The following is a 57,671-nucleotide window of genomic DNA, read 5'->3' as shown; positions in this document are numbered from 1 at the left end:
CGAGCTCGAGCGGATTCGCGCCGAGGGATTCTTTCAGGTCGTTGTCAACGGCTCGCCCGTCGGGCGCTATCAGCTCGATGTCTGCTATCCCGACGGAACAGTTCGCCGAATCGACGATCCGTACCGCTTTCCCTCGCTCCTGAGCGATTTCGACCGCTATCTCTTCAACGAGGGCAGTCATCGCCGTGCCTATGAACACCTTGGCGCGCATCCCCGTGTCGTTCAGGGCGTCGCGGGCACTCACTTCGTCGTCTGGGCGCCGAACGCGCGTCGCGTCTCGGTCGTGGGCGACTTCAATGGGTGGAATCCCATCGCCAACCCGATGCAGCATGTCGGCAACTCCGGCCTGTGGGAGCTGTTTATTCCCGGGGTCGGTGTCGGGGCACGCTACAAGTACAGCATCCTGCCGAACAGCAGCCCGTGGTCGCTGGAAAAAGCGGACCCCTACGGGGTCTTCGCCGAGGTGCGTCCGAAGACCGCCTCGATTGTCTTTGACCTGCGCGGGTATGTCTGGCATGACGAGCGCTGGATGGCAGAGCGTGCTGCGCGCCAAGGTGCTGATGCCCCTATCAGCATCTACGAGGTGCATCTTGGATCGTGGCGTCGCAAGCCGGACGGCAGTTTCTACTCGTATCGCGAGCTGGCGCACTTGCTCGTCGAGCATGTCAAGCGGCTCGGCTACACCCATGTCGAGCTGCTGCCGATCGCGGAGCATCCGCTCGACGCTTCATGGGGCTATCAAGTCACCGGCTATTTCGCGCCGACCAGCCGCTTCGGGACGCCGCACGATTTCATGTATTTCGTTGACTATCTCCATCAGCATGGGATCGGGGTGATCCTCGATTGGGTGCCCGGTCATTTCCCGCGGGATGGTCACGGTCTGGCGTGGTTTGACGGCACGCACCTGTATGAGCATGCCGACCCGCGGCGCGGGGCGCATCCTGATTGGGGAACGCTCATCTTCAACTTTGGCCGCAATGAGGTCCGCAGCTTTTTGCTCTCAAACGCGCTGTACTGGCTGCGTGAATACCACATCGACGGGCTTCGGGTTGATGCGGTCGCGTCGATGCTCTACCTCGACTATTCCCGCAAGCCGGGGGAGTGGATCCCGAACCAGTACGGAGGCAATGAGAACCTAGAGGCGATCGCCTTCCTCAAGACGATGAACGAGGTCGTTCACAGCGAATATCCGGACGTGCTCACAATCGCCGAGGAGTCGACCGCGTGGCCGATGGTGACGCGTCCTGTCGCTGAAGGCGGGCTCGGCTTTTCGCTCAAATGGAACATGGGGTGGATGCACGACACCCTGCGGTACTTCCAGCGCGATCCTCTCTATCGGGCGTTCCACCAGAATGAACTGACGTTCTCGCTCATCTACGCCTTCAGTGAGCATTTTGTCTTGCCGCTTTCGCACGATGAGGTTGTCCACGGCAAAGGGTCGCTCATCGGCAAAATGCCGGGAGACTGGTGGCAGCAGTTTGCGAACCTCCGTCTGCTCTACGGGCTGCAGTATGGCCATCCCGGCAAGAAGCTGCTGTTCATGGGCGGCGAACTCGGCCAATGGCTGGAATGGTCGGAGGCGCGCGAACTCGACTGGGCGCTGCGCGACTGGCCGATGCATCGCGGGCTGATGCGCTACGTCGAGGACCTGAACCGGCTGTATGTGACCGAGCCGGCGCTTCACGAAGTCGATTTTGAGTGGACCGGCTTCGAGTGGCTCGACTTCCATGATGCCGCCTCGAGCGTCATCTCGTTCTTCCGCAAAGCTCGCGACCCGGAGGAGTGGCTCCTTTTCGTCTTCAACTTCACGCCGCTGCCCCGCCACGGCTATCGCCTCGGCGTGCCAGGACCTGGCCGGTATCGCGAATTGCTCAACAGCGACAGCGAGGTGTACGGCGGCAGCAATGTCGGGAATCTCGGCGGCGTCACTGCCGAGCCTATCCCCGCCCACCACCGTGAGTGGTCGGTGCGCCTGACGCTGCCGCCGCTTGCCGTTCTTATCCTGAAGCCTGATTGAGCGCGCGGGGCCGCTTGCGGCTGTTGGGTTACCCAACACCCGCAAGCGGCACTACGGCGCGACTGGCATTGCCGGCAGCGTCTCCGCGATGACCGCAAGCAGCGCGGCGTGGATGCGGCCGTTGCTGGCAACAGTGGCAGGACGGGAGAGATCGATCGGCCCGCCGCGATAGTTGGTGACCACCCCGCCAGCTTCCTCAACGAGCAGCAGCCCAGCTGCCACATCCCAAGCGTTGAGCGGCCATTCCCAATAGCCGTCGAAGCGGCCCGCCGCGACATAAGCGAGGTCGATGGCGGCGGCGCCATCGCGGCGGAGCGCGAGCGCGCGCTCGAGGAACGCGCGCCAAAGCGAGACGTTCGCAAGCCGCTCGGGCAGCGTGTAGGCGAAGCCGGTTGCGAGCATAGCGCTGCTCAGGTCCGGGGTGCTGCTTACCGCAATCTGCCGGCCATTCAGCGTCGCCCCTGCGCCGCGCTCGGCAGCGAACACCTCTCCGAGCGCGGGCGCATGGACGACGGCTGCGACCAGTTCGCCCCGCCGAGCGTAGGCGATTGAGACAGCGAAAAAGGGATGGCCGTGCAGGTAGTTCGTCGTCCCGTCGAGCGGATCGATATACCAGCGATGGGTGTCATCGTCGCCCCCGCCCGCACCTTCCTCGGCAACGATGACATGCCGCGGCGCGTGGCGCCGGATGATCTCCACGATCGTCCGCTCTGCGGTCAGGTCCGCCTCGCTGACAAGATCGGTGCGGTTCACCTTGGTGGCATACTCGCTGATGCGGCCGCGCAGCGCAAGCAGCCGCTCCGCTGCCGCCGCGGCGGCGTCGAGTGCGATCGCAAGTGGGTTCATGCGCCTCCCTTGAGGGAAGCGTAGCGTCTAGCTGACGAGAGCGATCGGGGCCTCTGCGTCAAGGGGCCAGATGCCGCTCAGCCGATAGTCGACAATCTGCTGTACGGTGACGATCGGAAGAGAGAAGCGGCGCGACAGCGCGGCGAGGTCGTCGAGCTGCGCGACCGTACCGTCGTCGTTGATCACCTCGCAAATCACGGCAGCAGGAGGAAGGCCCGCGAGAACGGCAAGGTCGATCGAGGCTTCAGTCTGACCTCGCCGCCGGAGGACGCCCCCTTCGGTATAGCGGAGCGGGAAAACATGGCCGGGACAGCAGAGATCGTCCGGCGCTGAGGTCGGGTCAGTCAGAACCCGGATCGTGGTAGCGCGATCGGCGGCAGAGATCCCGGAGCCGATCCCGCGGGCAGCGTCGACTGGCAGGGCGAAATTCGGCTGGTCAAGCGCTCGACCGGCGTCGAGCTCGCGGCGGGCGAGAGGAACGCCGAGGCGATCGAGCTGCTCGCCGCGGACAGGGACGCAGATCAGCCCGCGGCCATGCCGTGCCATGAAGGCGATTGCTTCTGGGGTGACGGCGACGGCGGGGAGGCAGAGGTCCCCTTCATTCTCCCGGTCTTCGTCGTCGACGATAATCACCATGCGGCCCTGACGGAAGGCGGCGAGTGCTTCGGAGATGGACGCGAACGGCGCCTCCCGGTGGTTTCTGGACATTCAGTACCTCCGGAACTTCGCGAAAGTCTAGCATGGGGCCCGACTGCGCGCGAATTCGGGCGCGAGGGAAGCCAGATGCGTGTTGTCCGCTTCGATCGCTTTGGAGGACCGGAGGTGCTGCGCGTCGTCGAGGAGCCGGACCCGGTGCCTGGGCCGGGCGAAGCCGTGGTGCGGATTGTCGCCGCGGGCGTCAATCCTGCGGACCTCGCCATGATCGCCGGCCGCTACGGCGTTCGTCCTCCCCTGCCCGCTACGCCCGGCCTCGAGGCGGCAGGAGTGGTGCTCGCGGTTGGAGCAGGAGTGAAGGAGCCCTGCGTCGGCGAGCGCGTGATCCTCGCCTTGGGGGCGGCGCGCGGCCAAGGAACGTGGCGCAGCCTTGTCGTCGCGCCGGCAGAGTCCCTCCTCAGGACGCCAGAGCGGCTTTCCGATGATCAGGCGGGCGCTGCGCTTCTGACCTCGCTGACAGCGGTGGTGCTGATGGAGTCGCTGGGCTGTGCCGAAGGCGAGGCGATCCTCGTCACTGCGCCGCGCTCGAACACTGGCCTCGCGCTCGGCCAGCTGGCGGCGGTCTCGGGGCTCCGGCTGTATGGCGTCGCTCGCCGCGAGGGCGCGCCGCCGCCTGGCTACCAAGCAGTGACGGTCTGGCCGGCGTGGCCGGTCCCTGCGGGAGTGCCGCTCCGCGCTGCCCTCGATGCGGTGGCGGGGGAGTGGACCCAAACGTGCCTCGAGGCGGTGCAGCCGGGAGGGGAGGTGGTGGTCTATGGAATGTTGTCTGGGCGCCCGTGCGCGGTGGACCCGGCTTCGCTTATCTACGGAGAGAAGCGGCTGCGCGGCTTTTGGCTTCAGCGCTGGCTGGAGAACGCTGCCCCAACGGAGCGGGACGCGGTCTACGCGCTCGCCCTCACCTATCTGAGTGCCGGCACGCTTGCGCCCGTCGTCGCCCGCACATTCTCACTCGATGCCGTCGAGGCGGCCTGCCGCTTCGCACTCTCAGCAGGGCGCGTCGGCAAGGTCGTGCTGCGGCCCTGAGCTAGTTCTTATCTCCCCATTTGAACGACCAGAGCACGCCCGCAATCGCAAGCAGCGAAAAACCGATCATGAAATACATGAAGAGGTCGATCGTCTTCACAACCGACGTGTCGATCATTGTTGCTCCTCGGACAGTTATCGCGGCATCCCGAGGCCGCGGACTGCGATGATGTTGCGCTGAATCTCTGAGGTGCCGCCAGCAATCGTGGCGCTCGTGGCAAACAGGCGCAGATCGATCAGTTTGCCCTTCATTGCCGCCCATTTGCTTCCCTGGCGCAGCGGCGCGTAGGGGCCGATCACCTGCAGCCCCACGTCGTACAGCCGTTGGGTCAGCTCGGTGCTCCACAGTTTCGAAAGGCTGCCCTCTTTGTTCGGCACGCCGCCGTGCATCTGGACCGAGACAGTGGAGTAGGCGAACAGCTTGGCCACCTCGATCTCGATCGCGAGCTGGGCAAGCTTGGCCGCGATCACGGGGTCCTTCGCGAGGGGCTGGCCGTCGGGGCCGACCGTCTCTTTGGCGTATTTGACGAGGTCTTCGAGGGTGCGGCGCGCCACTGCAGAACTAGAGACGAGCGACCGCTCAAAATCGAGCGTCGTCGTCATCACGTACCATCCCATGTCCTTCGGCCCGACGAGGTTGGCGCGCGGGACGCGCACGTCGTCGAAAAACGTCTGGTTAAGGTGATGCCGCCCGACCATATCGATGATCGGCCGGACGGTAATTCCCGGCGACTTCATGTCGACCATCAGGAGGGAGATGCCCCGATGCTTGGGCGCCTCGGGGTTTGTCCGGACGGCGAGCCAACACCAGTCGGCGTAGTGGCCGAACGACGTCCAGATCTTTGAGCCGTTCACGACGAAGTCGTCGCCATCTTCGACGGCGCGCGTTTGGAGCGACGCGAGGTCTGAGCCGGTGCCCGGTTCGGAGAACCCTTGGCACCACATGACGTCGTGGTTGGCGATCGCGGGGAGGTGCTGCCGTTTCTGCTCCTCGGTACCGTGCATGATCAAGGCCGGGCCGACAAAGTGAACGCCAGGGCCGGCATAGGGACCGCGCCAGTAGGCATATTCTTCGTTGAAGATCATCTGCTCGATGACCGTCTTGCCGCCGCCGCCGTACTCTTTCGGCCAGCCGATCGCAAGCCATCCGCGGCTGCTGAGCTTCTTGAGGAATTTCTTGATCTCGGCGCGGCCCTCGGGGGTCTCGGTGTCGCCGCCGTCGTAGTCGGGCCCGAGTTCGGCCAGCAGCCACTCGCGCACCTCGCGGCGCCATGCCTGCTGCTCTGGCGTGAACTGAAAATCCATCCTGCACTCTCCCTCGTCACGTTCTCCCCATTCTCAGGATACACCCTGAGCCGCGTCAACTCGCGGCGCTACTTTCGGGCGGGCCGGCGCTCGGTCTGCTAGAACAGAGAGAACTGAGCAGCACCGAGGAGAGCATGAGCGAGGAGAAGCAATCGGTCGAGCAGCAGATTGCCTGGCTTCGTGCCCGCATTGAGGAGGCAGACCACGCCTACTACGTGCTGGATGACCCGTTCCTCTCCGATGCTGAGTACGACGCCTTGCTTCGGCAGCTGCGCGAGCTCGAAGCCGCTCATCCCGAGCTGATCACGCCCGACTCGCCGACCCAGCGGGTGGGGGGCAAGGTGTCCAGTCAGTTCCAGCCCGTCACCCATGCCGCACCGATGCTGTCGCTGGGCAATGTCTTCAGCCGGGAGGAATTGGAGGCGTGGGCGCGCAGTGTCGTTAATCTGCTCGGCGCAGCGCCGGCATACTGCGTCGAGCCGAAGATCGACGGGCTTGCGGTCTCGCTGCATTACGAAGACGGCGTCTTGGTCGAGGGCGCGACGCGCGGGGATGGCGCTGTCGGCGAAGATGTGACGGCGAATCTGCGCACAATCCGCACGATCCCGCTTCGGCTGCGGAGCGCCGTTCCCGGGCGGCTCGATATTCGCGGCGAAGTCTATCTCCCCCGCGCTGCCTTCAAGGCGTTGAATCAGGCGCAGCTTGCTGCCGGACAACGGACGTTTGCAAACCCGCGCAATGCCGCAGCCGGCTCATTGCGCCAGAAAGACCCCGCGCTGACAGCGAGCCGGGGGCTCGCCTTCTTCGCGTATGCGGCCGTTCAGCCTGCCCAACTCGGCGCCGCGACCCAGATCGAACTGCTCGACCGGCTGCGCGAGCTTGGCTTCCACGTTGCGCCGGATGTTCAGCTCTGTCCCGATCTTGCCGCCGTTTGGGAGGCAGCAGAACGGCTGCGCGAGCGCCGCGACACTCTCCCCTTCGAGGCGGATGGGGTTGTCGTGAAGGTGAACTCCTTCGCCCAGCAGCTTGCCCTCGGCGCCCGCGACCGGGAACCGCGCTGGGCGATCGCGGTCAAGTTTCCTGCTGTGCAAGGCCAGACGCGCCTCATTGACGTCGCCATTCAGGTGACGCGGCGGGGACAGCTCGCCCCGCGCGCCGTCCTCGAACCCGTGCGCATCGGCGGCGTGACAGTCAGTGCGGCCTCGCTGTTCAACGAAGAGGAGATCGCGCGGCTGGGGGTGATGATCGGCGACCGGGTCGTTGTTGAGCGGCGGGGCGAAGTTATCCCGCAAGTTGTCGCCGCTCTTCCCTCCCAGCGGACGGGCGAGGAACGCCCCTTCGTGATGCCTGACCGCTGTCCCTCCTGCGGAACGCCGGTGGTCCGCTACCCCGGTCAGGTGGGGGTCTATTGTCCGAACACGTGGGGGTGTCCCGAGCAGGCGCTGCAGCGCGTCATCTGGTTCGCCTCCCGGGCCGGGATGGATATCGAGGGGCTGGGACCGGAGCGGGTCGAGCAGCTGCGCGACGCCGGGCTCGTCAGCACTGCCGCAGACCTCTACCGTCTCACCGTCGACCAGTTGGTGCGGCTGGAGCGGTTTGCCGACGTTTCGGCGACGAAACTTGTCGAGGCCATTCAGGCGAGCAAAACTCGGCCGCTGCCGCGGCTGTTGGTTGCGCTTGGGATCGGCGATGTCGGCGAGGCGACGGCGCGGGATCTCGCCGAGTCGTTCGGCACGCTCGCGGAACTGCGCCGCGCCTCCGTCGAAGAGCTGCAGCAGGTTCCGGGGATCGGTCCCAAGGTCGCGGCCGCGATCCGCGCCTTCTTCGACGACCCTCAAAACGCTGCCCTGATCGATGCGCTCGCCGCGCTCGGAGTGACTGGCGGCGAGACGAAACGGCGGCCGCTCGGCGGCGCGCTCAAAGGCCAGACCTGGGTAGTGACCGGTACGCTCGATTCGATGAAGCGCGAAGAGGCAGAAACGGCGCTGCGCTCGCTTGGCGCCACTGTCTCGGGCTCGGTCTCGAAGAAGACCACCGCAATCGTGGTGGGGCGCGACCCCGGCGCAAGCAAACTGGCGAAGGCTGCCGAGTACGGCACGCGCCGCCTCACCGAAGCGGAGTTTCTTGCCCTCCTCGCCGAGCACGGCATGTCGCTGCCCTCCTCACCTCTCAGGGAGCAGAGGACATTCGAGCGAGAGGGGAAATAGCGCGCTCTACTCGCTTTGGGGCAACAGCTCTTGGCCCCGGCCGGGGAGGACCATAAGAAAGGCCTGAACCGGCCAGGTCAGCCCTGCTTCGCGGCGGCGGATGGCGAGCACTTCGCGTCGGACAGGCGGCGTGTCGGCGAGAACAACGGCGACGAGGGAGCCGTAGGCGATCTCCCGCTCGACCGCAACGCGAGGGAGCAGCGCGACCCCCAGACCGGCCTCGACCATCCGTTTTGCCGTTTCGACGTTATCGGTCTCGAGGCGCACTCGGGGCGTCACTCCTTGGGCGGCGAACAGCGCCCATGTCAGCTCGTGCCAGCGCGAAGTCCGGTCGAACAGCACAAGGCCCTCGTTCGCCAGTTCGGTGATAGAGATCTCGCGCTCGGCGGCGAAGCGGTGTCCCGGCGGCGCCACGAGGACGAGCTCTTCGTAGGCGACGGGATAGGAGTCGATCGCGGGATGGACGACACGGCGCACCAGCCCGAGATGGACGCTATCGTCGAGAACGAGACGAAGGATGTCCTCGGAGTGGCCGGTGCGGATTGACAGCTCAACGTCGGGATTCGCCTTGGCAAAACGGACGACCATCGGCGGAAGGAAATAGGCGCTGATGGCCGGCGCGGCGCCGATCACCAAGCGGCCGCGCCGGCCGGCACTCAGGTCCGCGAGCTCCTTGCGGCTTTCGTCGATCTCGCGCAGGATGCGCTCGGCATGGCGGAGAAACCGCGTCCCGGCCTCCGTCAGCACGACGCCGCGGCGGCTGCGGGTGAGAAGCTTCTGGCCGAGCTCGTTCTCGAGCGCCTGAATGCGTGCCGTGACCGACGGCTGGGCGAGATACAGTTCCTCGGCCGCCTTGGTCAACGTTCCGTGGCGCGCGACAGCCACGAACGCCTCGATCAGCCGAAGGTCCACGCCTTCCTCGCCAAGTGCTGCTGCGCCGATGATATCACGCGCATTCCCGAGCGAGGGGGCAACCGGAAAGCGCCCGCCGCAACTGAGCGCATGGGAACGGGCAGCGCGCGAGCGAGAGCGGAGAACGCGTTGGGCGTAGAAAAACCCCGCCGGCGGTATTCCTGCGGGGCTGGTGCCGAAGGAGGGATTTGAACCCTCACGCCCGTATGGACACTACGCCCTGAACGTAGCGCGTCTGCCGTTCCGCCACTTCGGCGCGGTGGAGATGAGGGGACTCGAACCCCTGACTTCGGCGATGCGAACGCCGCGCTCTCCCAACTGAGCTACATCCCCGCGGGCGCAAAAGTATACCCGGCATCCGCTGTCGGCCGCAACTGCGGGCTCAGAAGGTTTGGAGCATCGGGCGTCCGACAATCACCATCGCGAGGAGGTTGGCGAGCGGGGCGATCAGTCCGGCGAGCCGGGCTCCGCCGGTGATCAGGTCAAGCGCGAGCAGCAGCAAGATGAGGGGAGCGAGGAGCGCGGGGCCGACCAGTTCGTAGCGTTGGAGAAGCGGAAGCGCGCGCTGCGGCAGGAAGAAGCCCAAGAGGCGGGAGCCATCGAGCGGCGCGATCGGCACGATGTTGAAGGCGGCCAGCATCAGGTTGAAGAAGATGAGGTATCCCAAGACATCGGCTACCACCCAAGCCGGGTCGAGGCTCGCGAACGGGACGGGATAAAAGTCCGGGGAATGCCATTTCACCCAATCGAGCCGGATCGGCAGCGTGAGCAGCGAGGCGAGAGCGAGGTTGGAAAGCGGACCGGCAAGCGCCACGATCGCGGGGCCGCGGAGCGGTCCGAACCGCAGCTTGAAGGGATCAATCGGAACAGGCCGCCCCCATCCGATGCCGACAACGAGCAGGAGCAGCGTCCCCGTGCGGTCGAGGTGACGGAACGGGTTCAAACTGAGGCGGCCAGCACGGCGGGGGGTCGGGTCGCCCAGCCGGTCGGCCACGAACGCGTGCGACGTTTCGTGAATCGTCAGCCCGATGAGGAGCGAAATAAGGGAGAGGAGAATAATGTCGGGGAGCACAGGCAGGAAACGGGAGGCCGCCGCCGGATCCCGCAGATACTCGGCGAGCACGCGCAGAAGCATGGCAGGAAGGTAGCTCATCGCCGGCCGAGTGTGCCAGCACCTTGACAGCCACAGCGATTTCGCCTAGGCTTAGAGCAGCGCTGACGGTGGCGCGAAGCACGGTGATGATGGCCGAGCAGATAACGCTCGGCCATTTTTGTTGGGCGCTTCGCGCACGCTTCCCACGGCAACCACTGGCAGATCGTTTGGCGGGGATAACGGTCTGCCAGTGGTTTTTTCTCGCTTCTCCCCTGCCTTGCGGATGAGCGAGGAACGCGCTACAGTTCGCCCACACGCCGGAGAACCGCTGCAGGCGTGTGATGAGGAACGCGCGGGTGCTTCGCAATCGCGTTGCCGTTGCATTGATCACCAGCACGGTGCTGCTCAGCCAACCATTCGGCACCGAGGCGCGGTGGCTTCCTGCGCTCCCGGCGGCAGCGCCTAGGGTGGGGGGAGTCGAAGGCCGGATCGATGCAATGGCCATCGCGCAGGCTGCTCGTCCCGCTGTCGTGCGGGTCTTCGCCTACGTCGACTTGCCCGGCGCTCCAGAGCCGATCCTGGTTGGGCAGGGCTCCGGCATGATCATCGATGAGCGCGGGCATGTCCTGACGAATAATCATGTCGTTGTCGACGGCGAGTATTTTGTCGTCACTCTCGCTGACGGCTCTCGGCACGATGCCCGCCTCATCGGGCGGGATACACGGTCGGACATCGCGGTGCTCGGCGTTGCGGTCGACGGGATCGCGCCTCTTCGCTTTGGCGACTCCAACGCGCTAACGATCGGGCAAGAAGTTGTCGCGATCGGCTATGCCGTCGGCCAGCCCGAAACCCCAGCAGCGCGGGCGGGCGCCATTATCGCGCTCGATAGCCGCATCTTCGCGGGGGAGGTCGAGCTTGCGGGCCTCATCCGCTCGAACATTCCGCTCTATCCAGGCGATAGCGGAGGGCCGCTCCTTGACGAAGCTGGCATGGTGGTGGGCATTAATGCGGCGATCCTGACGCGGCGGCTCGGTCGAACCGAAACGAGCTTCAGCATTCCCGTCAGCCGCGTGGTGCCAGTCATCGACTCACTCATCGCCTACGGCCGGGTGATCCGGCCGACGCTCGGCGTCTTCGGTGTCGCAGCGAGCCACGACGGCGACCCGACGCGGGGACTGCTCCTAACCCGCGTTCCTGACGGTTCGCCTGCTGCTGCTGCGGGATTGCAGGTCGGCGATATCATTATCGCGGTGGACGACGTTCCCGTCGCGACGCTTGACGACCTTGACTCGCTGCTCGCTCGGCGCGCCGTCGGCGAGCAGGTTGTGGTCGAGTATCGTGCGCAAGCGGACGGGCAGCGCGTCCGCGTCAAGCTGACGCTTAGCGAAGCGCCCTGAGCCTTAACGCGCCGTCTCAATCGGCCGCCGCTCGGCAAGGAGATCGCCGTGGATTTTCGCCTTACCGAGGAGCAGCAGCTCTTCCAGCGCAACGTTCGGGAATTCGTCGACCGCGAAATTGCTCCCACTGCTGCCGAGATCGACGAGCACGCCCGCTTCCCTGAGGCCAATCTCAAGAAGATCGCCGACCTCGGCCTGATTGGGCTCGGAATTCCCAGCGCCTACGGCGGCAGCGACGGCGACAGCACGATGGTCGCCATCGCGATTGAAGAGATCGCGCGCGGCTGCGCTTCCACAAGCACGGTGTATGCTGTGACGCTGTCGCTCTGCAATCATGTCATTTGGGCGTTCGGCAACGAGGACCAGAAGCGGCGCTATGTGCCGGCGCTCTCTCGCGGCGAACGGCTCGGGTGTTATGGGCTGACTGAGCCGGAAGCGGGCTCAGATGCTGCCTCGCTCCGCACTCGCGCTCGCCGCGACGGCGACGACTACGTCATCACGGGAACGAAGCAGTTCATTTCGAACGGCGACCGGGCAGACACCATGATCCTGTTCGCGACGGTCAATCCGGAGCTCCGGTCGCGCGGCATCACCGCGTTTATCGTTGAGACTAACCAGCCGGGCTACACTGTGCTGAAAGTGGAGAAGAAGCTCGGCATTCGCGGCTCCTCCACGGCCGCGCTCGCCCTTGAGAATGTGCGCGTGCCGGCGAGCAACCGCCTCGGCGAGGAGGGCGAGGGGTTCAAGATCGCGATGCAGGTCTTGGACTCGAGTCGCATCGGGATCGCCGCCCAAGCGGTTGGGATCGCCCAAGCCGCCTTTGAAGCGGCAGTTTCCTACGCCCGAGAGCGGCGGCAGTTTGGGCGGCCGATTGCGGACAACCAAGCGATTCAGTTCATGCTGGCCGACATGCGCACGCGGCTCGAAGCCGCGCGGCTGCTCACCCTCCGCGCGGCAGATATGCACGATCGCGGCCTCAAGCACTCTGCCGAGACGTCCATGGCTAAACTGTTCGCCAGCGAGGTGGCCGAGTTCATCACCTCAAAGGCGATCCAGATCCATGGCGGCTACGGCTACCTGCGCGACTTTCCCGTCGAACGCTACTATCGCGACGCCCGGATCACCCAGATCTACGAAGGGACGAGCGAAGTGCAGCGGATCGTCATCGCTCGCGATACGCTCAGCCGTTAGCTTCTCTCTCCCCGATTGGCCGACGGATCGCGCAGGACGCGGGCATCGCCCTGGCGCCGCGTGATCCGTCGTTCGTCGAGGTGCTCAAGGAGGCCGAGAGCGAACTTTCGGCTGGTGCCAAACCGATCGCGCAGCGCCGCAACGGTGATCGTGCCGTGCTCGCGCAGGTGCGCAACCACGCCTTCTACCAGCTCGCGGTACGCCTCCGCCGCAAAGATGACATTCTCGGCAACCCGCACCACCTGCCCGCTCTCGACGAGATAGCTGAGCAGCTCCGGGTCGTCGGGCGGAGCGGCGTTGGGAGCGTAGGGAGAAGCGCGCAGCGCAGCGAGATAGCGCTCAGCAGCGTTGCGCTGCGCCGGAGAGAGAGTTGGCGCAAAGCTCGGCAACCGAACGAGCGAGCCGCTCTCAGCGACGCCTCCGGTTGCGATCAGCTCGGCGAGCGTGTCGGGCCACATCTTCGCTCCGATACCGAGACGCGTGCGCAGCTCCTCGCGGGGCATGCCGGCGCGCAAGGGAAACAGCCGATGGTAGTTCGCGACGATCTCGCACGCGCGGTCGCGGAGCGCGCGCCAGCCAGCTTCTGACATAAGGAACGTGCCTGGTCCGAGCGGCCGTCCGGCGAGCACGCGGATGTCGCCGCTGCCGACCGCCGCCGCGAGGGCCTGCTCGGCCGCCTGCGGCGGAAGCGGCGTCCGCTTCAGCACCTCTGTCATCTCGGCAGGTTCTCGCGAGCGCACGAGGTGGACTAGGAAGTCGCGCTCGCTGCCGCGCTCGAGGGCGGCGAGCCGCTCGATCGTGCGCGGGTCTCGCCGGCGATGGCGCTTGACGTGCACGTCCACGACCTCGCCCCCGCCGAGGGTTTCGTTGGCAGAGCGGATGACGAACAAGTCGCCTTTCGTGGCCGCGATCGGGGCGGCGGTCCGGAGCTGCGCCCAGCCGGTTTCCCCCGGGAGGAGCGCGTCAGCCTCGAGAAGGCGCACCTTCGCTCCAACCTCGCTCGAGTAGAGGTGGAGGGTCACCTCGCTATTGTGCCGGAGCGGCCGCTCGAGGGAGCCGAGCACACGGATCCGCGCGTCAAAGGCGGTTGTTGGCTGAAGCCAGCCGGGTCGGACGACGAGATCGCCCCGGCGGAGGTCTGTTGTCGCGAGGCCCGCGAGATTGATCGCCACCCGACTGCCAGGGAGGGCCCGGTCGATCCTCGTGCGGTGCATCTGCAGGCCGCGGATGCGCGAGCGGTGTCCGCTCGGGACGATCTCGACTTCATCGCCGACAGCGAACGTTCCATCGATCAGTGTGCCGGTGACGACGGTGCCGAAACCGGCGATGGTGAACACCCGGTCGACCGGGAGACGCGGCCGGCCGCGGTCGGCGCGCGCCGCGTGCAGGCTCAGCCGCGCATCGATAGCGGCTTTCAGCTCGTTCAGCCCGGCTCCCGTCACTGCGGAGACCGTGAGGATCGGCGCGCCGGCGAGCGAGGTCGGGCGGAGCATCTCTTCGACGTCGGCGACCACGAGTTCGAGCCACTCTGGGTCGACAAGGTCGCTCTTCGTGATCACCGCGATGCCGTTGGAGACACGCAGCAGGTCGAGGATGGCGAGGTGCTCTCGTGTCTGCGGCATCACCCCTTCGTCGGCGGCGACGATGAGCAGCGCGAGGTCGATCCCGCCGACCCCGGCGAGCATGTTCTTGATAAATCGCTCGTGGCCGGGCACATCGACGATGCTCACCTCGCGTCCGCTCGGCAGGGTCAGCCAGGCGAAGCCGAGGTCGATCGTCATGCCGCGCTCCTTCTCTTCGCGAAGGCGGTCCGGGTCGATGCCGGTCAGCGCGTGGACGAGGGTTGACTTGCCGTGGTCGACGTGGCCGGCAGTGCCGAGCACGAACATGCTTGCGCTCCGCCCCGGAGTATACGCTGGCGGACCGGTGGGCGCGCAGGTTGCGGTATGATTGGTGCGCCGACGGCGCGGCAACGGGAGTGACCGCCGCTCTGGAGAGACGGCCAGCCCTTCCCCTCGACGCTACCGCCACGCCGCCCCTCGATATCACCACCTTTCGCCACCGCAGTGGCAGGGAGAGGACGATGGACCTTGCTCTCAGCGAGGAGCAGAGCTTGCTCGCGCGCGCAGCGCGGGAGTTTCTCGAGCGCGAAGCGCCGCTGACGCTGGTGCGCGCGATGGAAGAGGACCCGACGGGGTTTCCCGCTGCGCTCTGGAAGCAGATGGCCGACCTCGGCTGGTTCGGCTTGGCGCTGCCGAGCGCCGTTGGCGGCAGTGACGGGGACTTCGTCGACCTGTGCGTGCTGCTCGTCGAGCTCGGCCGGGCGCTCGTCCCGGGGCCGTTCCTCCCCTGTGTCGTTCCGGCGGCGAGCACGATTGCCCGTGCCGGCAGCGAGGAGCAGCGCCGCACGCTCGTGCCGGCAATCATTCGCGGCGAGCGGATTGTGACGTGGGCGGGCCAGGAGCCGGCAGCGCGCTATGACCCGACCGTGATTGAGACGACCGTCCGCGAGGAGGGAGAGGAACTGATCCTCAACGGCGTCAAGCTGTTTGTGGCGTATCCGCATATCGCTACCGACCTGCTTGTCGTCGCGCGCGACCGCGGTGGGCTCTCCTTGCTCCTTGTCGACGCGGCTGCGCCCGGAATTGAGCGGACCCGCCTCAATGTCGTCGACCGCGGCCAGCAGTACGAAGTGGTCTTCCGGGAGGTGCGCGTGCCGGCGACGGCGACGATCGGTCCCCGGGGCGGTGCCGCTGAGATCATTCGCCTTGCCCTTGCCGAATGGACGGTGGCGACGTGTGCGTTCATGGTGGGGGGGATGGAGCGCGCCTTCGAAATGGCAGTCGACTATTCGAAAACTCGGGTCCAGTTCGGCCGGCCGATCGGCTCGTTCCAAGCGCTGCAGCACAAGGCTGCGAATATGCTGGTCGATGTCGAAGGGGCGCGTCTTGTGACGTTTCAGGCGGCGTATCTACTGTTCCATGAGCCGCCAGCAGACCGCGAGGTGTCGATCGCGAAGGCGTGGACAAGCGAGGCGTATCGGCGGGTATGCACGGAAGCGCACCAGATGCACGGGGCGATCGGCTTTACTTGGGAGTACGATCTCCAGCTGTTCACGCGACGGATGCGGGTGCTCGAAGGGGCGCTCGGCGACGCCGATTACCATCGCAGGCAGGTGGCAGCGGCGCTGGGACTGTAAGGCAGTGGTGATGGACGGGGCGACGGCAGCGCGGGCTCGCCTCTCGGGAACGCGGCGTCTTGTCGTCAAGCTCGGGACCAATGTGCTGACGGGAGGCAAGGACCGGCTTGACCTTGCGCGCATTGCCAGCCTCGTTGAGCAGATCGCCCGCCAGTGGGCCGCTGGCCGTGAGGTGATCGTCGTCTCATCGGGAGCGGTTGCCGCCGGGCGGAGCCTTCTCTCCCGCGCTCACCTCGCCCACCATCGCTCGATGCCGCACCGCCAGATCCTCGCCTCAGTCGGCCAGAGCCGGCTGATGGCCGTCTACGACCAGCTGTTCGGCTGGCACGACATCATCGTGGCCCAAGCCCTCCTGACGCGCGCCGACCTCGCCGACCGGACGCGGTTCCTCAATGCGCGGACCACGCTCATCTCTCTCGTCGAGCACCGCGTCGTGCCGATTGTCAACGAGAATGACGTCGTGGCAGTCGATGAGCTGCACGATCTCACCTTCGGCGATAACGACGCGCTGTCGGGTCAGGTCGCGAACCTCGTCGATGCCGACCTTCTGCTGATCCTGACCGACATCGACGGCCTCTACACTAAGGACCCGCGCCGCGACCCGACAGCGCGGCGCCTCGCTTTCGTGCCGGTGGTGGATGACACTGTTGAGGCAATGGCTGGGGGGGTCGGCTCCGAGCGCGGGCGCGGCGGCATGCGGACGAAGGTCCAAGCGGCGCGCCTCGCGACGGCTGCCGGCACTGCCGTCGTGATCGCTTCCGGCAGCGCCGACGACGTTATCGCGCGGGTGCTTGCCGGCGAGCCGCTCGGCACGCTGTTTGCGCCGTCGCAGACCCGCCTCGAAGGGCGGAAGCGCTGGCTGCTGTCGGGGATGGGCAGCAAGGGCTGTATTCTCGTCGATGCTGGGGCAGCCGTCGCCATCCGCGAGCGCGGCAAAAGCCTCTTGCCGGCCGGCGTCGTCGCAGTCGAGGGCCGCTTCGAGCGCGGCGATACCGTCTCGATCCTCGCCCTCGATCGGACGCTCCTCGCCTACGGGACGACAAGCTACAGCGCTGCCGATATCGACCGCATCCGCGGCGTGAAAAGCCGGCACATTGCTGATGTCCTCGGCTACGACTACGGCGCCGAGGTGGTCCATCGCAACAATCTTGTGGTGATCGAACGCGGGGACGCCCGCCTCGACACCGTGACCGAAGTACTCGATCAAGGAGCGCGGGCATGACGACCTACCAGTTCGACCGCCACTGCCGAACGCCTCATTCGGAAGTCTATCTCATTCGGGCTGAGGGCGAAGAGGTCGGACGGATTGACCTCCATTACGGCCAGAATGTTGTTTATGGAACGCTCGTCGTTCTTGATGACCGCGATGCCGAGCAGATTTCTGAGCTGATTGAACTGATCGACGAGCAGCTCGTCCTCACTGCTGATGTGACTCGCGAAGACTTCGTGATCACGGTCTTTACGGGACGACAAGTCGGGATCTATAGCGACGACACGTTTGAGGAGGACGAGGACGATCTTGACGAGCAGCGGAATGGACATTAGCGCTCAGTACGAAAAATCGCGGATGATGACCGGCCGCATGCTGTCCTGGTAGAAGCCTTCGGCACGGAGATATTCGGGCGTCGTGCGGATGAGAATGCGCCGATAGCTTTGATCGTGCGGATGGGCGTCGCCTTGGCCGAACGCCTTTTTCCGCCGCTCGAAGAACGCTTGGACTTCGTCGGGGTCGTCGATCAGTTCTGCCCGGCCTTGCAGCCAGACACTGCGCGGAGCCCAGTCCATGCCGCCGCGGCCCTGCTTGTCTACCCAGAGGTAGCCGACGATTGGGTTGTTGCGAATGTGCTGCGTCTTGATGTGCAGGTCTTGGGTGATCGTTCCGACGATCCACCCTTCGACGAAGGTGCTGACCGGACGCATGATCGGCCGCCCGTCCTTTCGGAAGGTCATCAGGAACGACGGGATCTGGTTCCATTGCGTGATGAACCGGCGGATCTCCTCGCGCAACGAGTCGGCGATCTCCTTGGGGAGCTCGCGCTCGCCATCGTAGGTAACTCCCATCCCTCTCCTCCTCTGCAGGCAATAGTGCGCTCCCGCCGCTTCCGTGCGGACGGTGTCGCTTATCGGGTAGTCAGTATACCGCCGTTGCGCTGCTGCGGGCTGGCTGCGGCTCGGCGGGCGCGGCCGGGCTTGATCGTCCTCAGTATGCTTGTTACGCAGGACGCTGCTTGTCGGTCGGATTGGCACAACCTAGAATTACTTCGACAACGCTGAACCTTCGAGTGTCGCTTATCCCCGCCACGGGCCCCTCCCGTTGCCGTTGTGGCGGCGCTGCCTGAGGGAAAGGACCAGAACGTGGGACTGACCCGAGTTGCGATCTTTCGCCCTGTCTTCATGTCGATGGTGATCCTCGGGCTGGCCTTGCTCGGCGCAATCTCCTTCCGCGGCCTGAACGCCGAGCTGTACCCAACGGTCAGCTCGCCTTTTGTCACGATCGTCACTGCCTATCCCGGCGCGGCGCCGGAGGATGTTGAGCGGCTTGTCACCAAGCCGATCGAGGATGCCGTCGCGGGCATCAGCAACATCGACTATATCCAGTCGACCTCGGCGGAAGGACAGTCGATCGTCCTCGTCGCCTTTAACGACCGCGCGCGCGAAGATCTGGTGGCAGTTGAGGTGGAGCGCCGGGTGGGGGCGGCGCGGGGCCAACTGCCCAACGAGGCGCTCGCGCCGGTTGTCTCGAAGTTCGACTTCACTGCCACCCCGATCTACTTCCTCGCCGTGACAGGTGACCGTCCGCTCGAGGAGATTTACCGCATCGCCGATACCGACATCCGCCCTCGGCTCGAAGCGCTCGACGGCGTCGCGCAAGTCGCGCTTTCCGGCGGGCTGGCGCGCGAGATCCACGTCGTCGTCGACCCGGTCAAACTGGCGGCGTACAACCTGACCTACGACCAGATCATTGCCGCGCTCGCGCGCGACAATCAGAGCCGTCCCGGAGGCGCTCTCTCGGATGGCGACCGGTCACTGAATATTCGGCTCTCCGGTCTCTTCCAAACGACTGATCAGCTCGGGCAGCTCGTCATCGCCAATCCGGGGACGGGCCCGATCCTCCTCCGTGATGTCGCGACAGTCCAGCAGGCGACGAAGAAGGTCACCACGATCGCGCGCTTCAACGGCAAACCGGCGGTGGCGATCACGGTCAATAAAAATGCCACCGCGAATGAAGTCCAGACCGCCGACAATATCCGCCGCGCCGTGACCACGATCAATCGCTCGCTGCCGGCTGGGGTCCAAGTCGTTGAAGTGTTCGACCGGTCGGCGTTCACGCGCAACTCGCTCTATGGGGTGCAGCGAGCGCTGATCGAGGCGATCATCATCACGGGGCTGGTCCTCCTTGTCTTCCTGCACACCTTGCGCAGCACGACCATCGTTCTGTTCGCCATCCCGACGTCGCTGCTGACGACCTTCCTCTGGATGGCGATCCTCGGCTTTACGCTGAATATCATGTCGACCTTGGCGCTCGTGCTGGTGATCGGCGTCTTGGTCGACGACTCGATCGTCGTCATCGAAAACATCGTCCGTCACCTCGAACTCGGGGAGAATCCCTTCCAGGCTGCGCTCAACGGCCGTTCGGAGATCGGACTTGCTGCGATCGCGATCACGCTCGTTGATGTGGTCATCTTCTTGCCGGTTGCTTTTCTTTCCGGGATCACCGGCAGCTTCTTCCGCCAGTTTGGGCTGGTGATTGTCGCTGCGGTGCTGACCTCGCTCTTCATCTCCTTCACCTTGACGCCGATGCTGTCGTCGCGCTGGCTGAACCAGAAGGCGCTTCGGATTGGGGGCGGTCCTTGGGGCTGGTTTGTCCGCGGCTGGAATGCGATGTTCGACACGATCGAGCGCAACTATCAGCGCTCTCTCCATTGGCTGCTGACAAAGCGGTACCAGCCTCCTCTCCCCGGCGGCCGTTTCCTCGGGACAATCTTCGCGGCGCGCTGGATCCCGCCTTTGGTGGGTGCCGCGTCGCTTGTCCTCGCCTTCTCGCTGATCCCGCTTGGCTTCGTCAAATTCGAATTCATTCCGCAATCGGACGACTCGTTCATCCAGGTCGATGTCGAGCTGCCGCCGGGTTCGTCGCTTCAGGCGACCGAAGCAGTGCTCCGGAAGATCGAAGCCGAGCTGGATCAGATTCCCGAAGTGGAACAGTATCTCTCAACTGCAGGCAGCGGCGGCACCATCGGATTTCTCGCAACGGGCAGCAACACGCGCACCGGGCAGATCTTCGTTCGGCTGCATCCGCTCCATGAGCGCAAGCGCTCCGTCTTCGAAATCATCGAAGAGCTGAAGCCCAAGGTGCGCGGGATCGACGGCGCGATCGTCAATGTCACCAACGGCGGCGGCTTTTCCGGTCAGTATCCGATAGTCGTGCGCGTTCAAGGCCAGGACCGGGCAGAGGTGGAGCGGGTTGCCGCCCAAGTTGAGCAGATCGTGCGCTCGATCCCCGGCGTCGACACGGTGAGGAACAGTTCCTCGCTCGGGAATCCCGAATACCGGCTGGTCGTTGACCGCGATCGGCTTGCCGATGCCCGGCTGACTGCCGACCAGGTAGCGAGCGCCTTGCGCACGACGGTGGAGGGCACGGTTGCGACAAAGTTCCGGCCGACCGGCGGAAGCGAGCAGGATGTGCGGGTGATTGCGAATGTCGGCGCCCGCGGCTCGCTCAGCGGCATTGAGGCGGTGCCGATCACCGTCCTCCGGGATGGCCAGCCGGTGCAGGTCCGCATCGGCCAAGTGACGCGGGTCGAAGAGGTGGCTGGGCCGGCCGCGATCACGCGGCGCAACCGCGTGCCTCAAGCGACCATTCAAGCGTCGCTCGTTGGCCAGACCCCGCTCAATGACGTGACGAACCCCCTAGAGGCTCGGCTTGCCGAGCTCCGCCGCACGCTGCCGGATGGGATCACTGTCGCCCAAGGGGGAGAAGCCGAAGAGCAGGCCGAGGCATTCACCCAGCTTCTTTTCGCGCTCGCGCTCTCTATTGTGCTGATCTACATGCTGCTCGCCGCGCTCTATGAGAGCGTCGTTATGCCGTTTGCGACCATGTTCGCCTTACCCGTTGCCACGGTTGGCGCGTTCCTCGGTCTCGCCATCACCGGACTGACGCTCAATCTACTGTCGCTGATCGGCATGATCGTGCTGATGGGGCTGGTGGGGAAGAACGGAATTCTGCTCGTTGACTACACCAACACGCTGCGGCAGCGCGGGCGAAGCCGCTTGGAGGCGATCCTCGAGGCGGGCCCAACGCGGCTGCGCCCCATCCTGATGACCTCAGCGGCGCTCGTTTTCGGGCTGCTGCCCATCGCCATCGGCGCCGAGGAGGGCGGCCAACTCTACCGGAGCATCGGAGCGCTCATCATTGGGGGCATGATCACCTCTACGTTCCTGAGCCTCTATGTCGTGCCCTCGATGTACACCTTCTTTGACGACATGCATGGCGGGCTGCGGCGGCTGGCGAGCTGGCGGCCGTTCCAGCGGCGGCTTGCTCTCCCGGCGCAGGAGGGAGTGCCGGCACCTGTTCCCAGCGGCGTTCGCCTGACGACCGTAGATGACCTCGCGTAAGCCGACCGTGCTCTCGCGAGAGACGCCGCCGGCTAGCTTCGCCGTCGCGCTAGACGGAGGGGGTGCCCCTCGCTAGAATCCCCGGTCAGACGCCGTGCTGGCGGGACGGAGTAGGCTTGCACCTGACGGTCGTCCTTCCCACCTATAACGAGGTCCAAAACCTTCCGGTGATGCTCGACGCCCTGCTGAGCCTTCAGATCGCCGGATGTGAGTTGGATGTGCTTGTTGTGGACGACAACTCGCCGGACGGGACGGGACAGTTGGCCGACCAGCTCGCCGCGCAATCAGATGGCCGAGTCCGGGTTCTCCATCGTCCGGCAAAGCTGGGGCTTGGCCGTGCCTATGTCGACGGCTTCCGGCGGGCGCTTGCGGAGGGGGCCGACCTCGTTCTCGAGATGGACGCTGACTTCTCGCACAATCCGAAGTATCTGCCGGCGATGGTGGCGGCGATAGAAGATGCCGACGTCGTGGTTGGGTCGCGCTACGTGCCGGGCGGCATGGTCGACCCGACGTGGCCGCGCTGGCGCAAGTTCATCTCGTGGTGGGGCAGCGCCTACGCCCGCGCGATCCTCGGTCTGCGCGTGCGCGATGCGACTGCTGGCTTCAAGCTCTTTCGGCGTCATGTCCTTGAGCAGCTTCCTCTCGCTGAGACCCGGTCCAACGGCTACGCCTTTCAGATCGAAATCGCGTATCTCTGCGAACGCGCCGGGTTTCGGGTTGTTGAGATCCCCATCGTCTTCGACGACCGCACGGTCGGCGTCTCAAAGATGTCGCCGGCGATCGCGATCGAGGCGTCCTGGCGAGTGTGGCAGATCAAGCGGCGCTACTAGGCGTCGGGAGGGGACGCAAGGCAGGAGCGCGTCTCGGGCGCATCGGGGCGTTTGCTGCGCGCTCTCCCGATGGGCTCGCTGTCGGCGCGCTCGCGCTGGTGGCGGTGCTCTTCTGCGGCCGCTTCCTCTTCGGCGACCCGCTGCTTCCCGCTGATACGCTCTACACCGCGCCGCCCTGGAGCGCGTTCGCCGCCGAGCAGGGGGTCACTCGCGTCCACAACGAACTGATCGCCGACCTTATCCTGCAAAACTATTCTTGGAAGCGGTTTATCGCCGAGAGCTACCAGCGCGGCCAACTGCCGCTCTGGAACCCCTATCTTTTCGCGGGGCAGCCGTTTCTCGCAGCGGGCCAGTATGCCGCGCTGTATCCTTTCGGGCTGCTCTTTCTCGTCCTGCCGGTCGCGGCCGCCTATGCCCCCTTCGCGGCACTGCACCTCTTCTTTGCCGGCGCCTTCACCTATCTCTATCTGCGGATCATCGGCGTCCAGCGTCCGGCGGCATTCGTGGGCGCGGTCACCTTCGAACTCGCCGGCTTTCTCGTCGTCTCGTTCGTCTGGCCGATGATCCTGAGCGCTGCGGTGTGGCTGCCTCTCGGGCTGGCGATGTGCGAGCTCGTCGCGCGCTACCTCGAGCGAGGGCAGTGGGGAGCTGCCGGGCTCGGCCTCGCGCCCCCGGCACGGGTGGTTGTCCCGGTGGGGGCGCTTGCGGTCGGGATGCAGCTGCTCGCGGGGCACCTCGAGATCAGCTTCTATTTCCTCTTCACCTTGATGGCCTATAGCGCCGTCCGGCTGACGCTCTATCTCGCGCGCTCTCGCCAGCTGGTCGCGACCCTCCGCGCCGGGTTCGGGCTGCTGACGCTGGTCGGGATCGGCTTCGCCCTTGCGGCGGCGCAGGTCATCCCCTTCTTCGAGCTGATCCGCGAGAACTATCGTATCGGCCAAGTCACCTACGCCGAGGTCGTCGGGTGGGCGCTGCCGCCTCAGCATGTGCTGGCGTTCGCCATTCCGGACATTTTCGGCAACCCCACTCACCATCACTATTTCAATCTCGTCACCGGCCGGCTCGAGCCGGTGAGCGGCTCGCGCGATGCGTTCGGCAACGTGCGCGACTATCCGTTTTGGGGGGTGAAGAACTACGTCGAGGGGGCGGTCTATGTTGGCCTCGCCCCGCTCGTGCTCGCAGGGCTGGCGCTGCTCCGCCGGCGCGACCGCTACACCGCGTTCTTCGGCGGCTATCTGCTCTTCTGTCTGCTGCTCGCCTTCGGCACGCCACTCTACTTTCTCATCTGGCAGATCCCCGGCGTGAACCAACTGCACACGCCGTTCCGATGGGTCTACCCGGCGACCTTCTGCCTCGCGGTGCTGGCCGCGCTCGGCGCGGAGACGTTGCTGCGCCGCCGCTCGGACATGCCGGCGCTCCTCCCCGCTTCGGCTACTCAACAGGACCCAGCTGCTCAGCCGCTTGGAGGAGGCGACCAGCTTCCTGCCGAGACAGCGCCGGGTGCGCGGCCCGACCGGATAGCGAAACGGCTGGCGCTTGGCTGTGCCGCGCTCGGGCTGGCGATCGGTGCAGCGATCGCGCTCAGCCGGCTTGCCCTCGGGCCGACGCTCGCGGCTGCCGAAGCGCTGCTCGCTCGCTCAACGAGCTTGCGGCGCGCCTTTCCCACGGCAGAGATGTTCTACTCCTATGAAGCGGGCGTGGTAGCCGGCTTCGCGCTCATGCTGCTGCTTGTGGCCGCCGCGTTCTGGATCGTCTCACGTCGGCCGACGGCTGGCGTGGTGGCGATTGGGGTCGTGACGGCGGTCGACCTGACTGTCGCATTCGGGGGGTTCAATACGGCGAGCCCCGTTCGTCTCGCCGAATTCGTCCCGCCTTCCATTGCCGCGATCAAGGCGGACCCGGGACTGTTCCGGATTACGTCCTTCAACTATGACGATACGCTCCGCCCGAACAGCAATATGCTGTTCGGGCTTCCCGACATTCGGGGCTATGACACCGTGATCTTGCGCTCCTATGTCGACTATTGGTCGCTCATGGAGCCCCCGAGTGGGCTGCTCTACAGCATGATCAACAAGCTGACCGAAGCGAGCTCGCTGCAGTCGCCCCTGCTCGACCTCCTCGGCGTGAAGTATGTCCTCACCACGCAGAACATCGGGCTTCCGGGCTGGACGGAGGTCTACCGCGGCGAGATTAACGTCTATCGAAATGAACGCGCTCTTCCCCGCGCTTTTGTGGTCGGCACGGTTGTCCCAGTCCGAGATGCCGCAGAGGCGCGGGCGGTGATTACCCGACCGGACTTCGATCCGCGAGCGGTGGCGGCGGTAGAGGGTCCGGCGGGACTAGCGCGCAGCGGCGGGACTGGCTCGGCCGAACTCGTCCGCTATGAGCCTACTCGGATTGAGATTATCGCCCGCGCGGATGCGCCAGCGCTTCTGCTCCTGACCGATAGCTACTTTCCGGGGTGGCGCGCCACGCTCGATGGGCGCGAGGTCGAGATTTTCCGCGCCAACAGCCTGTTCCGAGCGATCGAACTGCCGCCGGGCGAGCATCGCGTCGTCTTCCGCTACAGTCCGCTCAGCTTCCAACTGGGCGCCTATCTCTCGCTCATGGGGCTGTTTGCGATCGTGTTGGGCCTTGCCTACGCGCTCTGGTCGGCCGTCTATCGCGCTCCGCACGATGGGACGACGCTTCAGCGGATCCTGAAGAACAGCTTTGCCCCGATGGCGACCCAGCTGGCCAACCGGCTCGTTGACCTCGCCTTCGCCGTCGTTGTCGCCCGACTGCTCGGCCCTGCTACCGTCGGCGAATACGCGTTCGCCGTCGTCCTGATCGGGTATTTCCAAATTTTCACCGACTTTGGGCTGGGCACCCTGCTGACGCGCGAAGTCGCCCAAGACCGGACGCGAGCGCGAGACTACCTTGCGAACATTATCGGGCTGCGTCTCGGCTTGGTGATCGCTTCGCTGCCGGTAGTCGCGAGCCTGGTCGCGCTCTACTGGACGGCCTTCAACTTGACGCCGGCTGGCGCTCTGACGATCGCGTTCTTCGCCCTCGGGTTGATCCCGGGGGCGCTCAGCGCGTCATACAGCGCCGTGTTCTACGCGTTCGAGAAGATGGAATACCCGGCGATGCTGACAAGCATCGCCACGCTTCTCCGAGTCGCGCTCGGCTTGGCAGCGCTGCTGAGCGGGTTTGGCATTGCGGGGCTTGGCGCGGTCTCACTCATTGTCAATGTGGTGACGGCGCTTATCTTCTGGCGGCTGCTCGCGACGACGTTCTTCCAGCCAACCTGGCGCTTCGACTGGACCGCGGCGCGGCGGCTGTGGGTGTTGTCCTTTCCGCTCATGATCAACAACTTTCTGAGCAGTGTCTTCTTCCGGATCGATGTGCTCTTTCTTAAGCCGATGCAGGGCGATGCGGCGACAGGGTATTACACGACGGCGTATAAGTTTATCGATGGCCTGAATATCATTCCCTCATTCTTCACCCTCGCGGTCTTTCCGATCTTCAGCCGCTATGCCGTCTCTTCGACGGAGCGGCTGCGTTTAGGCTTCGAACGCTCGCTGAAGCTGTTGCTCAGCATCAGCTTGCCGATTACGGTGCTGACCACTCTGCTAGCAGGACCGATCATCCTTCTCTTTTTTGGAGAAGAGTTTCAGCCGTCGGTTATCGCGCTTCAAATTCTGATCTGGTTCCTGCCATTCAGTTACGTCAATTCAATCACGCACTATGTGCTTATTGCGCTCAATCGTCAGCGCTATCTCACCTTTGCCTTTGTGATTGGCGTTACTTTCAATATTGTCGCGAATATTCTTGTCATTCCGCAGTTCAGCTATCCCGGCGCTGCCGCCGTGACGGTGCTGAGCGAGATCGTCCTGTTGCTGCCGTTCTTCTACGCGATCAGGCAGGATCTGCGATGGCTGCCTTCGCCGCGCCTGCTGCTGCGCCCCGCTCTTGCCGCCGGGATCGCTGGCGGCGCGGTCATGCTTCTCGCAGCGAGCGTGCCGTGGCCGGTCCTCGCGATCGTCGGCGGCGCGATCTATCTCCCGGCGCTTGCGCTTGTTGGAGGGATCGACCGCGAGGATCTCGCGCTCGTGCGGCGGCTAGCCGGGCGCGACCGCCGCGCGCGTGTCGACGCCGCCGCCGAACCGGCTCGCTAGCATGACCGTTGCGCTGCCGCCCCCAACGGCGCGAGTGCGCAGCGTGTGGACGGCTGCGCCGTGGCCGCTATCCGCCGCGGCGGTGCTGCTTTGTGCCCTTGGCGTCCGGCTTGCCGGTCTCAGTGACCTCGTCCTCTTCGGCGACGCGGCGGCGAGCGTCTTTTTCGCCATGCAGGGCTGGGGCGGGATCGCGCCGGCGACTGCTGTCGATAGCCATCCGCCGGGCTACTACTACCTGCTGCGGCTGAGCCTCGATCTCATCGGCTGGAATGAACTTGGCGCTCGGCTGCCGTCGCTGTTCTGCGGCGTCCTGCTTGTCGCGCTGCTTCTCGCTGCTGGCCGCCAGCTCGCTGGCGCAGGCGCGGGGACGGCGGTCGGCCTCCTCGCCGCGATCAGTCCGACGCTTGTTGTCTCCAGCCGGCAGCCGCGCATGTATGCGCTCCTTGCGCTGCTCTCGCTCCTCGTGCTCCTGCTCGCTGCCCGACCGCAACGGTCATGGCGTCACGCTCTCGCTCTCCTGGTGTTCGCGTGGGCGGCATTGATGACCCACTACTTCGCTGTCGTTGTCATCGTTGCCGCCGCAGTTGTCGCGTTGCTCTCTTCTCCTGTCGGCGCACGCTCTCTCCGTCGGGGAGATGGCGGCGGCGCGGGGTCGGCAGTTCCGCCGGCAAGGAGCACGGGAGAGCGGCGGACTGAAGTGCTTCGCGCGCTTGCTGCCGCCATCCGCTCGCTCTGGCCGTTCGGGGGAGCAGGCGCACTCTGGCTGCCGTGGCTCGCCTCTGCGCTCGGCGAGTCGCTGCGCCACACTGAGCGGACCATCGCCGGCGTGGCCCCCCAGCCGACGGCGCTTCACTTCCTCGGCTCGCTCGCGGTGGCTGTGCCGGTGGGCACGTTTGTTCCGCTCGTCCCCGCGGTCCTACTGGCGCTTCTCTGGTGGGCAGTCGCCGGCGGAGCCCTACTCTCTGCCCGACGCTGGCCTCGCTGGCCGCTGCTCGCCGCCGGCGCTGTACTCGTTGGCGCAACAGCGATCTATGTCGCTCAGCCCCTCTTTGGACGTCCCCGATTCTTTATCGGGCTTGTTCCCCTCGTCCTCCTCGCGATCGCTGTGCCGCTCGCTGCGCTTCGCCGCTCTTGGGCTCTGCTTGCGGGCGGCGCGCTCGCGGTCATCACGCTCCTTGCGCTCGCCATGACGCTGCCGGTCGAACGAGGGATGCTCGAACCGGATGCCGTTCGGCTTGGAGAGGAGCTGGCCGGAGCGAGCGCGCAGGACGCGGTCATTCTTCAGCCGTGGTGGCAGGCCGGCTACTTGCGCATCCGCCTCGACCCCCTCCCGCGTCTGGTGGCAATGCGGGATCTGCCTCCGTCCGAATGGCCGGCACTGCTCGGAGAGGGCCGCCAGCTGTGGCTTGTCTTCACGGGCGTTGGGCGGCGCGATCCTGCCTTTCCCCTCGAAGAGTGGCTTGATCGCGCGGCGTATCGGGTCGACGAGCGGATGATCGGTGCGCTGCGGGTTGCCCGCTACGTCGCCGCGCCCGACCCCCTCCTGCCGCCGCCGACCGCGCTCCCGAATGGGCTCGCGATCGCGGCGGCTCCTGCGAGCCGAGAGCTGACCGCCGGAGCGCCGCTTCCTGTTCTCGTCAGCTGGGAGGCGAGCCGTTCCGTCGAGGAGCGCGTCGTGCTCTTCCTCCACCTTCGCGGCCAGGATGGGAGCGGCTGGGCCGGCCGCGATGAAGAGCCGGATACCGGCATGCGCCTCTCTGGCCAGTGGGCGGCAGGGGAGCGGCTGCTGGAGCGGCGGGGGCTTGTCGTCCCTGCATGGACACCGCCCGGCGTCTACCGCGTGGTTGCGGGGGCCTACCGACGGAGCGACGGCGGCCGCATTGGGAACGACGTCGACCTCGGCGAAGTGCGGGTCAGGCGCGCCCCGTCGACTGGGCGGACGCTCGCCGTGTTTGACAATCGGTTCGCCCTGGAAGCGGTGCGGCTTCTTCCTTCCGACGCGGGGGCGGCGCGCCGGACGACGATTGAGACCGTCGACGGTCCACAGACCCTGTTTGAGCTGAGCACGGCGCGAGCAGGGCAAGCTCTGACGGTAGTGCTGAACTGGCGGCTGGTCGGCCCGGCAGCGCCGGCGGTCGCTTCCCTTCGGCTGCTCGACCAGCACGGCCGGGTTGTCGCCGAGCGCGAGCAGCCGCCTGCTGGTCCTGCCGACCCACCGGCGCTGTGGGCGGCGGAGGGGGTCGCGAGCGGCCGCTTCGACCTTGCGCTTTCGGGCAGCCTGCCTCGCGGCCGCTATCAGCTCCAGCTGCGGCTGCTCCGCCCCGATGGAGCGCCGCTTCCGGTGCAGGGACGTGAGGCGCTCACGCTTGGCTGGGTCGCGCTCGACGATTAGCGGCGGCGCACCAGGTTTCCGACTGCGGCAAACCCGAGGCCAGCGCCTGCAACGATGAGGAAGCCGGCGGCGTGGCTGCGCAGTCCATCGTAGTAGCCGCGGTCGCGTCCGATCAGCCAGCCGAGGAAGCCGGCAGTCAGCGCGCCGAGCGAAATGGCGGCAGGGACCAGAAGCGGATTGGGCTCACGGTTCATTGGTGACCGTTCCGGCGCGCGGCAAGGCGGTCGTCGAGCCATTGGCGGCCGCCAATGGCGCCAGCGAGCACCGCTGCCACGCCATACTCAATGATCGGGATGCGCAACGGCTCTTCGGCGGCACGGAGGCCGCGCTTGCGGTAGCCGAGGATCGCGCCGGCGAGCGAGGTTGCGGCGATCGCCAGCTGGGTCCGCAGTTTCAGCCCCAGGCCCTGCATCTGCGTCAGAACGAACATCGCAATGAAGCCGAAGGCGAACATCGTCCAGTTGCGGGGATGGCGGATCAGGGCGACCAGCACGCCGTGCGGCAGCACCGCCAGCTCAAGCAGGGTTGTCCACCAAGGGTTGATGTGGGAGCGGGTGAACATCAGGCTGCCCTGCATCAGCAGCCAGAACATGTAGATCAGCCCGCTCAGGTGCCCTTGGTTCCCTTCCATCGGGTGATACCAGAAGGTGAAGGTCGTTGCCCACGACATGTAATAGCCGTGGTACTTGCGGACAAAGTCGATCACCCGGCGCGGGAAGGGAAGCGGCTTTCCGAAGATCATCCCGCGGCGGGGATTTTCAATCAGCAGCGCGAGGCACAGGAGCAGGATAACCGAGCCTTGCGACGCCCACACCGAGATCCGGCGCGCCAGCCCGTCGTACCAGAGGTGGGTCTGGATGAGGTGGAGGATGGCGAAGACGGTGTTGCCGAGAAGGGCGACAACGTTGACGGGGTGTACGGTGTCGACATACTTGCGCGGGCGGGTCTGCGCCCAGTAGATGCAGCCCCACTGGAACAGCTGATGGAGAACATAGAGCACCCAGGCGCTCAGTTCTCCCATCGGGTGGGGCTGGCGCGCTTGGTACGGGTAGATATCTTCCTCCCGTTTCGGGATGGGGTCGAGGCGTTTGCCGAGGAGACGGGTCAGTAGGGTGAGCGCAACGCTCACCGCAACGCCAGCGCCTAGGACCTTTAGTTCGCCGCTCGAGATCGCAGGTCGCGCAGTCATGGGGCCGACACCTCACTCTCGACGCGCTCTGAAGCTGCGCGCGTTGAATCGCCATCATCCGCTGGAATGGGAGGCAGCGTGATCAGTCGGTAGCGCTCGATCACGGCGTCACAGTCGTCGCAGAGATAGTGGCGCTCCCGGCGGTAGCGAGGCGGGGCGTCGCTTGGGCTGATCAGCACGCGGAACGTCCGCGCGTTGAGATGCGCCACGCAATAGCGTCCACTGCAGAGGGAGCAAGGCGTCTGAGGAGCGCGCGCGCTGCACGCCGGGGCACCGCACAACCCTTCGCTATTGCGGAGCCGGGCGCGGCGCCGGCTTGCCAACGCAACGCCGATGACGCCTGTCTTCATCTGGCAGCGGGCGCGGAAGCAGACCCACTCCCGCTCGGCGCCCTCGCCGCCATGCCGAGCACAGAAGGGACGGTTGCAGTAGTGGCAGACGCCAACCGCCGTCTCGCCGCACGGGCGGAAAAGACCGGACCGAGACTCACATTGGAGCGCCATCGTCGCCCTCGCTGGCGAGGCGGATTATAGTCTCAGTTCAACAAGCGGACAAATGAGTTATGTTGACACCCCGAACGACTCCGCGATCTCGCGCAGTTCGCTTTCGCCGGGCCGCGCAAATCCTCCGCCCCGGGAGCGGACGATGCCCAGCGCGCGGCGGAGGTCGACGAGGGTCTCGGCCATCTTCACCCCGCTCGTGATCAGGTCGACGATCGCCTGCCCCGTCTCCGGAACTTGGAGGGCGCGCTCGTGGACGAGGATGACCGAGATGATCGTGTCGCCCGCGATGATCGCGTCCGCTCCGCGCTCTTGGAGCCGCCGCGCGGCGGCGTGGAATTCGGCGACGATCGCATCGTGCTCGCTTGCTTGGATCTTGGCGATGAGGTCGGGCAGCGGCATTCGCACGTGGTCGAACCCGGCGATCTTCGGCCCGAGACCGTATCGCTCAAGGTTGCGGCGGTGGTAGTTCTGGTATTTGGCCGGCGGGTAGCCGGGGGGCGGCGGGATGGTGACAACCCCAATGCGATCGCCCCACATCGCCGCGAGATGCGCGGCCGCTTCCAAGATGCCGACGACCGGGATGTCAAGCAGCTCTTTCGCGATGTCAAGGCCGGGGTCAAGGCTTTGGCCGATGATCGCGCCATCGTAGCCTTCTCGTTCCGCCTCGCGCAGCCGGTCCACTACTTCGGCCGCCGTGAGCAGCCCGACAAGTTCGAAGGCGTAGAGGGCGGTGCTCTTCGCGCCGCGCCGGGCAGGCTGAATGACGACCTCGGTGTCCGGCCGACGCGCGCGATCGATCGCCTCGCGGACGCGCTCAAAGACCACCGATCGAAAGGGAGAGAGCGGCGCCGGATATTGATACCACAGCCGCATGCCCGCCATTGTCGCCTTCCCCTGACGCGGTCGTCACGCAGTGGCGCCGCCCTTCCTCTGATGGGCGCCTCTGCCATCGAGAGCAGGCGTTATGCTGCGTGCTCCCGCTCGTTCATCCTATCCTACTTCAGGAAAGGGAATGGAGGTCGAGGCGGATGTCGTCGCTCTCGCTCCGATGGTGGTGGCTCGATCGACCGGGGGCACGGGTGCGGGGCTACACCGTGGGGGCGGGTCCGCCGCTCCTCCTGCTGCACGGCGGTCGCGACAATGCGCGCTGCTGGTACGAGCAGCTGCCGGTCTTTGCGCGATCCTTCCGCGTTATCGCTTTTGACGCTCGGGCGCACGGCGAAACCCGCGTCTTCGACGGGGACTACTCCACGGCGGCGATGGTCGCCGATGCGCGCGCGGTGCTGGACGCGGAACGCGCCGGACGAGCGGCAGTGATCGGCTACTCGATGGGAGCGGCGGTCGCCGTCCGCCTCGCCCTTGCAGCGCCAGAACGCGTCAGCGCGCTCGTTCTCGTTGGCTTCGGCGGCAATGCCGACGCGGCGCGTCCCCAAGACGTGCCGGCACTGCGCGCTGCCTGGGAGCGGGATCAGGCGCTGCTGCGGGAGGGCGGACTGGCTGCGCTCCTCCCGCGCCGACTGCAGCGGCTGTTCTCCCCGGCCTTCTCCGCCGAAGCGGCCGAACGGTACTGCTCGGCCTTCCTTGCCAGCGACCCGAGCGAACTGCTGCGCCGGCCGCTGCCCGACCTCGGTATTGTCGACCTTGCCGCGGTGAGCGCGCCGACCCTCGTGGTGGCAGGCGAAGCGGACGCGGTGTTCTCGCCGCAACTCGGCCGGGCGGCGGCCGCGCAGCTGCCGAACGCCCGTTTTGTCGCGATCCCGGGCGGCCATGCCTGCCACCTCGAATCGCCGGCGCTCTTCAACGCTGTGGTCGAGGAGTTTCTCGCTTCCCACGTCGGGGGATGAGCGGCCTCCCTTCGAGCGCGCTGTCCGGAAACGCTGTTAGGGCCCGCGCTATTCCCAGAGATACTCTGGACCGGAATAGCGCTCGCGGACGCTCACCCCCTCGCCGATCGTCCCGCCGGCGCGCAAGATTTCGGAGTAGCGCTGGAGGCGCTTGCGCTGCTCTTCGAGTTCGTGCGCGACCCACGCGATCTTATCCTTGGGGACAACGCAGACGCCGTCGCCGCTGCCGACAATGACGTCGCCCGGGTTGACGATCACGCCGCCGCAGACGACAGGCACGTTGATCGAGCCGCCGGTATAGCGGACGCTGTGGCAGGCGACCGGCCCGCGGCTGAAGACCGGAAAGCCCTTCTCGCAGAGGTAAACCCAGTCGGAGCAGGCGCCGTCGATCACCGCGCCCGCGAGGCCCTTCTGGAGACCGGTCGCCGCCATTCCCCCGCCGAAGCAGAGGGTGTCCATCCTGCCGCCGGCGGCGACGACGAGCACATCGCCCGGCTCCATCAGGTCCATTGCCAGCATGGGAAGGCCGGCGTCGGGCTCATCGAGCTGGACGGTGACTGCGGGACCAATCATCCGCCACGTAGGAACGGCGGGCTGGATGGCAGGGTCCATAACGCCGAATCCCCGAACGAAGCTCCCGACATACGTCGCCCGCGGCTCGCCAAGCGAAGCGATTGCCTCCTTACTTGGCCGCTCGATTTTGGTGATGATGCGATACGGCACGCGGCTCCTCCTTCAGTGAGCGTTGCTTCGGCTGGTCATCCTACTCTCTCTCGCGCGGCGGCACCACTGCCGCCGCGAGCGACCCGAGCAGAGCGACGGTGGCGCCGTGATTAAGGGGATGGAGCGGGCCCCCTTGAACGTCGCGGAGGTAGCGCTCCAAGGGCAGCCGCCGCCAGAGAGCGGCGGCGCCGGCGAGCTGAACGCACCGCTGCACGATCTCGACGGCCGTTCGGGTGACGATGTCTTTGGTGGCAACGAGGTCCGGAAAGGTGTCGGCAGTCCAGGCGGCCGGGTCGCGATGGCGGTGCGCGTTCCATTCCAGCATCGCTGAAGCGGAGCGGTGGAGAAGCGCAATCTCGGCGAAGGCGGCTTGGGTCGCTGGCGCGTCGATCAGTCGTTCCTGCCGCCCGACCGGCGTCCGGCTGGAGAGGAGGTCGTGCAGAGAGGCGAGAGCCGCGTCAGCGATGCCGAGATAGAGCGCCGCGAAGAGGGTGACGCCATAGCAGAAGAACCCGGTAGCGAGGTTGCCTCCGCCCGGCCGCGGACCGAAGTCATGCTCGGGGCTCCGGGCGACGACGTCGTCGTCGGCCACGAAGCAGCCGTCGAACAGCAGATCGTGGCTGGCGGTGGCACGCATCCCGACCGTGTCCCACGTCTCGAGGATCGAGAAGCCGGGCGCGTCGAGCCGAACGAGACAGCTGAGGCTTTCGCGCTCCGACCCCGCTGCCGTCACTGCCGAAACGACAGCCCAGTCAGCGATGAGGCAGCCCGTGCCGAACCCCTTCCGCCCGAACAGCCGCCATCCTCCCACGTCCCGCACAGCAACGGTCGGCGCGCGTCCCTCAAATTCCGGCGCGCCCGCGAACAAGCCGACGAAACGGTCGGCCGCGACCTCCTCGCGGAGAAAGCGGCGGCAGCGCTCGCTGCCGAGCCACGCGAAAGCGCCAGTGACCGCTAAATGCTGGGTCAGGATTAGAGCGGTGGAAGCGTCGCCCCCGCCGAGGATGCGCACTACCCCCGCCGCCGTGGCAAGGTCTGCGCCGAGGCCGCCGAAGTGCGCGGGCAGGGTAAGCCGATAGAACCCTGCGCGGCGCAGCGCAACGAGGTTCTCATAGGGGAAGCTTCCCGCTTGGTCGTGCTGCGCGGCGCGGCCGGCAAAGTCGGCTGCCAGCTGGCGAGCGGTCGCGAAGAGGGTGTGCTCCGCCATACCTCGCGTCCCGAGAAGGGTGATCGTCGTGAGCGCGCGCCGCCCTGCCCTCAGAAAAGTGGGAAGGGTGCACCACCCATGATACTGGAGCGTGAAGGAAGGAGGGCGCCGAGAGGAGGATCAACGGGGCGCGCTGCCCGCCGAGGGAGAACCGGTTAGGACGCCCGCAAGGCGGGCGCGGCCGCATGAACAGCCTAGTCGGGGCGCTCGACGACGAGGAAGCCGACCATTCCTAAGCGCTCGTGCCCGGGGACGGTGCAGACGACGCGGAAGGCGTCGGCGCCGGTGATGCGGAAGAAGCCGGAACGGGTCTGGCCGCCGAGCGCGGAGACATGAGCGTTCGCCACTCCGCGCACTACCCAGTCGTGGAGCACCGGGTCCTCGTTGCGGAGCACGACGCGAATGCGGTCACCTTCCCGCGCGCGAACGGTCATCACCGGCGGGTCAAAGCGGAAGTTCCGTGCTGTCACTTCGATGGTCGGGGCCGCCGCATTTGCCTGCCTCGTCCACGTCAATCCCCCGACGGCGAGCGCGATCGCTGCGCTCGCGATGCCGGCAAGGTAGCCGTAGTCAACCAGGCGGGCGCGCAGCGGCGGGTGCTGCAGTTCGCGCGCGGTGCGGGGGGGCTGGAACGAGCGGAGACGGAGCGAGTTCGTCACGACGGAGACACTCGACAGCGCCATTGCCGCGGCCGCGAAACCGGGATTGAGGAGGTCGCCGGTGAAAACGTAGAGGGCGCCAGCGGCAACCGGGATTAGAACGACGTTGTAGGCGAACGCCCAGAACAGGTTGCTCTTGATGGTCGTGACGGTCTTCCGGCTGAGCGCAATCGCGGTAGTCACCAGCCGCGGGTCGCCGCCGACGAGGGTAATATCGCTCGCTTCGAGGGCAACATCGGAGCCAGCCCCGATCGCGATGCCGAGGTCGGCCTGGGCCAGGGCCGGCGCATCGTTGATCCCGTCTCCGACCATCGCCACCACCTTCCCCGCGGCCTGCAGTTCGGCGACCTTTGCCGCTTTCTGCTCCGGCAAGACCTCGCTCATCACGTTGTCGATCCCCAGCTCTTTGGCAACGGCGGCGGCGGTCAGTTGGTTGTCGCCGGTGAGCATCCACACCTCGAGGCCGAGCGCGCGCAGCTGAGCGACGGCCTCTGTCGACTCAGGACGGATTTGGTCAGCGAGGGCGATCACGCCCGCTGCCTGGCCGTTCACGGCGACATACACCGGCGTCTTCCCGTCGGCGGCGAGCTTCTCCACCGGAGGCACGCCGGCAATCCCGGCGCGCTCCATGAGCCGGGCATTCCCGATCGCGACCGGCATGCCATCGACGGTGGCGAGCACGCCGTGGCCGGGAACAGCGCGAAACTCCTCGACGTCGAGGGTGAGGTCCAGATTGCGCTGGCGAGCGGCGGCGAGGATGGCTTGAGCAAGGGGATGCTCGCTTCCCATCTCCGCCACGGCGGCGATCTGGAGAACGCGCTCGGCGTCGAAGCCAGGGAGGGGCATGATCTCGGTTACGGCGAGCACGCCGCGCGTGAGAGTGCCGGTCTTGTCGAGAACGATTGCGCTCACGCTGCGTGCCTTCTCGAGGGCTTCCCCGCCGCGGATAAGAATGCCCATCTCCGCGCCGCGGCCGGTGCCGACCATGATGGCGGTGGGAGTGGCGAGCCCGAGCGCGCAGGGACACGCAATGATCAGCACCGAGACGCTCGCAACGACGGCATAGCTCAGTTTTGGCTCTGGGCCGAACAACAGCCACCCCACGAAAACGAGGGCCGCGATCGCGAGCACCGCCGGCACGAAATAGCTGGCGACGACATCGACGAGGCGCTGGATCGGCGCTTTCGATCCTTGGGCATGCTCGACCAGCTTGACGATCTGGGCGAGGGTCGTCTCTTGACCGACCTTCGTGGCGCGGAAGGTGAAGGTGCCGGTGGTGTTGATCGTCGCTCCAATCACGGGGTCCCCCGGTCCCTTTTCGACCGGCAACGGCTCGCCCGTCAGCATCGCCTGATTGACGGCACTTCGCCCCTCGATGACGATCCCGTCGACCGGGATCTTCTCCCCGGGCCGGACACGCACGATGTCGCCGACTTGGACGCGTTCCACCGGCACATCGATCTCCTGCCCGTCGCGCACTACTCGCGCTGTCCGCGCTTGGAGCCCCATGAGCGAACGGATCGCGCCGGCGGTCTTGCTCTTGGCGCGGGTTTCGAGATACTTCCCGAGGAGAACGAGGGCAATGATGATCAGGGCCGATTCGTAGTAGACCTCGCTCGCAATGCCCCACGCGTGGGCTTCGGCTTGGAAGAAGGTGATAAAGGCGCTGTATCCCCACGCTGCGAGCGTGCCAATCGCGATGAGCGTGTTCATGTTCACTTCGCGATTGAGCGCAGCGTGGAAGGCGCTGCCGTAAAAGCGCCACCCAGCGACGAATTGGACCGGTGTCGCCACGAAGAAATAGAGCGGGAAGAGATCCTCGTGATTCCACCGCCACCATGGGAGGTAGAACCAGTCGGGAGCGAACATCGCCGCCATCAGCGCCATCCCGACAGTGAAGCTGATGACGAATAAGGCGAACATCTGGCGAAGCTCAGCTTGCCGTTCCGCTTCCGCTTCCGCGAGCGGGTCAAGCGGCTCATCTCGCTCTTCGGGGAGCTCTGCGGCGACGCTGTAGCCTGCCGCTTCAACGGCGCGGACCAGTTCAGCGCGGCCGACGCGCTGCGGGTCGAAGCGGACAGTCGCTTGCTCCGTGGCAAGATTGACGGTCGCTGCCTCCACGCCCTCGACCTTGCTGAGCGCCTTCTCGATCCGCCGGACGCAGGCGGCGCAGGTCATCCCTCGGATCGGCAGCGTCAGCTGAACAGTCTCCTCTTTCACGCCGTAGCCCGCGCCTTCGATCGCGGCTTTCAGCTGATCAACGGTAGAGACGGCCGGGTCATACTGGACGGTGGCGCGCTCGGTCGCGAGATTGACGGCCGCGAAGGCGACGCCCGGCACGGCGCCGAGCGCGCGCTCGATCCGGCGGACGCACGCTGCGCAGCTCATGCCCGTCACGCCGAGGCTGATTTCTCGCAGCGGCGTGCGCTCTTCTCGCTGGTGAACGACGTTGCTCGTCATTCCTGCGCCCTCTTGGCCGGCTGTGCGTGGCGTCTCCGTTCGCGGCGGTCGCCCTCTGCTATCACTATACGACCTCTTTTGATCCCTCGCCTCATTCCTCTGGTGATAGGGCCCGAAACTGCTTCCGTGCTCTCGGGCTACAATGGCGCTACAGCGCCGCCTGCGGGGGAAGGAGCATGACGAAAACATTCGACTCGCTGTGTCTCAACGAGGGAGTGTGGGAGGGGGTCTGGACCTATTTTCGGCCGCCGACTGATGAGCAGCCGAGCCCGGAGGCCATCAATCAGCGCACCAGCACGCTCATCTTTGAGCGTCTGGGCCCCTCCCGCTTGCGCCAGACCAACCGCTACCACGGCCAAGGCGAACTCGTATGGGAATATGAGGACGCGGAGGAAGGCCTGCGCTGGTTCGAGATCAAAGGCGAGGAACGCAAGCCGGGCGACCCCAATTTCATCGCGGCTATTCGCCCGTTCTCGGGGGAAAACTGCTTCACCAGCGGGTATCTGCGCTTGATGGAAAACCTGCCGTTTATCAGCGAGCAGGGGATCGTGGTCGGCGAACGGAAACGCCGCGGGATGGTGATGTTCGATCGCGCGGGAGCGCCGGCGACGCTGATTGCGATCCGGGAGACCCGCAACGGCACGCTGGTTGACGATGACCATGCGGTCGTGACCGTCGACGACCTGCTCGGCGAGTGGTCGGGCGAGGCGCGGATGGTAACGGCTGCCGGTACTGAGGAGACGGCTCTTCCTGCGCGGCTGCTCGTCCGCCGGGAGGACGATCGCCTTCAGCTGGTAAGCGCTTTTGGTGACAATGCCGAGAGCGTGGCGGGGACGCTCGGCGAGGGAAGTGTCCGGCTTGAGAATGGCCACCGCCTCGTCTTCCTCCCTGGCCGGATCCTGCTTGGTTATCCGGAACAGATCCCAGCGAGCGGCAATCGCGCCTTTACGGTCAGCCTGTGGTGGTGGCCGGAGCCAACCCGGCTGCGGCGGATGGTGCGCGAATACGATGAAGACGGCGCGTGGCGGCGCACCCTGCTGACTGACGAGCGGCGGGGACGCTGAGATGACCAATCTCGGCGTCACCTTCTTTCCCCGCGGCGTCAGCGGTCCGCGTCCCCTCCTTGAACTGGCGAAAGAGCTCGAAGCCGAGGGCTTCGACCATTTTTTCGTCGTTGAGGGCGGCAACGACTCGATGACGGTGCTGGCGGGATTGGCGCTGGCAACGAGCCGAGCGCAGATCGGCTCGGGCATCGCCAATATTTACATTCGTCATCCCTATGAAATGGGGCTGGCTGCTTCGGCCGTCGAGGCGCTCTCAGGGGGGCGGCTGATCCTCGGTCTCGGCACGGCCCATCAGGTGACGAACGAGCAAGGGCTTGGTCTGCGGATGGACAAGCCGCTCAGCCGGATGCGCGACTTCGTGACGGCAGTGCGTGCCGTTCTCGACTCGGGCGGACAGCGGATCGAAGTGCGGACAGAGCGCTACCAGATCACAGGACCGGCCAATGCTTGGGCTCCGCGCCGCCGGGTGCCGATTATCCTCGCGGCGCTTGGCTACGGCAGCGTCCGCCTCGCTGCTCAGGTTGCCGACGGCGTCATTCTCTCTCTCGCGACGCTCGAGCAGATCCGAACGATCCGGCGCATCTTGAACGAGGAGGCGGCCGCCGCCGGCCGCGATGGCGCCGCGCTCCGGATCTACCCAATTGTCAACACGGTGCTGCGCCCGACCCAAGAAGAAGCGCTTCCGCTGCTGCGCGCTGCGGTAGCGGGCTACGCGCGGCTGCCGTTCTACCAGCGCGAACTGCGCGAGAATGGGGTTTCGATCGTTGACGGAACGATCCGCGATGAAGATGTGCTGCGGCTCGGCATCGCGGGCCCGCCGGAAGCGGCGCGGGAGCGGATCGCCGCCTATCGAGAGGCGGGTGCCGACGTCGTTTTGCTCAGTCCTGGCGGAGCCGAGCGTGACCCGGTCGCTGCCTACCGCGGGTATCTCGCACTCGCGGGGGCATGAGGGAGAGAGGAGGAACGATGGCGCAGCTGGTGATTGGCACTCCGGCCGGCGGCCGCGACACTGCCGCCGCAGTCGAAGACGCGCTCCGCAAGGAGCAGCACGGCTTCTCGGCGGTCTGGTTCACCGGCGGGTCAGGGCTCGACCCGGTCGGTCTCGCGATCGCGACGGCGCCGCGCCTTGCGCGCGCCCGCCTTGGCACGGGCATCGCGACGATGTGGGCGATGTCTCCTGTTGCGATGGCGCTGCTCGGCCAGATAGCGGCCCAGCTTTCGGGCGGCCGGTTTCGGCTGGGTATCGGGGTCGCCTCGGTGCTGGGCGCGGCGCGCTTCGGCGCGGCCTATGCCAAGCCGCTCGCGCACCTGCGCGAGTATGTGACGATTATCAAAACGCTCGTCGAGCGAGGCGAAGTTGACTTCGCCGGCCGCTTCTACCGCGCCCAAGCGCGGATCGCCTCTCCCACGCCGATGCCAGTGATGATCGCGGCGCTCGGGCCGGCAGCATTTGAACTCGCCGGCGAAGTTGCAGACGGGGCGATTAGCTGGATAACGCCCGCATCCTACATCCGCGAGATCGCTCGCCCGGCGGTGGAGCGGGGGGCGCAGCGGGCTGGTCGGCCTGCCCCGCCCATCGTCGCGCACGCGGTAGTGACAGTCTCCGCCGACCGCGAGGCGATCCGCGACGCTGTTCGTAAGCAGTTCAGCTTCTACGTTCGGCTGCCGCATTACCAGGCGATGTTCGCGAGCGCCGGCTACCCGGAGGCGCGCGACGGCGCGTGGAGCGATGCGATGATCGACGCTCTTGTCATTGCGGGCGGAGAAGAGGCTGTCGAGCGCGGGCTGCTTGACCTTGCGGCGTGGGCAAAGGGGGAGGTGCTGGTCTCCCCAATCGCCGGTCTTGAGGACGAGCGCACGCTCGCCCTCCTCGCGCGCCTCGCCGCGGTCTGACGAGAGCGCAGCCCGCTAGTCAAAAAGTTCTCGGACGATCGCTTCGTGCGCCTCTCTGCGCTCCTCGCAACTGAGCGTGGCAAGGTCACGGAACGTGCGGACAGCTCGGTAGAACTCGGGACCGTAGTTGCGGGTCTTGATGACAACCGGCATCGGCACGGCGTGGCCGAAAATAAGCGCCTGCTGTCTCGTCTCTAGACGCGCGAGCACCGACCGCAGTTCGCTCTTGCCAGAGGCGCCGGCAAGCACCGCATCGACATCCTTGTCGTTGTCGAGCAGGCAGCAGAGCCGGGTGCCGATTTGAGACAGCACCTCCTCGTCGATCCCGCTCGGCCGCTGATCGACGACGAGGAGGGTCACGTTGTACTTGCGCATCTCGCGGGCAATTTCGCCGAAGATCGTCTGGCTGGCGACGCGGGGATGGAGAAACTTGTGCGCCTCCTCGATGGTGATGACCAGCGGCCGCGGCTCTTCTCTTCCCTCCCCCAGCGCGCGTTCCATCGCGTCGACGTAGTGATGGTGGATGCGGCGCGTCAGGACGTTGGCGACGAGGATGTACGCCTCGAGTGAGCGGAACTTGCCGAACTCGATGACCACATTGACCCCCCTCGCCAGCCGGTCGAGGATCGCCCTCAGGTAGTCTGCCGGGGGTTCCCTCTTCAGGAAGTCGAACCGCGCGAGCTTTGACAGCTTCCGCCAGAGCGCGCCGACCGAGGCGGCATGGGCGCCGAGCCCGGCGGCAAGCTGCTGCCGGTCGGCGTCGGTGCTGGCCTCGAGCAGCGTGGCGAGCCAGCGCCTGCCGTACTGCCGCTCCAGCAGGTGCGTCGCCTCGATCATCGGGCCGCTCAGCCCGAGTGTCTCGGCCAGCAGTTCGATGTCCTCCGGCTCGATCTGGTCGTAGCCGATCGCGAGTTCAAAGTCGCACGGCGCGCCGCGGCGACGAGTGCTCGGCGGGTCGAGCGAGAAGATGCTCACCCGCTCTCCGAACAGCCGCTTCAGCCCCTCCGGCGGGGGGTCGCTCTCGCCGCTTCCCTGCCAGCCGTATTCGTTGTGCATGTCGAAAACGAGGGTAGCCGCGACCTGACGCTGGATGATCCCGGCGAGGAGCAGCCGCGTCAGGAAGGTCTTGCCGGTGCCGCTCTTGCCGAAGACGCCGACACTCCGCTCGACCAGCTTCGCGAGGTCGAGACAGACCTTCGTCTCCATGTCGATCGGAGTGCCGATTTCAAAGAACGAGCCTTCATCGCGGCCGAAGACGAGCGCAACATCCTCCTCGGCTGCCTCGCGGACCGGAGCGAAATGGCGCGGCACCGATTTGACCGGCTGCGGCCCGTCGAGGGCGCCGGTACGCCGGTCGAGCGTGAGCAAGGGCATGACTTCGATCACGCCGTAGACGCCGGCACCCGACCACACCTCGGCCAGCAGGTCGTCATCGAACGCAGGCGGTGCGGTGAGCGCTCGGCTGTCGAGCGCCGCAAGCCGCACGTCTGTGACAAGGCAGAAGAATCGCTTCGTCTCCCCCTCTACGACGACATAGGCGCCGACCTTCACCTCCTCCACCGAAACCGCCGGGTCGAGCTTGACCTCCACCCCCTCCTTGAGCGAACCGCCGATCACGACGCCAAGCTGTCGTTCCACGCTCATCCGCACATCCTCCGCAGAACTGCTCCAACGCGCACGGGGTCTCCGCGCAAAAGCACGACGAGTTCGCGGCCGGCGCGAACCGCCAACTCGCGCCGCTTCTCCTCCGAGGCGCGGTCGAGGGCATGCCGGATCGCCGCTGCTATCAATTCATCCACCGGCGCGGCGGTCGCAGTGCCGAGCACGATCGACAGAAAGTCGAGCTGGTGAAAGAACTGGCCGACAAGCTGGTCATCGGCTTGATAGAGAAAAGCGTGAACCCTCGGCGGCTGGGGCGGCAGATGCTGCCGGATGCGTCCATCCTGAATAAACCCCACTACCAGCGCTTGGATGTCCGTCCGCAGCAGGGTGCCGAGCTGGGGATGCTTCCGATAGACCTCTTCCTCGCTGCCAAGATCGCGCCCGCGCACGATCGCCGGACGCCCCGGGTCAACGCTCCCCGTGGTCTGAGCGTAGACGAGGCCGAGCACGTCGCGCTCGCCGTCAGAAGCGTAGACCAAGGAGCCGAACGGCGGCGGCCGATGCAGGTCATCGCAGGCGGCGGTGAATGCGGTGGTCGTCGCATGCAGCACTTCGCCGATCCGGTTAGCGGTCATGCGCTGCCTCCAACGCGTGGGCGAGGTCTCGCTTCAGGTCGCTGAGGTCCTCGATGCCGACCGAGAGGCGGACGAGGCGATCTCCAATTCCAGCCGCGCGGCGTTCCTCGGGAGAGAGCGAGCGGTGGGAAGCAAGGGCGGGAGAAGAAAGTTCGGTGACGAGGTCTCCCAGCGTCGTCGCGGGGAGGCAGAGCGCCAGCGCGTCGAGCAGACGCTCGACGGTCGTCAGCGTGCCGTCGGCGAGCTCAAAACTGATGATCGCGCCAAACCGTCCGCCGTCGAAAAGTCGGGCGGCGAGGGCGTGGTCGGGATGGGAGGGGAGCCCCGGGTAGGAGACCCGGCCGACGGCGGGATGCTCCTCGAGCCAGGCGGCGAGCGCGGCGGCGTTGCGGCATTGGCGGTCGAGCCGGAGGGCAAGCGTCCGCAGCCCGCGCAGCGCCAGCCACGCCTCGAAGGGGCCGAGCGCGCTGCCGGTGACGGCGCGGTGGCGGCGAACAGCGCCGATCAGCTCGCCCGCTCCGCAGACGATGCCGGCGAGAACATCGCCGTGACCGGCAAGGTACTTTGTGGCGCTGTGAACGACGAGGTCCGCCCCGTGCTCAAGGGGACGCACGAGCAGCGGCGTGGCGAGCGTGGCATCAACGAGAAGGCGCGCGCCGGCCGCATGGGCAGCATCGGCAAGAGCGGCGAGGTCGGCGACGCGAACGAGCGGGTTGGAGAGCGCTTCGACGAGAACGGCACGGACACGCTCCCCCCCGGCGAGCGCGGCGCGCGCGCGAACCGGGTCGTTCGCCTCAATCGCGAGCGGGCGAACCCCGAGCGGGGCGAGCGTTTCCAGCACCAGAGTGCGCGTCATGCCGTAACAATCGCGGGCAAAGGCGACCGTGTCGCCGGGACGAAGCGCGACAGCAGCGAGCGCGGCGTGGAGCGCCGCTTGGCCGCTAGCGAACGCGACTGCCTCGCCGCCCTCAAGGCTGCCCACGGCGTCTTCAAAGAGAGCGACAGTCGGATTGCTGTTGCGGCCGTAGATGAAGCGGTCGCCTGTCGCGAGCGCCCGGTCGAGGTCGCGCTGGCGCTCGAGCAGCCAGGTCACCGAGGCGTGGATGGGGGGCACGGTTGCCCGCTGGTCGAGCGGCGGGCGGGCGATGCCGGCGTGAGCGAGCCGGGTCTCGCGAGCGAGCTCAGACACCGCGCACCCGCTTACTCCGCGCCTTCGCGGTGCCGTCTTCCGGCAAGCCGGCGGCGACGAGGCATTCGGCGACGAGGCGCTGGAACATCTCGCGGTCCTCGGCGCGGATCACGGCGCGCTCGTGCGCTTCGATCAGCGCCTCGGGGTAGCCGTGCCCTCGCTGGATTTGGTCGAAGACGAGGGCGAGCGCAAGCTCGGTGCGCGCCGGGTCGCGGGCGACCCATTCCGGCATTTCGATGCGCGCTATCTCTTCGCCAGTGTGGAGATAGCAGAACCAGATGTCGGGGCCGGCATCCTCGGCGCCGGCGCGGCGGCCGCGGAAGAGGCTCGAGTGCTCCCCCGCACTAAGGAACGCTTGGAAGAGGGCGGCGTCCGAAGTGCCGGCCGTCCGGCAATCCCGCTCGTCAGGGTTGCTCGACGGGCAGTAGTGGCGACAGTCGCAGACGGGATGGGGGCACTCGGCGACGCGGAGCAGATTGGCGACAAACTCCAGCGATGGCGACGAGACATAGCCGACGAGCGCTGCTTGCCGGTTCTGGCAGGCGCGCTCGACGCGGGCGAGCGCCTCAGCGTAGCGCTCCAGCAGCGACGGGCCGCCTTGGGCCGAGCGAGCGCGGATGAAGCCTTTCACCCGCGGGTCGGCGAGCCCCCAGACAGTGAGGGGGTTGTCGACCATCGCGAGTGCCGGCAGTTCGAGCGGCAGCCGCTCGACGAGCGAGGCGATTCGCTCGAATTCTTCGATCGAGCGTTGGATGCCGAGCAGCTGTCCATCGAGGCGGCGAACGGTGTGGTCGTCAGGGTCGACGTAGGCGAGCGAGCGCGTCTCGAGGCTCGCTTCTGCCTTCAGTTCGCAGGCAGGCGCAGCGCCGTAGCGGAGGACCGCCCAGCCGATATTAATGACATAACAGCCGAGCGGGCTGTGGCGATCGATTTCGATCATTGAGCCGTCAGCGGCAACGACAGCGTAGTCGGAGGGAGCAGTGCGGATCGCGCGCCGCTCCGCGAGCTGCCCATGCAGTTCCGGCACCGGCAGGGTGAGCCGCTTTCCTGCGAGCGCGATCCGGTCCTCGATGCGAAAGAGCGGCGTGCTAGCCAAGAGCGTCGCGGCGCGCCGAGTCGCCCGCGAACGGGCGGCCGCGCGCTCCTGCAGTGTCTCGCGCAGCGTGCCGAGCTGCTCAGCGATCTGGGAGAGATCGAGCGTCATGCAAGCGAGTATACGGGCAGGCGAACGTTAGTTCAATCCGCTGGTGCAGATTCGAGCGCAATTGTCGGGACAGTGCTGCCGTGTGCCTGAGCAGCGTGCGGGCGAAGAGCAGGCTGCGCGAGAGGAGGGGTCAGTTCCCGGCAGTGACCCGGTAGTTGGGGGCGAGCCCCCACTCGCTCACCGGCCAGTAGGAGATCCAGGCTTTGCCGATGATCATCTCGCTCGGCACCATGCCCCAGACATGGCTGTCGCTTGAGTTGTCGCGGTTATCGCCGAGGACGAAGAAGTGGCCGGGCGGCACTTTCTCGGGACCAAAGTTGTAACTGGCGCGGTCACGCAAGTATGGCTCGTGCAGCCGTTGGCCGTTGATGTAGACGACGCCGTTGCGGATCTCGACGGTTTCGCCGGGAACCGCAATCACGCGCTTGACGAAATCGCGCGACGGCTCTTTCGGGAAGCGGAAGACGACGACATCTCCGCGCTCTGGCGCCTGGAACAGGTAGAACGGCCGGCCGTCAGGGCGTTGGAGGAAGGGGAGGAATTTGCCGAGGGTCTCGTTGTCGATGTGGAAATAGACTGCCTTGTTCACAAGGAGGAACTGGCCGGAATGGAGGTTCGGCTCCATGCTGGTGCCCTCGACCCGGTAGGGCTGCACGAGGCCGCGGACGACCAGGAAGATGATCAGGGTCAAAAGAATGGTTTCGATGATCTCCCGGAATGCCGATCGGACATCGATCGCGCTCCGACGTGGGACAGGCGCTTCTTCGGTCGTCACGTGATACCCCGCCAGCAGCGGCCAGGCACTGCCGTTTGCCTTCGCATTCGACGGGAACAGTATAGCCCAGCCCTTGCAGCGGGACCAGACAGCAGACCGATCGTGAGGAGGTTCTTTGCTGCTGCGTCTATGCTCCCAGCTCGCGATAGAGATAGACTGCGACTGCTAGGCCGACGAGGATGGCAAGCCAGAGCGCCTGCATTCCAAGCAGGAGTAGGAAGGCGGCCGTCACGACGACCGCGACCGCGACGACAAGCCAGTCGCTGAGAGAAAGGCGCCGCCACTTGCGGCGGACGGTCCGGTCGGCCAGCCACTCGCGAACGGCGTGGCCAAGCCCGCGTCCCCGCATGGGCACTGCGCCGCGGCGCCCACTAGCGCGGAAGGAGGAACGTCGGCGGTCAGTCATGACGCCGCAAGCGCGTGGCGCTCGATGGCGCGCGCTACCGAACGGGTGAGCCGTTCGCGGAAGATGGCCGTGTCGAAGGTGCGTGCCCAGCGGACGGCTTGGTCGGGGTCAAAAGGAAGGCGCTCCACGCGTTCGACTGCTTCGGCCAACGACTCTGCTGTCGGTTCGTGAAAGAAGACGCCGGTCTGACCGTCGAGCACCGTTTCGAGCGCGCCGCCCGCGCCGAACGCGACAACGGGGCGCCCTGCGGCTTGAGCTTCGACGGGGGTGATGCCGAAATCCTCCTCGCCGGGGAAGATAAGCGCTCGGCATTGGGCAAACAACCGCTCTACCTCACCTGCGGGAAGGCGGCCGAGGAAGCGGATCGTCGGTCCGGCAATCCGCTCGAGGGCAGGTCGGTCGCGGCCGTCGCCAACGATCCAGAGCGGTTTGCCGAGCAGATTGAACGCGCGGATCGCCAAGTCGACCCGCTTGTACGGGATCAAGCGCGAGACGATCAGGTAGTACTCCCCGACCTCGCGCTGAGGAGCGAACCTCGACGTTTCGACCGGCGGATAAATGACCTCGGCGTCACGACGATAGAACTTGCGGATGCGGGCAGCGATGGCGCGCGAGATCCCGATGAAGTGGTCGACGCGCTGGCTGGCCACGGCATCCCACAGGCGCAGCGCCGAGACGAGGATCGGAAGGAGCCGGCGCGCAACCCGTCCGACCCGCTCGCGCTCGAGATACTGCGGCAGCATCCAGCAGTAGCGAGGAGGGGTCAGGCAGTAGTTGATATGCACTGCTTCCGGGCGCGTCACCACGCCGTGACAAAATCCGCTGCTGTTGCTGATGACGAGGTCATACGCCGAGAGGTCGAACGACTCGAACGCCAAGGGATAAAGCGGCAAGTACGGCTGGTGGTGCCGCGTCACGCCGGGCAGCCGCTGCATGAACGAGGTGCGAATATCCCACTGCCGGTATTTGGGATGCATGAGGACGGGGTCGTACATCGAGGTATAGATGGGGGCGTCGGGATACAGTTCGTGCAGGACGTCGAGGACATTCTCGGCGCCTCCAGTCTGATTCAGCCAGTCGTGAACAATCGCGACGCGCACTCCGCTCGCTCCCTCGATGCCGGCGGCGCGGAGTATAGCAAGCGGGGAAGCGCGTCGCTCGTAAAGCGGCTTGCTATACTCGACCGGTTGTTGTTCTCACATCCAAGGAGCGGAGTAATGCCGGTCACTGTCGTCGTGGGGGTTCACTGGGGAGATGAAGGCAAGGGACGAGTCGTGGACCTCCTCGCGCGTGACTGCGATGTCGTCGCCCGGTACTCGGGGGGCGCAAACGCCGGCCACACGGTCATCAACGACCTCGGCGAATTCAAGCTGAAGCTGGTCCCTTCCGGGATCTTCAATCCCAACTGTCTCTGCGTGATCGGCAACGGCACGGTGGTCACTCCCGGCCTGCTCTTGGAGGAGATCGACGAACTGCGCGCCCGCGGCGTCTCGGTGGACAACCTGCGGGTGAGCGACCGCGCTCATGTGGTCTTCCCCTACCACGTGATCATCGAGGAGGCGGAGGAGCGCGCTCGCGGCCGCTTTGCCATCGGCACGACCCTGAACGGGATCGGCCCCGCCTACGGCGACAAGACCTCGCGCGATGGGATCCGCGTCGCGGAACTGATCCGGCCCGACCTGTTTCGGGAGCGGCTGGCGAACGTTCTCGAGCGCAAGAACGCGCTGATCACCCGCGTCTACGGCGGCACGCCGCTCGACTTTGAGGCGCTTTATGAGGAATATTGCGGCTACGCGGAGCGGCTGGCGCCCTTCGTCGCGGAAACAGGCGCCCTCGTGCGCGAGGTTGTCCGGCGCGGCGGGCGGGTGCTGCTCGAGGGAGCGCAAGCGACGCTCCTTGACCTTGACCTAGGCACCTATCCCTACGTCACCTCGTCGCACCCGACCGCAGCGGGCGCATGTCTCGGCGTCGGGCTCGGGCCGACGGCCGTCACCGACGTGATCGGGGTGGTCAAAGCCTACACGACGCGGGTGGGCGGCGGTCCGCTGCCGACGGAACTTCACGGCGAGCTTGGCGACCGGCTGCGCGAAATCGGCCACGAATACGGAACCCGGACGGGAAGGCCGCGCCGCTGCGGCTGGCTGGACGGCGTGCTGGGCCGCTACGGCTGCGATGTCAACGGCGTGACGAAGATCGCGATCACGCGGCTCGATATCCTCGATTCCTTCGCCGAGGTGAAGATCGCGGTGGCGTACGAACTGGATGGCCGCCGCATCGACACGTTGCCGGCAGATCTCGACGCCCTCGAGCGCTGTGTCCCGATCTACGAGACGCTCCCCGGCTGGCAGACGCCGACGACCGAAGCGCGGCAGTTTGCAGACCTTCCCCCGAATGCGAAACGGTACGTCGAGCGGGTTGGCGAGGTGCTCGGCGCCCCGGTCACGCTTGTCGGCGTTGGCCCGAGCCGGATGCAGGTCGTTTCGCTGTAGGCGGTCGCTCTCCTCCGGAGCGGTCGACAGACTGCAGCGCGCTGGCCGACGGGCAGACGAGGCTGCTGCCGAGGGGAGAACCCCCTCAGCAGCAGGGCAAGTAAGCGCGCGCCGCGCTACTTGACGCGGAAGGCCGAGTCGTAGTTCGGCTGGTCGGTCACGCGGAAGACGATCCCGCGCACCTCAGGCCGGTTCGCGGTGATCAAGTTGTAGGACAGGATCGGCACGTACGCCGGATCGTCGTACAGGATCTGGCCGAGCTGCTGAAGCAACTGCTCGCGCTTTGCCCGATCCATCTCTGTCTGCGCTTGGCGGAAGATCTCGTCGAAGCGCGGGTTGTTGTAGTGCTTGGTGCCCATCCCGTTCGACCCCGGGTTGGTCGAGAGGAACCAAGTGTAGGCGAAGGAGGCATCCATCGCCGGGCGGGTGACGATTTCGATGAAGAACAGCGGCTCGCGCTGAACGGTGCCGATGAACCGGTCGAGCACGCCGGTGCCGGGCGGGATAGCGACGATCTCGGCGTCGATGCCGACATCTTTCAAGTTCGCCTGCACGAACTGGAGGAGGGCCTGAGTGGTTGCGACTTGGGTGCGGCCGGACATCTGCGTCTTAAACCCGTTCGGGTATCCCGCTTCGGCGAGCAGGGCGCGCGCCCGTTGGGGGTCGTAGGGGTAGCTGCGGAGGGAGGGGTTGTAGCCGAACGTCTCGCGGGAGACTACTTGCCCGTCGGCGAGGTTCTGGAAGCCGCGATAGATGTTTTTGACGATCGCCTCGCGGTCGATCGCGTAGTTGATCGCGAGCCGGACGCGGCGGTCCATCGTCGGCGACCCCTCAATCACCGAGTCCATCCAGAAGCCCCAGATCTGGCCGACTGGCGTCGAACGCAGCTCCAGCCCTTCGCGGCGCAAGGTCTCGGCTTGGTCGGGCGCGATGTCGATGATCAGGTCGAGTTCGCCGGTGCGGATCCCGGCGACGCGAGCGGAGAGCTCGGGGATCGCGCGGATTGTCAGTTCGGTCAGAATCGGCTTGCGGGTCGGGTGCCCCTCAAAGGGAACGAGAACAACCCGATCCTCGGCGCGGAACTCTTTCAGCCGCCACGGCCCGCTCCCGACCGGCGCGGTGCGGAATTCGCCCGGACCGACCCGTTCGTAGTAGGCGCTCGGCAGGATCGGCACGTCCATGATCGCCCGCAGGAAGATCGGGTCGGGCTGCCTCGTGATGAGGCGGACGGTAGAAGCATCGACGACTTCTGCCTCTTGGTAGAGGGGGATGCGCGTGGCAATCGGAGAGCGGAGGGCAGGGTTGGTGTAATGGTCAAACGACCACTTGACATCCGCGGCGGTCACCGGGTCGCCGTTGTGCCACCGAGAGTTCGGCCGCAGCTTGAACTCCCAGGTTGTCGGGTTGACGAGGGTCCAGCTGGTGGCAAGCAAGGGCTCGGTGTTCTTGCCGGTCGGGTCGGCCCAGACGAGGGTTTCAAAAATCTCGTAGGCGCGGCCGATGTTGATCGTCGTCGGGTCGAGCGTCGACCAGATGCCGGCGTAGCCGACCGTGAGGCGCTGGTTTTCGGCGCGCTGCGGAGCGTCGCCCGGCGCTGCTCCGCCGGTCGGCGCGGTGGGGACGGTTGGAGCGCAGGCAGTGGCGATGGCGAGCGTCAGCAGGGGAACGGACCGGAGAAGAGACGCGCGCAACGACCCTCCTTCCCCGCCGGTTAGCCGTTTGCCCGGCGGTCTTTGCTACGCTGGTGCCGATTGGCACATAGCCTAGCAAGGATGTGCCAACAATGGCAAAAGCAGGAGGAACAATGGCGCGGGTTGGGCCGGTCTACGAGGCGATCGTCGGCGTTTCCGACCTTGCCGCCGCAGAGCGGTATTGGAACGAACTGGGCTACGAGCGCGTCGCCGCGGGGGTTCTCGAGGCGGACCAGGCGGAGACCCTCTATGGCTGGCGGAGCGCCGCGCGCGTGCTGCGGCTGCAGAACGGCGCGCATGCGGCGTACAGCCTTGTCCGGCTCGTCAACTGGGAGCGGCCGCGGCCGGGCCGTCCCGCAGATTTTCCCTGCATCTCCTACGGGATGCGCTGGTCGGCAGCGCTGGTCGACGGGGTGGTCGACCTCTACGACAGTTTCAAGGAAGGAGAGGCGGCCGGTGAAGGATGGAAAGTGAATGACCTCGTGCGCAGCTGGATGGGGCCGCAGGACTCGACACCGAGCTTCTTTCGCCGGCCGATCGTGATGCGCGAATTTTTAGTCACCGGCCCAGAGACCCGCCAAGTGTTCTTCGGCCGCACCGGCTTTACGCGGCCGGGCTACGGCCATACCTATCCGAGCTCACCCCGCGGCGTCGGGCCCTTCACTCATCATGGCGTGGTGCTGCCGCTCGAGACCGCCCTCGATTGGTTTACGGCGGCGCTCGGCTATGAGCGGCTGGCCTCGCACGACCTGCACGACGGCCGGGTCGGCGCGCGCGTTCATCTCGAGCTGCGGCCAGGCCAGCGTCTTCTCTACACGCGGCTGGTTGCTCCGGGGTTTGTGGAGGGGCAGCTGTTCACATTCCAGCCCTACTACCTCGCGCCCGATGCGCGCGCAGTCTGTCAGCCCGGCGCGCTCGGCATCACGTGGCATTCGTTCCGCACGGCCGACCTTGAGGGGGTGCTGGCCGATTCGCGGGCGCTTGGCTGCACCGTCGGCGCGCGCCGAGAGAATGAGTTCGGCGAGGAGAGCGCGCTGGTCGTCACGCCCGACGGCCTCGCATGGTCGCTCATCGTCCTACCCTAATCGGCTGCGGCTTCTCCCAGTCGGCAGAGTAAGACAGCGCGCTCCGTTCCGCTCTCTTCTGGGGACGTGGTATGCAGCGAGCGCACCGGGCGCTTCTTGCCGACGTGCCGGGCATTTTCCTGCTCACGACGCCGCGCTTTGTCGCCCATGGTCCCACCATCCAGCATGTTGAGCTGACGGCCCCGCTTCTCTCCCGGTTCGACCGCGTCTACCGCGCGCAATAACGCCCGCATCGAGTACGCTCGCTTACATCACAACTGCATGCCCTCGCATCGAGGATGGGTCGTGCTGGCCTTGGCAGGGCAGCGAGATACTCGCCCGTCATCTCACGGGCAAGGAGGGGAAATGGCATTGACTGCCCGGCGCGTGCTTGCCGAGTTTCTCGCCTGCGGCGTCACCCACATTGTCTGGCTGCCGGACAGCGAAGCCGGCGTGATGTACCGCGCGATCGTCGACACCCCGCAATTGACCCTCGTGCCGGTGGCGCGGGAAGGGGAGACGATCGCGATTGCAGCCGGCCTTCTGGTCGGGGGCGCGCGGCCGATTGTCCAGATGCAGAGCACCGGCTACTACGAATCCGGCGACTCGATCCGCGGGCTGGCGCTCGATTTAGGGCTGCCGCTTCTCATGATGATCGGCTACCGCGGCTGGAAAGAGAACGGTCCGCTCACCGACTCGGCGGCGCGCTTCCTTGAGCCTTCCCTGAAGACGTGGGGCATTCCCTATTCTCTCGTCGTCGACGATGCGCACGCCGAACGCATCTCGGCAGCGTATCGGCAGGCGCAGGAGCGAGGCGGGCCAGTGGCGGTCCTAGTCGGCGCGGAGTATGAGTAATGGGCCCAGCACTGGAGGCGGTCCGTGCCATCGCCGCGGCACGAACCACCCAAGTAGTGGTGACGACGATGACGGCGATCTTTCAGTGGGACGATGTCGTCGGCGATGACCCGCTGCATCTCCCGCTTATCGGCTGTATGGGCAAAGCGTCGTCGTTGGCGCTCGGGATCGCGCTGGCGCGGCCGGACATCCAGGTGCTCTGCCTGGATGGAGACGGCAGTCTGCTGATGAATCTCGGGAGCTTGGCGACGATTGCTCAAGCGCAGCCGGCAAACCTCGTCCATTTCGTCTTTGAAAACCGGGCGTACAACATCACCGGCGGGCAGCCGATCCCCGCGGCAGGACGCCTCGACTTTGCGCTGCTGGCGAAAGCGGCCGGCTACCCCCGCGCCTATACCACGGAAAGCGCTGACCAGCTGCGGGCGCTGCTGCCGGAGATCCTTGCCGGGGCTGGGCCAACCTTCGTCTGCCTGCGCGTCGCGCCGGCGGGGCCGCAGCCGGCGATCCAGCACGGCCGCATGAAGCGCCAGCTGGCTGTCGTGCAGAAGGCGCTTGCGGAGCGCCAATGATGCGGATCTGGTACCAGTATCCTGCCCCCCTGATGGGGATCCGCGGCGCGGTCTTTGAACTGCTGGAGACCGTCTTCGCTCGGGTCAAACGCCCTGACACGACGATCGATCTCCGCACTCCGAAACGCGGGGGGCGGGCGTCGCTCTGGCCGTATGAGTACTTCAAGTTTTATGCCGCTCGCGAAATTTTCGAGACGATCCAGCGCGCTGAAGCGGAAGGGTATGACGGGGTGCTGATCGGCCAGAGCGCCGAGCCCGCCCTGACCGAGAGCAAAGAGCTGCTCCACATTCCCGTCACCGGGATTTTCGAGAGCGCGATCCATCTCGCGAACCAGCTGGGCGAGCGTTTTGCGCTGGTGACGATCCCCTCGCCGTCCGGGGTGCGCCCGGGCAAGCATGTGCTCCCGCTCCTACGGAACGTCCGCAAATACGGGCTCGAAGGCCGGCTGGTCGGCTGGAGCGAGATCGGGATGTCCGCGGCAGCGTTCAATGCCGCGATCGCGAGCGGCGCGCGGGCCGCCGTGCATGAGGCGTTTTTCGAAGCGGCGCGGGGGCTGATTGAGCGCGGCGCGGAGGTGATCGTCCCTGCCGAGACCCTGCTTTCTGTCGCGCTCGCGGTCGACGGGATTGTCGAGGAGCCAGCGAGCGGGGCGGCCGTCGTTGACCTCGTGACAGCGGGGATCAAGAACCTCGAGATGCTGATCGAACTTCACGAGAAAACCGGGCTTCTGCGAAGCCGCTCGCTCAGTTATGCCCGACCGCGCGATGAGGAGATCGCGGAAACTCGCGCCGCCTTTGGGCTTCCCAGAATCGGAGAGGCATCATGGCCATCCTCTATGAAACGCGGGGACGCATCGCCTACCTGACGATCAATCGGCCAGAGAAGCGTAATGCGGTCGATTTCGAAACGCAGCGCGAACTGGACGAGGCGATCGCTACCTTCGACCGCGATCCCGACCGCTGGGTTCTGATCCTCACCGGGGCAGGCGACCAGGCGTTTTCGGCGGGCGGGGATTTGAACGACTGGCAAGGGGTGTGGGCGCGCGGAGAGGTAAGACGACCCGCTCTCGAACCGGAGACATGGAAGCCGGTGATTGCAGCGATCAATGGGGTTGCTGTCGGCGGCGGGGTGGAGCGCGCGTTGCGCTGCGATTTTCGGATCGCGGCCGAGCATGCCCGCTTCCGCTTCTCAGAAGCCAGCATGAGCCTGATCCCGCCGGTGGGCGTGCTCCTGCTTCCGCGCCTGATCGGCTATGCCCATGCGCTCGAGGCGCTCGCCCTCGGCGACTGGATCACGGCAGCCGATGCCTATCGCATCGGCTTGGTCCATCGCGTTGTGCCGAGCGGCGAACTGCTGGACGCCGCCACAGCCTATGCCGAGAGGCTGTGCGCCAACGGGCCGCTGGCAGTGCGCGCGATTAAGGAGATCCTCTGGTCGACGCTCAGCCTCCCGCTCGAGGCTGCTGCCCGCCTCAGCCACCTCGCCTATCAGCGGCTGCTTGCGACCGACGATGCCAAAGAGGGGCCTCGCGCATGGATGGAGCGCCGACCGCCGCGGTTCCAAGCGCGCTGACGACGCCTCCTCTTCCGCGCGCTCAGGAGCGGCCGGCTCTTCCCCCAAATCAAAGCGGGGTCGCCGCCTCCTGCTCTGCGCGTGACGCGCCCTGCTCGTCGCTCGCGACCACGGTTGCCAGCGGAGGCCGGGCACGGCGGAGTGAGCCGAGGGGGGCGCGCTCGACACCGGCGCAGTGAGGAGCCCCCTCGTCAGTCGCTCCGCCCGCGCGCTCATGTCCGGCCGGCGCAACGAGAGAGCGACCGCCGCGGCTGAGGAGACAATGCCTTCGTCGATGAGTGCGGCTGGCCTGCAGGCTGCCTCTTGCACCCTCTAGTGAGCCCTCGTCTGCGCCGCTTGAAAAGATGCGGAATGGCGACGCGCTGAAAGCGGTATAGTTGCTCCTGTACTCGTCAGGACCCTCTTTTCGGAGACTCGCCGATGAAGATCGCCGTGTTCGGCGCTAGTGGACGAACCGGAAGGCTGGTCGTTGACCAAGCATTGGCGGCAGGACACGAGGTCGTTGCCTTTGTCCGCGATCCTGCCAAGCTCCCGCTTCGCCACGAGCGGCTTACGCTCGTTCAAGGCGACGTGACGGATCTCGACGCGGTCCGTCGCGCCGTCGCGGGCGTCGACGCGGTCATCGCCGCCCTCGCGCCAAGACGCGAAGGACCGAAAGAGGCGGTTTCGCGCGGGATCGCGAATATCCTTGCCGCGATGCAGGAGGCTCGCGTCCGGCGGATCGTCATCTCTTCCGGTGCCGGTGTTCCCGACCCCAAGGACCCTCCCAGCTTCGCCACTGCTGTTATCCGCTGGCTGCTTCGGCGCATTGCCCGCCCGGTGATCGAGGACGCGGCGCGGGCGGTAGCGCTGCTGCGGGCGAGCGACCGGGACTGGACGGTGATCCGCGCCCCCTTCCTCGTGGATGGCCCGCGGACCGGCCGCTATCGGCTTGGCTATTTCGCGGCTGGATTTGGGGCCCGCATCTCGCGCGCTGACCTCGCGGACGCGCTTCTCAAAGCAGTGGATGACCTGACGCTGGTCGGCAGCGCGCCGATCATCGCTTCCTGAGAGATTCTGGGGGAGGCGCTACGTCAGCGGGACTGTGGCCGCATCGTAGCTGTAGAGGACATCGTTGGCGGCGCGGCGCTCAGCCGAGATCTCGTCGGCAGGCGCTTGCTTGTGATAGAGCTGTCCGAAGAAGCGAGAACGGACCTGCACCCAGCCTCCTCGCTCTTTCCGTGCGCGTTCGTACAAAGCGAGCGCCTCATCGGGGCGTGCCGCTTGGGCGAGGGCACGGCCGAGGACAACTGCGTCTTCGAAGGAGAGCGCGGCGCCCTGCGCCATAAACGGCGTCGTTGGGTGAGCGGCGTCGCCGAGCAGCGCAACCCGGCCGCGCACCCAAGCGGGCAGGGGGTCGCGGTCGAACAGCCCCCACTTGAAGATCCGGTCGTGAGGCGTCTGCTCGACCAGTTCGTGGTAGCGCGGGTGCCAATCGCGAAATTCGTGGAGCAGCTCGTCTTTGGTTGCCGGCACCGACCACCCTTCCGCCGTCCAGCTTCCGCTCTCGGGGATAGCGACGTAGTTCAGGAACGCTCCTTTCTTGACGGTGTACATCACCCAATGCTGGCCTGGTCCGAGGGTCGTCGAGGTGTCGGCGGTTCGGTATTCCGGGCCGAGGCGGTCGATCGGCACCATGCCCCGATAGGCGACATGCCCGGAGAAGTTGGCGGCCTTCCAGCCAAACACCTTCTCGCGAACGAGCGACTTGATGCCGTCCGCTCCGACGAGAAGGTCGCCGGTCACGCGGGCGCCGTTGGCGAAAACGGCGCTCACTTTGCCGTCGTGCTGCTCAACGTCGACGAGCATATGGTTCAAGTGCAGGATGCCAGGCGCTCGGGCAAGCAGCGCCTCTTTGAGGGCGTCTTGGAGGTCTGCTCGATGGATCGTCAGATAGGGGCCGCGGTAGCGCCGCTGAAACTCCTCGTCGTAGGCGACCGTGGAGATGATCTCCCCAGTGCGATAGTCGCGGTAATGCGTCGCCCCGGGGCGCTGCGCCTTTGCGTCCACGGGGTCGAAGACGTCGAGCGCCATGAGCGCGCGGCACGCGTTTGGGGTCAGCATGATCCCGGCGCCGACCTCCGAAAGCTCGGGAGCCTGCTCATAAATCTGGGCGGGGATACCGGCGCGCTGGAGCGCGAGACCGAGCGCCAAGCCCCCCATCCCGGCGCCGATCACGATCACGTCGAGCTCTTTCATCTCCCTGCCTCACCTGGCCTTCTGCCCTGCTGTCACCCATTATCCCGTATCTGCCTCGGCCTGGCATACTGCTGCTGATGCGGCGCGCCGGCGCTGCCGCTGTGCGAGGAGGATGGAGGATGCCGTCACCAAAAGATGTCGTTTGGCCCGTTGCTCAGAGCAGTATCACCGTCAGTTGGGATCCGGACTCGACACGGCTTGGGCAAGGGGCGCGGCGCTCCGCGGGCTATCACCAAATCCATATCCCCTACGAGCCGCTGACCACCCCGCGGATCGCCGAAGACGCCGAGGGCGTCCGCTATCCTGTCGCGACAGATCTCCAGCCGAGGCTGGCGGTCAGCTGGGAGCCGGCAAATGATTACCGCACCTGGACCTTCCGGCTGCGCCGCGGCGTGAAGAGCAATTGGGGCAACGAACTGACCGCCGAGAGCGTTCGCTGGAGCTGGGAGCGGGTGTACCACCTGCAAAAAGTGGGCTATTGGCGCTCCAATCACCTCGCCGGCCTTCGCTCGATCGACGACCTGGAAGTGCTCGACGACTATACCCTCCGCTTCAATCTCGGACGCTCCAATCCAGAGTTCGCCGCATACACCTCCTTCGCCACTAATAACATCGTCGATGCCGCTGCTGCCAAGCTGCACGCCACCCCAGCAGACCCCTGGGCGGTCGAATGGCTGTCGGACAATATCGCCGGCTTCGGCGCGTTCACACTCGAGCGACGAACCGCCGACACGCTGCACTTTCGCGCTCGGGACGACTACTGGGCGGGACGGCCGGGGATCGACACGGTCACGATGGTCGGCGTCGCCTGCCGCAACGACGCGATGCGGCTTGTTGAACGAGGGGAAGCCAATTTCCTCCCCGGACTGTATCCGGAGGAGTTCGCGCGCTTTGCGGGCCGCCCCGGCTACCGCCTCATCCGCGTCCGCGCCAATCA

Annotated in this window: 47 protein-coding genes, 2 tRNA genes and 1 pseudogene (1 of these 50 running past the window's edge); 25 read left to right on the top strand and 25 right to left on the bottom strand. The window is 66.2% G+C overall.

Going from position 1 to position 57,671, the window contains the following annotated elements:
- A protein-coding gene (gene glgB / locus NZ773_11400) for a 1,4-alpha-glucan branching protein GlgB (GenBank protein MCS6802528.1) crosses the window boundary here: on the top strand, window positions 1-2,017 show its 3' portion. 170 nt of this gene lie to the left of the window's left edge; only the last 2,017 of its 2,187 coding nucleotides appear in the window; its start codon lies off the left edge, out of view; its stop codon occupies window positions 2,015-2,017.
- Window positions 2,018-2,068: 51 nt separating this feature from the next.
- Here the strand turns inward: glgB and NZ773_11395 are convergent, their stop codons facing one another.
- Together NZ773_11395 and ribB are read right to left on the bottom strand one after the other, a co-directional pair.
- Entirely contained in the window at window positions 2,069-2,863 is a 795-nt protein-coding gene (locus NZ773_11395; protein ID MCS6802527.1) for an inositol monophosphatase, read from the bottom strand.
- A gap of 27 nt (window positions 2,864-2,890) precedes the next feature.
- Window positions 2,891-3,571, bottom strand: a complete 681-nt coding sequence (gene ribB / locus NZ773_11390) for a 3,4-dihydroxy-2-butanone-4-phosphate synthase (GenBank protein MCS6802526.1) — start codon at window positions 3,569-3,571, stop codon at window positions 2,891-2,893.
- A gap of 75 nt (window positions 3,572-3,646) precedes the next feature.
- On the opposite strand from ribB, the gene NZ773_11385 reads away from it, so the two are divergent.
- Window positions 3,647-4,600, top strand: a complete 954-nt coding sequence (locus NZ773_11385) for a zinc-dependent alcohol dehydrogenase family protein (protein ID MCS6802525.1) — start codon at window positions 3,647-3,649, stop codon at window positions 4,598-4,600.
- A 135-nt stretch (window positions 4,601-4,735) separates the two neighbouring features.
- Here NZ773_11385 and NZ773_11380 read toward each other — a convergent pair whose 3' ends face one another.
- Window positions 4,736-5,905 (bottom strand): acyl-CoA dehydrogenase family protein, encoded by a 1,170-nt coding sequence (locus NZ773_11380; GenBank protein ID MCS6802524.1) that lies wholly within the window; start codon window positions 5,903-5,905, stop codon window positions 4,736-4,738.
- A 134-nt stretch (window positions 5,906-6,039) separates the two neighbouring features.
- Here NZ773_11380 and ligA point away from each other — a divergent pair, with 134 nt between their 5' ends.
- A complete protein-coding gene (gene ligA, locus NZ773_11375) occupies window positions 6,040-8,112 on the top strand; it encodes an NAD-dependent DNA ligase LigA (protein ID MCS6802523.1) in 2,073 nt (690 codons plus the stop codon).
- A gap of 6 nt (window positions 8,113-8,118) precedes the next feature.
- Here the strand turns inward: ligA and NZ773_11370 are convergent, their stop codons facing one another.
- The 4 genes from NZ773_11370 to NZ773_11355 form a co-directional block, all read right to left on the bottom strand.
- On the bottom strand, window positions 8,119-9,024 hold the full coding sequence (locus NZ773_11370) for a LysR family transcriptional regulator (GenBank protein MCS6802522.1): 906 nt from the start codon (window positions 9,022-9,024) through the stop codon (window positions 8,119-8,121).
- A 170-nt stretch (window positions 9,025-9,194) separates the two neighbouring features.
- A tRNA-Leu gene (locus tag NZ773_11365) sits at window positions 9,195-9,280 on the bottom strand.
- A 4-nt stretch (window positions 9,281-9,284) separates the two neighbouring features.
- A tRNA-Ala gene (locus NZ773_11360) sits at window positions 9,285-9,357 on the bottom strand.
- A gap of 49 nt (window positions 9,358-9,406) precedes the next feature.
- On the bottom strand, window positions 9,407-10,177 hold the full coding sequence (locus NZ773_11355; protein ID MCS6802521.1) for a site-2 protease family protein: 771 nt from the start codon (window positions 10,175-10,177) through the stop codon (window positions 9,407-9,409).
- Between the two features lie 296 nt (window positions 10,178-10,473).
- On the opposite strand from NZ773_11355, the gene NZ773_11350 reads away from it, so the two are divergent.
- Window positions 10,474-11,514: a S1C family serine protease gene (locus tag NZ773_11350; GenBank protein MCS6802520.1), complete on the top strand. Its 1,041-nt coding sequence runs from the start codon at window positions 10,474-10,476 to the stop codon at window positions 11,512-11,514.
- A gap of 48 nt (window positions 11,515-11,562) precedes the next feature.
- On the top strand, window positions 11,563-12,705 hold the full coding sequence (locus NZ773_11345) for an acyl-CoA dehydrogenase (GenBank protein ID MCS6802519.1): 1,143 nt from the start codon (window positions 11,563-11,565) through the stop codon (window positions 12,703-12,705).
- Here NZ773_11345 and selB read toward each other — a convergent pair.
- Window positions 12,702-14,594: a selenocysteine-specific translation elongation factor gene (selB, locus tag NZ773_11340; protein MCS6802518.1), complete on the bottom strand. Its 1,893-nt coding sequence runs from the start codon at window positions 14,592-14,594 to the stop codon at window positions 12,702-12,704. The genes NZ773_11345 and selB overlap by 4 nt on opposite strands.
- Window positions 14,595-14,788: 194 nt before the next feature.
- Between selB and NZ773_11335 the strand changes: the two genes are divergently transcribed.
- The 3 genes from NZ773_11335 to NZ773_11325 are packed head-to-tail and all read left to right on the top strand — an operon-like array spanning window position 14,789 to window position 17,449.
- On the top strand, window positions 14,789-15,904 hold the full coding sequence (locus tag NZ773_11335) for an acyl-CoA/acyl-ACP dehydrogenase (protein MCS6802517.1): 1,116 nt from the start codon (window positions 14,789-14,791) through the stop codon (window positions 15,902-15,904).
- Between the two features lie 10 nt (window positions 15,905-15,914).
- On the top strand, window positions 15,915-17,126 hold the full coding sequence (proB, locus tag NZ773_11330; protein MCS6802516.1) for a glutamate 5-kinase: 1,212 nt from the start codon (window positions 15,915-15,917) through the stop codon (window positions 17,124-17,126).
- Window positions 17,123-17,449, top strand: a complete 327-nt coding sequence (locus NZ773_11325) for a hypothetical protein (GenBank protein MCS6802515.1) — start codon at window positions 17,123-17,125, stop codon at window positions 17,447-17,449. Before proB ends, NZ773_11325 begins: the two co-directional genes overlap by 4 nt.
- A 3-nt stretch (window positions 17,450-17,452) precedes the next feature.
- On the opposite strand, the gene NZ773_11320 is transcribed toward NZ773_11325, so the two are convergent.
- On the bottom strand, window positions 17,453-17,965 hold the full coding sequence (locus NZ773_11320; GenBank protein MCS6802514.1) for a pyridoxamine 5'-phosphate oxidase family protein: 513 nt from the start codon (window positions 17,963-17,965) through the stop codon (window positions 17,453-17,455).
- A 294-nt stretch (window positions 17,966-18,259) separates the two neighbouring features.
- Between NZ773_11320 and NZ773_11315 the strand changes: the two genes are divergently transcribed.
- From NZ773_11315 to NZ773_11300, 4 genes are all read left to right on the top strand, one after another.
- On the top strand, window positions 18,260-21,520 hold the full coding sequence (locus NZ773_11315) for an efflux RND transporter permease subunit (protein MCS6802513.1): 3,261 nt from the start codon (window positions 18,260-18,262) through the stop codon (window positions 21,518-21,520).
- A 116-nt stretch (window positions 21,521-21,636) separates the two neighbouring features.
- Window positions 21,637-22,350: a polyprenol monophosphomannose synthase gene (locus NZ773_11310; GenBank protein MCS6802512.1), complete on the top strand. Its 714-nt coding sequence runs from the start codon at window positions 21,637-21,639 to the stop codon at window positions 22,348-22,350.
- A complete protein-coding gene (locus NZ773_11305; protein ID MCS6802511.1) occupies window positions 22,326-26,510 on the top strand; it encodes an oligosaccharide flippase family protein in 4,185 nt (1,394 codons plus the stop codon). The genes NZ773_11310 and NZ773_11305 overlap by 25 nt, the downstream gene beginning before the upstream one ends.
- Before the next feature lie 82 nt (window positions 26,511-26,592).
- Complete coding sequence (locus NZ773_11300; protein MCS6802510.1) at window positions 26,593-28,902, top strand: glycosyltransferase family 39 protein; 2,310 nt, start codon at window positions 26,593-26,595, stop codon at window positions 28,900-28,902.
- Here NZ773_11300 and NZ773_11295 read toward each other — a convergent pair.
- The 4 genes from NZ773_11295 to NZ773_11280 all read right to left on the bottom strand — a co-directional run bounded on the left by NZ773_11295 (window position 28,899) and on the right by NZ773_11280 (window position 31,467).
- Entirely contained in the window at window positions 28,899-29,096 is a 198-nt protein-coding gene (locus NZ773_11295; protein MCS6802509.1) for a hypothetical protein, read from the bottom strand. The two genes, NZ773_11300 and NZ773_11295, sit on opposite strands and share 4 nt — an antisense overlap.
- Window positions 29,093-30,091 carry a hypothetical protein gene (locus tag NZ773_11290; GenBank protein MCS6802508.1) on the bottom strand — a complete coding sequence of 333 codons (999 nt, stop codon included), beginning with the start codon at window positions 30,089-30,091 and terminating at the stop codon, window positions 29,093-29,095. Before NZ773_11290 ends, NZ773_11295 begins: the two co-directional genes overlap by 4 nt.
- A complete protein-coding gene (locus NZ773_11285; GenBank protein MCS6802507.1) occupies window positions 30,088-30,300 on the bottom strand; it encodes a hypothetical protein in 213 nt (70 codons plus the stop codon). The genes NZ773_11290 and NZ773_11285 overlap by 4 nt, the downstream gene beginning before the upstream one ends.
- A gap of 351 nt (window positions 30,301-30,651) precedes the next feature.
- Complete coding sequence (locus NZ773_11280) at window positions 30,652-31,467, bottom strand: aspartate/glutamate racemase family protein (GenBank protein MCS6802506.1); 816 nt, start codon at window positions 31,465-31,467, stop codon at window positions 30,652-30,654.
- A gap of 155 nt (window positions 31,468-31,622) precedes the next feature.
- Here NZ773_11280 and NZ773_11275 point away from each other — a divergent pair, with 155 nt between their 5' ends.
- Window positions 31,623-32,438, top strand: coding sequence for an alpha/beta hydrolase (locus NZ773_11275; protein ID MCS6802505.1), 816 nt, complete (start codon window positions 31,623-31,625; stop codon window positions 32,436-32,438).
- A 48-nt stretch (window positions 32,439-32,486) separates the two neighbouring features.
- Here the strand turns inward: NZ773_11275 and NZ773_11270 are convergent, their stop codons facing one another.
- The 3 genes and pseudogenes from NZ773_11270 to NZ773_11260 all read right to left on the bottom strand — a co-directional run bounded on the left by NZ773_11270 (window position 32,487) and on the right by NZ773_11260 (window position 37,487).
- A complete protein-coding gene (locus tag NZ773_11270) occupies window positions 32,487-33,161 on the bottom strand; it encodes an RraA family protein (GenBank protein ID MCS6802504.1) in 675 nt (224 codons plus the stop codon).
- A gap of 40 nt (window positions 33,162-33,201) precedes the next feature.
- Window positions 33,202-34,368, bottom strand: a complete 1,167-nt coding sequence (locus NZ773_11265; GenBank protein ID MCS6802503.1) for an acyl-CoA dehydrogenase family protein — start codon at window positions 34,366-34,368, stop codon at window positions 33,202-33,204.
- Between the two features lie 620 nt (window positions 34,369-34,988).
- Window positions 34,989-37,487 (bottom strand): annotated as a pseudogene (locus NZ773_11260) (heavy metal translocating P-type ATPase).
- A gap of 176 nt (window positions 37,488-37,663) precedes the next feature.
- Here NZ773_11260 and NZ773_11255 point away from each other — a divergent pair.
- Genes NZ773_11255 through NZ773_11245 form a run of 3 tightly spaced genes read left to right on the top strand, consistent with a single transcriptional unit; the run spans window position 37,664 to window position 40,444 of the window.
- Complete coding sequence (locus tag NZ773_11255) at window positions 37,664-38,551, top strand: DUF3598 family protein (protein ID MCS6802502.1); 888 nt, start codon at window positions 37,664-37,666, stop codon at window positions 38,549-38,551.
- Between the two features lies 1 nt (window position 38,552).
- Window positions 38,553-39,500, top strand: a complete 948-nt coding sequence (locus NZ773_11250; GenBank protein MCS6802501.1) for an LLM class flavin-dependent oxidoreductase — start codon at window positions 38,553-38,555, stop codon at window positions 39,498-39,500.
- 17 nt (window positions 39,501-39,517) lie between these two features.
- Window positions 39,518-40,444, top strand: a complete 927-nt coding sequence (locus NZ773_11245; GenBank protein ID MCS6802500.1) for an LLM class flavin-dependent oxidoreductase — start codon at window positions 39,518-39,520, stop codon at window positions 40,442-40,444.
- Between the two features lie 15 nt (window positions 40,445-40,459).
- On the opposite strand, the gene NZ773_11240 is transcribed toward NZ773_11245, so the two are convergent.
- The 7 genes from NZ773_11240 to NZ773_11210 all read right to left on the bottom strand — a co-directional run bounded on the left by NZ773_11240 (window position 40,460) and on the right by NZ773_11210 (window position 47,355).
- Window positions 40,460-42,088: an ATP-binding protein gene (locus NZ773_11240; GenBank protein ID MCS6802499.1), complete on the bottom strand. Its 1,629-nt coding sequence runs from the start codon at window positions 42,086-42,088 to the stop codon at window positions 40,460-40,462.
- Window positions 42,085-42,681 carry a hypothetical protein gene (locus NZ773_11235; protein MCS6802498.1) on the bottom strand — a complete coding sequence of 199 codons (597 nt, stop codon included), beginning with the start codon at window positions 42,679-42,681 and terminating at the stop codon, window positions 42,085-42,087. The genes NZ773_11240 and NZ773_11235 overlap by 4 nt, the downstream gene beginning before the upstream one ends.
- On the bottom strand, window positions 42,671-43,870 hold the full coding sequence (locus NZ773_11230) for a PLP-dependent aspartate aminotransferase family protein (protein ID MCS6802497.1): 1,200 nt from the start codon (window positions 43,868-43,870) through the stop codon (window positions 42,671-42,673). The genes NZ773_11235 and NZ773_11230 overlap by 11 nt, the downstream gene beginning before the upstream one ends.
- Window positions 43,863-45,074 carry a DNA double-strand break repair nuclease NurA gene (locus tag NZ773_11225; GenBank protein MCS6802496.1) on the bottom strand — a complete coding sequence of 404 codons (1,212 nt, stop codon included), beginning with the start codon at window positions 45,072-45,074 and terminating at the stop codon, window positions 43,863-43,865. The genes NZ773_11230 and NZ773_11225 overlap by 8 nt, the downstream gene beginning before the upstream one ends.
- A gap of 130 nt (window positions 45,075-45,204) precedes the next feature.
- Window positions 45,205-45,849 (bottom strand): signal peptidase I, encoded by a 645-nt coding sequence (gene lepB / locus NZ773_11220; protein ID MCS6802495.1) that lies wholly within the window; start codon window positions 45,847-45,849, stop codon window positions 45,205-45,207.
- 127 nt (window positions 45,850-45,976) lie between these two features.
- A complete protein-coding gene (locus tag NZ773_11215) occupies window positions 45,977-46,198 on the bottom strand; it encodes a hypothetical protein (protein ID MCS6802494.1) in 222 nt (73 codons plus the stop codon).
- 53 nt (window positions 46,199-46,251) lie between these two features.
- A complete protein-coding gene (locus NZ773_11210) occupies window positions 46,252-47,355 on the bottom strand; it encodes a glycosyltransferase (GenBank protein ID MCS6802493.1) in 1,104 nt (367 codons plus the stop codon).
- Between the two features lie 117 nt (window positions 47,356-47,472).
- On the opposite strand from NZ773_11210, the gene NZ773_11205 reads away from it, so the two are divergent.
- Window positions 47,473-48,744 carry an adenylosuccinate synthase gene (locus tag NZ773_11205; GenBank protein MCS6802492.1) on the top strand — a complete coding sequence of 424 codons (1,272 nt, stop codon included), beginning with the start codon at window positions 47,473-47,475 and terminating at the stop codon, window positions 48,742-48,744.
- A 116-nt stretch (window positions 48,745-48,860) separates the two neighbouring features.
- On the opposite strand, the gene NZ773_11200 is transcribed toward NZ773_11205, so the two are convergent.
- Window positions 48,861-50,435, bottom strand: a complete 1,575-nt coding sequence (locus NZ773_11200; GenBank protein ID MCS6802491.1) for an ABC transporter substrate-binding protein — start codon at window positions 50,433-50,435, stop codon at window positions 48,861-48,863.
- A gap of 92 nt (window positions 50,436-50,527) precedes the next feature.
- On the opposite strand from NZ773_11200, the gene NZ773_11195 reads away from it, so the two are divergent.
- From NZ773_11195 to NZ773_11165, 7 genes are all read left to right on the top strand, one after another.
- Entirely contained in the window at window positions 50,528-51,520 is a 993-nt protein-coding gene (locus NZ773_11195) for a hypothetical protein (GenBank protein MCS6802490.1), read from the top strand.
- Window positions 51,521-51,591: 71 nt separating this feature from the next.
- Window positions 51,592-51,744 carry a hypothetical protein gene (locus NZ773_11190; protein ID MCS6802489.1) on the top strand — a complete coding sequence of 51 codons (153 nt, stop codon included), beginning with the start codon at window positions 51,592-51,594 and terminating at the stop codon, window positions 51,742-51,744.
- A gap of 121 nt (window positions 51,745-51,865) precedes the next feature.
- Window positions 51,866-52,354 (top strand): hypothetical protein, encoded by a 489-nt coding sequence (locus NZ773_11185; GenBank protein MCS6802488.1) that lies wholly within the window; start codon window positions 51,866-51,868, stop codon window positions 52,352-52,354.
- Entirely contained in the window at window positions 52,354-52,923 is a 570-nt protein-coding gene (locus NZ773_11180; GenBank protein MCS6802487.1) for a thiamine pyrophosphate-dependent enzyme, read from the top strand. The genes NZ773_11185 and NZ773_11180 overlap by 1 nt, the downstream gene beginning before the upstream one ends.
- Entirely contained in the window at window positions 52,920-53,789 is an 870-nt protein-coding gene (locus tag NZ773_11175; protein ID MCS6802486.1) for an aspartate/glutamate racemase family protein, read from the top strand. Before NZ773_11180 ends, NZ773_11175 begins: the two co-directional genes overlap by 4 nt.
- Entirely contained in the window at window positions 53,747-54,496 is a 750-nt protein-coding gene (locus NZ773_11170) for an enoyl-CoA hydratase-related protein (protein ID MCS6802485.1), read from the top strand. Before NZ773_11175 ends, NZ773_11170 begins: the two co-directional genes overlap by 43 nt.
- Before the next feature lie 420 nt (window positions 54,497-54,916).
- Complete coding sequence (locus NZ773_11165; protein MCS6802484.1) at window positions 54,917-55,546, top strand: SDR family oxidoreductase; 630 nt, start codon at window positions 54,917-54,919, stop codon at window positions 55,544-55,546.
- Between the two features lie 18 nt (window positions 55,547-55,564).
- Here the strand turns inward: NZ773_11165 and NZ773_11160 are convergent, their stop codons facing one another.
- On the bottom strand, window positions 55,565-56,734 hold the full coding sequence (locus tag NZ773_11160) for an FAD-dependent monooxygenase (protein MCS6802483.1): 1,170 nt from the start codon (window positions 56,732-56,734) through the stop codon (window positions 55,565-55,567).
- Window positions 56,735-56,853: 119 nt separating this feature from the next.
- On the opposite strand from NZ773_11160, the gene NZ773_11155 reads away from it, so the two are divergent.
- Window positions 56,854-57,671 (top strand): ABC transporter substrate-binding protein (locus tag NZ773_11155; protein ID MCS6802482.1); only part of this gene is annotated, 818 nt, incomplete at its 3' end.

This window comes from Dehalococcoidia bacterium (genome assembly GCA_025054935.1).
GTDB lineage: Bacteria > Chloroflexota > Dehalococcoidia > SpSt-223 > SpSt-223 > JANWZD01.
Note: the sequence above shows the minus strand (reverse complement) of the source record. Positions and strands in the feature narration are given on the sequence as shown.

What these genes read in the sequence shown, in the direction of transcription:
- NZ773_11240 (MCS6802499.1), bottom strand. Translation starts at nt 42,088, where the DNA reads ATGAGCGTGGAACGACAGCTTGGCGTCGTGATCGGCGGTTCGCTCAAG.
- NZ773_11185 (MCS6802488.1), top strand. Translation starts at nt 51,866, where the DNA reads ATGGCATTGACTGCCCGGCGCGTGCTTGCCGAGTTTCTCGCCTGCGGC.
- ligA (MCS6802523.1), top strand. Translation starts at nt 6,040, where the DNA reads ATGAGCGAGGAGAAGCAATCGGTCGAGCAGCAGATTGCCTGGCTTCGT.
- selB (MCS6802518.1), bottom strand. Translation starts at nt 14,594, where the DNA reads ATGTTCGTGCTCGGCACTGCCGGCCACGTCGACCACGGCAAGTCAACC.
- ribB (MCS6802526.1), bottom strand. Translation starts at nt 3,571, where the DNA reads ATGTCCAGAAACCACCGGGAGGCGCCGTTCGCGTCCATCTCCGAAGCA.
- NZ773_11205 (MCS6802492.1), top strand. Translation starts at nt 47,473, where the DNA reads ATGCCGGTCACTGTCGTCGTGGGGGTTCACTGGGGAGATGAAGGCAAG.
- NZ773_11255 (MCS6802502.1), top strand. Translation starts at nt 37,664, where the DNA reads ATGACGAAAACATTCGACTCGCTGTGTCTCAACGAGGGAGTGTGGGAG.
- NZ773_11295 (MCS6802509.1), bottom strand. Translation starts at nt 29,096, where the DNA reads ATGAACCGTGAGCCCAATCCGCTTCTGGTCCCTGCCGCCATTTCGCTC.
- NZ773_11245 (MCS6802500.1), top strand. Translation starts at nt 39,518, where the DNA reads ATGGCGCAGCTGGTGATTGGCACTCCGGCCGGCGGCCGCGACACTGCC.
- NZ773_11265 (MCS6802503.1), bottom strand. Translation starts at nt 34,368, where the DNA reads ATGGCGGAGCACACCCTCTTCGCGACCGCTCGCCAGCTGGCAGCCGAC.
- NZ773_11160 (MCS6802483.1), bottom strand. Translation starts at nt 56,734, where the DNA reads ATGAAAGAGCTCGACGTGATCGTGATCGGCGCCGGGATGGGGGGCTTG.
- NZ773_11225 (MCS6802496.1), bottom strand. Translation starts at nt 45,074, where the DNA reads ATGACGCTCGATCTCTCCCAGATCGCTGAGCAGCTCGGCACGCTGCGC.
- NZ773_11290 (MCS6802508.1), bottom strand. Translation starts at nt 30,091, where the DNA reads ATGACTGCGCGACCTGCGATCTCGAGCGGCGAACTAAAGGTCCTAGGC.
- NZ773_11385 (MCS6802525.1), top strand. Translation starts at nt 3,647, where the DNA reads ATGCGTGTTGTCCGCTTCGATCGCTTTGGAGGACCGGAGGTGCTGCGC.
- NZ773_11280 (MCS6802506.1), bottom strand. Translation starts at nt 31,467, where the DNA reads ATGCGGCTGTGGTATCAATATCCGGCGCCGCTCTCTCCCTTTCGATCG.
- proB (MCS6802516.1), top strand. Translation starts at nt 15,915, where the DNA reads ATGGACGGGGCGACGGCAGCGCGGGCTCGCCTCTCGGGAACGCGGCGT.
- NZ773_11215 (MCS6802494.1), bottom strand. Translation starts at nt 46,198, where the DNA reads ATGCGGGGACGCGGGCTTGGCCACGCCGTTCGCGAGTGGCTGGCCGAC.
- NZ773_11170 (MCS6802485.1), top strand. Translation starts at nt 53,747, where the DNA reads ATGGCCATCCTCTATGAAACGCGGGGACGCATCGCCTACCTGACGATC.
- NZ773_11335 (MCS6802517.1), top strand. Translation starts at nt 14,789, where the DNA reads ATGGACCTTGCTCTCAGCGAGGAGCAGAGCTTGCTCGCGCGCGCAGCG.
- NZ773_11195 (MCS6802490.1), top strand. Translation starts at nt 50,528, where the DNA reads ATGGCAAAAGCAGGAGGAACAATGGCGCGGGTTGGGCCGGTCTACGAG.
- NZ773_11320 (MCS6802514.1), bottom strand. Translation starts at nt 17,965, where the DNA reads ATGGGAGTTACCTACGATGGCGAGCGCGAGCTCCCCAAGGAGATCGCC.
- NZ773_11395 (MCS6802527.1), bottom strand. Translation starts at nt 2,863, where the DNA reads ATGAACCCACTTGCGATCGCACTCGACGCCGCCGCGGCGGCAGCGGAG.
- NZ773_11165 (MCS6802484.1), top strand. Translation starts at nt 54,917, where the DNA reads ATGAAGATCGCCGTGTTCGGCGCTAGTGGACGAACCGGAAGGCTGGTC.
- NZ773_11355 (MCS6802521.1), bottom strand. Translation starts at nt 10,177, where the DNA reads ATGAGCTACCTTCCTGCCATGCTTCTGCGCGTGCTCGCCGAGTATCTG.
- NZ773_11250 (MCS6802501.1), top strand. Translation starts at nt 38,553, where the DNA reads ATGACCAATCTCGGCGTCACCTTCTTTCCCCGCGGCGTCAGCGGTCCG.
- NZ773_11190 (MCS6802489.1), top strand. Translation starts at nt 51,592, where the DNA reads ATGCAGCGAGCGCACCGGGCGCTTCTTGCCGACGTGCCGGGCATTTTC.
- NZ773_11275 (MCS6802505.1), top strand. Translation starts at nt 31,623, where the DNA reads ATGTCGTCGCTCTCGCTCCGATGGTGGTGGCTCGATCGACCGGGGGCA.
- NZ773_11380 (MCS6802524.1), bottom strand. Translation starts at nt 5,905, where the DNA reads ATGGATTTTCAGTTCACGCCAGAGCAGCAGGCATGGCGCCGCGAGGTG.
- NZ773_11180 (MCS6802487.1), top strand. Translation starts at nt 52,354, where the DNA reads ATGGGCCCAGCACTGGAGGCGGTCCGTGCCATCGCCGCGGCACGAACC.
- NZ773_11175 (MCS6802486.1), top strand. Translation starts at nt 52,920, where the DNA reads ATGATGCGGATCTGGTACCAGTATCCTGCCCCCCTGATGGGGATCCGC.
- NZ773_11325 (MCS6802515.1), top strand. Translation starts at nt 17,123, where the DNA reads ATGACGACCTACCAGTTCGACCGCCACTGCCGAACGCCTCATTCGGAA.
- NZ773_11235 (MCS6802498.1), bottom strand. Translation starts at nt 42,681, where the DNA reads ATGACCGCTAACCGGATCGGCGAAGTGCTGCATGCGACGACCACCGCA.